Raw genomic sequence first — 55,715 nt, 5'->3', positions numbered from 1 at the left:
ACCTTTGATAAAGTCGAAATTGATTGGGTTCATTCCCATAGCACTTTCTTCCACTGTTTTCTTAATGAGAAGGCGAGCGTGTTGCATCAATTCTTGCGATTCGCGCAAATAGACGAAACCTCTAGAAATAATATCAGGCGATTTGCGAAGCCGACCAGTTTTCAAGTTTATGGTCGCGACGATGACGAACATTCCATCCTCCGCGAGCATTTTACGATCGCGCATTACTACTTCTTGCACATCAGCGATGGCAAATCCATCGACCATAACAGGGGATGAGGGAGCAGTTTCTTTCAGAGCTTTTATTTTCTCGCCACCTTCTTGTACTTCTATGATCATACCGTTGTCAGGTACCACGATATTCTCTGGAGGCATGCCTAAATTTTGAGCCAACTCCTCATGTACCCGGAGCATATAGTGGTTGCCGTGAATCGGAATGAAGAATTTTGGATTTACTTTTTTATGGATCCATTCCAATTCGCCTCGGTTGCCGTGGCCAGTCGAGTGGATATAAACATCGCTGGTACGATAATGGATAATTTTTGCTCCTTGTCGCGCCAAGTTATCTTTCAACTTTTGGACTGACCTTTCATTTCCAGGAATAATAGAGGAAGAAAGTAGTATGGTGTCGCGATTGGAGATTTTTATATATTTGTGGGTTTTGGATGACATACGCATTAGAGCGGCAAACTCATCGCCCTGAGCGCCTGTCGCCAATATGATAACTCTGTCGGGCGGTAAAGTATCCATTTCCTCTGTAGTGATGATGGTACCCTTGCCTACTTTCAACATACCGAGCTCGCGCACGATTTCTATATTTTGCTTCATACTTCTGCCTTCCACTACCACTTTTTTTCCATTACGCTCTGCCGCCTCGATAATGGCGATCATGCGCTCAAGCTGGGAAGCAAAGGTGCCGATTATGAGTCGACGTTTGGTGCTTTTTATTATTTCTTCCAAATTTTGATGCACCAATTTTTCAGGGGTAGAAAATCCAGGATTATCAACATTGGTCGAGTCCATCATCAATAAGAGTACTTTTTCTTTACTGAATCTTGCGTATTCTTTTTCTTCTCTTTCTGTCGGTACACCGTCCACATGCTCAAGCTTTATGTCACCCGGGTTTACCACGAGGCCATATGGAGTCTCTATCACGATACCCATTGAATCAGGAATAGTGTGGGTGACGGAAAAGAAGCTCACTTTCGTTTTTCCGAGCATAATAGTGTCCTCTTTTTCTACCACTCGCATATCGAGAGGTGGTAAGTGGGGGAATTCCTCCTGTCTCTTTTTGATCATGACAGTCGTGAGTAGGCGTGAGTAAAGGGGTGGGTTACCTATACGATCCATGATGTAGGGGATGCCGCCGATGTGATCCAGGTGGCCGTGGGTTATGAGTACGCCTCGTATTTTTTCTTTTCTCTCTTCAAGATACTTTGTGTTCGGTAAAATGTAGTCTACTCCTGGGGTATCCTCATCTCGGAATTGGAAACCAGCATCCATGACGAAAATATCATCACCGATTTCGATGGCGGTCATATTCTTGCCTATTTCCTCGGTGCCACCGAGTGGAATAATGCGTATATTGTCGCCGACTGGAGGGATATTTAAAGTTATGGGAGCGCTAGCCTCTGGTAATTTGTAATCGCGTGGTATCGGGCGATCACCTCGCCTGACAAATGGCCTACGATCTCTCGATGGTCCTCTCGTTCCTACTCGAGGCCTGTCCCCTGGGTGAGTCATAGGTCTTCTGCTGGGAGCGATCACACTATTACTTGCTGGCCTACCAGCGATAAAAGGCCGACTCCTTTCTCTCGTCGGAGCTCCTGTCGCCGTTCTCTCTGTGTTTTCTGTCCCACTTTCAGAATGAAAACTTCTTATGCGGAATCTTCCTGAGTCGTTTCTTTGTTGCATTACTTTTATTTTTTAATTACTTATTATTTTAATAAATAGGATTTAATTTGAAAAAACACTCCATACCTTCTCTGTCTCTATGTACCACTTTTCAATGCCCATAAATCTGCTACTTCCGCTCGATATATTATCCAAATCCACATTTTTTATCCTTGGGTGTATGGCATATATGAAATCAGGTGCGTAGGTAAATATAGCTGGTATATCATTTATTATTTCCGACTCGAATTCAGCTCGCTTCTTATTTATCGTCCCTATATCGGTAGCTGTACGCATCTCCTCAAGCAGTTTGTCAGTGGTGATATTTGCGTAAAGAGCGATATTGAGGCCTGGGTCATTACGAGCTGATGAATGCCAAAACGGATAGAAATCTAAATCTCGACCGAAACTTTCTCCAAACAGAAGGGCATCATATTTTCGAGGTTTGATAACATTTTGATTCAAATCTCCTGACTCGAATACTTTTATTTCGACATCGGCTCCCAACTGCTCCCAACTGCTTGCTAATATATCAGCGGTGGCTTTCAGTTCCGGCGCGTCGGAAGTAGAGATAGAGAAAGAGAGCCTCTGATTTACTGATTTTACTTTCTTTTCTAATATACCATCTTCATTCGCTTTCCAGCCTGCTTTTTCTAACACAGCCTTTGCTTCTTCGAAGTCATTATCGGAATCGACTATCCATCTACTTTCTTTAGCTGGTATCGGCCCTTTCAGTGGCAAACCATAACCTTTCAAAACCTCTTTTACCAATTTTTCTTTGTCGATACTGATATCAAGAGCTTTCCGTACTTCTGGATTTAGGAATACTCCGGCTTGATTTTGATTGAAAAATACTCCAAACACTCTAGGCATAACATATGAGGCAATATTGAAACCTTTTTCTTTCAGGATTATAGCTACCTCTGGCGATAGTCCGGCTACAGAGTCGATACTACCACTTTCGTAGGCTTTTACTAAAGCTTCCTCACTTTGGAAGAACCTTATTTCGACTGTTTTTATAAATGGTTCTTCACCTGTATATTTTTTGAATGAGGAAAGGGTGACCACTGTCGGCACTCCACTCGAATTATATTTTATATCTGATGCTTCGTATGGGCCAGAGCCGACAGGTTCGATGTTCAATTGACTGAAAGGCAATTCTTCTGAAGTAGCATCTTCCCACACGTGCTTAGGTAACACTCCTTGAGTCAAATTTTCGAGGAACGAATAATACGGCTTCCTTAAAATAAATCTTAGATTCTTCTCATCCACCACTTCTACTGTTACCCCTTCCCAGTTACTGCGCCTTGGGCTTTTGAGTAATGGATCGAGTGCTTTCTCTATAGTAAAGGCGATATCTGTGGCCGTGACTGGTTTACCATCGTGGAAAAAAGCATCATCCCTTATTTTTATATCATAATTAAGGCCATCCTGTGATATTGAATAGTATTCAGCTAAGTCGGCAACATATGTGTCACCGCTATATTTAAGGAGGCCGGAATATACTAGGGTGGACAGGCTCTTATCAGTCTCTGAAATGGCGAGTAAAGGATTTACAAATCGTGGACTGCCGACCATGCCTTCGGTAAGTTTGCCACCGTGCCCGGGTACTTCTACTAGGAAAAAGTTGTTGGCTTGCCAAGCGGCAGAAAGGCCAGAGAAGAAAAGTACAGCTGCGAATAAGTAAAAGAGTATACGCTCGGTCGGTCCGAACGAACTTATGACAGAATTAAAAAATCCGTTAGCGTGTGAATTTTCCATAAATTGCGCTTTCAAGTAATTTGAGCGCAGAAATTAAAACAAGGAATCGATGGGATTAAGTATATCTTAGTAAAGAATGTTTGCAAGGGCAGAGAGTACAAAAAGTATAGCTACTGCGATAGTGGCTCGGAAAATATACAGTTCTGCACCGCGGCGAGTACGGTATTGACCTTCACTTCCAGAAGCACCAAAAGCACTCCCGAGTGATTCATCCGAATGTTGGATCAGTATCAAAGCTACCATGATAACTGACAACGCTATCTGTATGTAGGAAATAATAACTGACATATGTATGACTTTGACTATAACTTAAATAGAGCTTTAGGGCAAATGCTACTCTGTTGACTCTATGTAAAAAACAAGATATTATCCGAGCGAAATTCGCGGCATTATCGGTGAATTATTAATTAACTTTTTCTAAATATGAAGAAGAAAATCAAATCGAAAACAGTCAGATCAAAAGCTGGGAAGAAGGCTTCTTTGTCTATAGTCAAAGGTAATAAGAGAGGCATCATGCCTCTTGGGGATAGAGTGTTGGTGAAGCCTTTAGATACAGATGAAATGAGCAAAACAGCTTCAGGTATCATCATTCCCGACACTGTAAGTAAGGAAAAACCAGAACAAGGGCTAGTGATCGCTCTCGGTGAAGGAAGAGTCAATCAAGACGGTAAAAAGATTCCTATGAGCCTAAAAGTAGGAGACAAAATAATATTTTCAAAATATGGCTATGATGAGGTGAAATATGAGGGGGAAGAATATTATATTCTGAAAGAAGAAAATATATTTGCGGTCATAAAGAATTAAAAGAAGAAAAGAAGCCCGCCTGAATGACAAAGTCGGGCAGGGAAAAATTAAAATATCAAAACTATGGCAAAGAAGATTTTATTTAGTGAAGAAGCAAGAAAAGCTCTGAAAAGGGGGGTGGATACTGTGGCCAATGCGGTCAAGATAACTATTGGGCCACGGGGCAGGAACGTAGTCCTCGATAAGGGCTACGGCGCACCGACTATTACAAATGATGGAGTTTCTATCGCCAAAGAGATCACTCTTTCTGATAAATTCGAAAACATGGGAGCAGAAATAGTGAAAGAAGTGGCTTCAAAAACAAATGATGTTGCTGGGGATGGTACTACTACTTCTGTTATTCTAGCCCAGGCTCTTATCGCGGAAGGCTTGAAGCACACTAGTATGGGGGTGAATGCTATGAGTTTAAGGAGCGGTATAGAAAGCGCTTCGGAAAAAGCTATAAAAATCCTTTCTGATATTGCCAAGCCGATTAAAGATAAAGAAGAAATACGCCAGGTAGCTACCATATCAGCCGAGTCGGAGGAGATAGGTACTATTATTGCAGAGACTATTGAGAAAGTTGGTAAAGACGGGGTGGTGACAGTGGAAGAATCGCAAGCCTTCGGTGTCGATTCTGAGGTGGTGGAAGGTATGGAATTCGATAAGGGCTATGTTTCTCCATATATGATCACTAATAGTGAAAGGATGGAGGCGGAATATAAGGATGTGCCAGTGCTTCTCACTGACAAAAAGATTTCTTCTTTAAAAGATATCTTGCCTTTGCTTGAAGCGGTCGCGCAGACTGGTAAAAAGGAATTAGTGATAGTGGCTGACGATGTCGATGGTGAAGCCCTGACCACTCTTGTAGTAAATAAACTTCGAGGAGGTTTCTCGGTCCTTGCAGTCAAGGCTCCAGGGTTTGGTGATAGGAAAAAGGAAATGCTCCAGGACATTGCCGCTACTTTGGGAGCTCAAGTGGTATCTGATGACCTGGGTATAAAAATTGAAAATGCTACTTATGAGATGCTTGGCCGGGCCGCTAGAGTTATTTCTACTAAAGATAGTACAGTGATCGTAGGGGGTAAAGGTAAAAAGGCCGACATAGATGAAAGAGTGAAGCAGATTAAAAAACAGAGAGAGCAAACTACTTCCAAATATGATAAAGAAAAATTTGATGAACGCATCGCCAAACTCACAGGAGGAGTAGCAGTGATAAAAGTGGGAGCGGCGACAGAGACCGAAATGAAATATTTGAAATTGAAAATCGAGGATGCTGTGGCCGCGACCAAAGCGGCTATTGCTGAAGGTATCGTCGCTGGGGGAGGCTCGGCTCTGATACGCGCTGCGAGGAAACTTCGAGGAGTAAAATTTCCAGCTCAAACAGGAGAGGAAGAAATTCTTGGGATGGAAATTGTGATGAAGGCTCTCGAAGCTCCACTGAGACAGATAGTGCTGAACACTGGCAAAGCTGATGGTTCGGTGGCCATAGAAAAAATAATGAATTCAGAGAAAGAGAATGCCGGTTATGATGCCCTGAAAGATGAATTTTCTGATGATCTTATTAAGCTTGGCATCATTGATCCGGTAAAGGTGACCAAAGCAGCTCTGCGCAATGCCGCTTCTGCCGCTGGTATCCTCCTCACTACTGAGGTAGCTATAGCCGATGAGCCTGAAGAAAAGAAGCCAGCTTCGCATTCTCACGGACCTGATATGGACTATTAAGATGTGTTTGTGCTATGATAATAACGGTAGTTCAGGTCGTGTTTTCCTATCACCTGCCCAAACTTTAGGACACAACCAAAGCTCGGACACTTTTAGTCGAACACGATCTAAGGCCCACCCTGGGCCAAGTCTCCTCCGCGGGGACGAAGGGCCGTGCAGCTCCTAGCTGCCGGCCTTTCTCATTTATGCTATAATTGGCTCAATCAACTAACCTTTTATACTATGACTCCAACATACATTATCTTAATCATACTTGCGGTGCTGGCTCTCTCTTTTGTCGCTTACTACAATCGATTTGTCCGCCTTGTCACTCGAGCCAAAGAAGCCTGGGCTGATATCGATGTGCAGCTTAAGAGAAGGTACGACCTCATTCCAAATTTAGTAAATACAGTCAAAGGATATGCTACTCATGAAGCCAGTGCTTTCGAAAATGTTACTAAAGCCAGGAGCTTAGCCATGGGAGCGGGGAGCCTAGAGGAAAAAGGTAAGGCTGAAAATATGCTCACTGGAGCTTTGAAATCTATTTTTGCTATTGCTGAAGCTTATCCCGATCTGAAAGCGAGTGAGAATTTCAAAGAGCTTCAGCGCGAACTATCTGACACTGAAAACAAAATCCAAGCCGCTCGCCGTTTCTACAATACCAATGTGCGTGACTTGAATATCGCGACCGATTCATTTCCATCAAATATAATTGCCGGCATCTTTAGTTTTTCAAAAATGGAATTCTTCGATCTCGACGGAAGCGAATCAGAACGCGAAGCCGTAAAAGTCCAGTTCTAACTTTCTATGGAGATAAAAGATAAAGAATTGCATAGGATTACCTCCACGGCTTTAGTTTACAAACCGGATTTTACCTACCTCATTACCAAGAGAGCTATGCATAAGAAAGTGATGCCGGGAAAATGGACCATTCCTGGAGGTGGCCTTTCTGTCGATGATTACATAGATACTCCCTCGAGTACTGGAGACGGAAAGCAGTGGTATGGAGCACTCGAAAAATCTTTGAGAAGGGAAATAAAAGAAGAAGTAAATTTAGAAATTGGTAAACCTGAATTTTTGGTCGACCTTACCTTCATTCGACCCGATGGTGTGCCCGTAATTTGTTTTAGTTATTTTGCTCCCTATATTTCTGGTGAAGTGAAGCTTGACGATGATGCTACCGATTTCAAATGGGTGACGGTGGATGAAGCAGCCGAATATGACCTGATCGACGGCGTATTAGGCGAAATCCAAGAGGTCCATAAAATTCTTTCAGACAGAAAATAATAATATGACCCCAAATCTTTATAGTCATCAAAGTGCAAATGTGGCGAAGACCTGGTTTTTGATGGGCTTGTTTTTGGTGGTCATAATCGCTGTCGGTTACTTTTTTTCTGTTTATTACGAGAACCCGACTATTTTGTATGTGGCTGTGATATTTAGTTTCTTTATGAACTTTTTGAGTTATTGGTACTCGGATAAAATTTCTCTCGCTCTGACTAAAGCCAAGCCTGCTACCCGAGAACAATTTTTTGATTTATATACGGTTACCGAAAACCTCTCCATCGCCGCGGGCCTGCCGATGCCGAAACTTTATGTTATCGGTGATTCAGCTCCCAATGCTTTCGCTACTGGCAGAAATAAAGAACATGCCGCTGTTGTTGTGACTACGGGTTTGCTAGAGAGGCTTGATAGGAGTGAACTCGAAGGAGTAATAGCTCATGAGCTTTCACATATAGGTAATAAAGATACGCTGGTGATGACAGTGGTCGTAGTGCTTGTCGGTTTCATTGCTATTCTTTCCGATATATTTCTCCGCTCACATATGTCTGGTGGGTCCAGTGGCCGAGATGATAATAAGGGAAATGTTTTAATGATAGTAGGTATCGCTCTTGCTATCCTTTCGCCCATTGTGGCTACTCTTATCAAACTAGCTATTTCACGAAGACGTGAATTTCTTGCCGATGCCTCTGGGGCTCTTCTCACTCGATATCCTGAAGGTTTAGCTAGTGCTCTTCAAAAAATATCTACCTACGATCGCCCCATGCGTGCGGCGAGTAATGCCACTGCACATCTTTTTATTTCGAATCCATTTGGTAGGGGAGCTAAAAGCATTTCAAAGTTATTTGCGACTCATCCTCCAGTGGAAGAAAGAATAAAAGCTCTCATTGGATAATTAAATTGGGTAAATAAAATAGAAATAAAAAGAGGGCCAGCACACGTGCTGGCCCCAAGGAGCGGAATGAAACCGTATAGGGAGAGGAGGTTAGTTATTCGGACTTCAACCAGACTCGAGCTTCTCGATCCTTTTGCGCGTAGTAGCGCTCAAGGTAATCGAACAGCTCATGTATGGCTAAAGTTAGAACTATACTCAATAAAACTAAGTACATACTCACCTCCATCTGGGTACAGTGTATCATACTCCGATATAAAAAGCAAGGGGTAAAAGGGGATTGTGCAAAAGGCTATATTTCAGGCTCTTTTTTGTGATATTATTTTTAATATATGAACACCATAAAAATATTTTTTGCTTCTATTATTGCTATCGCTGCTCTCGATCTTTTGTGGGTCGGCTTCATCGCCAACTCTTTTTACTACAATCATTTGAGTACCATTCTCCGTCTGAATCCTGAAGGAGCTGTTTCGCCTCGCATTCTGCCTGTCATCCTCATCTACATCTCGATGGCGGCTCTTGTTACTTTCTTTGTATTAAATGTTCCGGCTCAAAGTTCCCTTTCAGTTCTTTTGCGAGGAGCTTTGTTTGGTTTACTTGTTTATGGATTTTACAATTTTACTAATTTGGCTCTAATCGAAAAATGGGATTGGTCAGTCGCTCTCATTGACACTCTCTGGGGCGCTGTGATTTTTGGCTTCTCTTCTTTCCTGGTAGCAAAATTCGTTGCGTAAAGGTAATATAGCTCTGTAAGATTATAGGATTATTTTGAAGCTGTCATAATTTTGGAACCGTCGCATAGTGGTCTAGTGCGCTCGCTTGGAAAGCGAGTAGGCCGAAAGGTCTCGAGAGTTCAAATCTCTCCGGTTCCGCCTTCGCCCGCTATAGCTTTAGCGGCGGCGGGATTTACTGAAGATTTTTTTACAAGTAAGTTTTCGAAAAATAAATTTATGTCAATTAAAATAACTTATTTTGTACATGGCACTACTACCGATAACGAACGACATGTTTCCTCTGGCTGGAAAGATGTTGAACTTTCTGATATCGGGATAAAACAGTCGATTGATTTAAAAGAGCAAACGAAAGATAAAAAATTTGATGTTGTATTCTGCTCTGATTTAAAGCGTGCTGTAAAGTCAGCTGAGCTATCTTGGAGTGGAATGTATCCGATTATTCCTGACGCAAGGCTCAGAGAATGTAATTATGGAAAGCTGAATGGCGCTCTTTCAGAAATTGTGGAGCCGATGCAGGAGGAAGAATGTCTTGAAAAACCTTTTCCTGAAGGAGAGAGTTATGAAGATGTGAAGGCTCGTATTACTGACTTTCTTGAATTCCTCAAAAATAATTATGATGGGAAAAGTGTTGCTATCGTAGGCCACAAAGCCCCACAAATTTCTCTAGAAGTTTTACTTAATGGTAAAACTTGGAAACAAGCTCTCGCCGAAGATTGGCGTAAAACCAAATCCTGGAAACCAGGTTGGGAATATGAAGTAGTGTAATTCGTGTTAGAATTTTAGTATGCCGAAGTTTCAATTGAAGTTTATTGATGTCATGATCGGAGTGGTGCTTGGTATTGGTTTTCAGTTTTGGACCGAACTGCGCGAGCCATGGCAATATATCGCTTTTATTTTTGCTTACTTGAATATTATTGATTATTGGATCGATTACAATCCCCTTGCCAAAAAATATGCTTTGAAGTTGGAGATAGATGTCATATTGCACACCCTCATCATTTTCAGCATGTTCCTACTTATATTTGGAACCCAAAAAACGGTTAGCTATTTCTTAATGTCTTTTGCTTTCTATCGTTTAGCTGATATTTTGTGGATATGGCGGATCAAAAGCGAACACAGAGTGCCTCACTCCGACCTAATGTTTTTGAATACTTGGTTCTTGTATGATTTTGTCGAAATGATTGTTGCTCTCGGGCTCTACTTTATTATCGCCGAAAATATTTTGGGCCAAATGACGGCCCTGATTGTATTTATATGTGTGAGAGCGGTAACCAGATTTATCGAAAGTAAAAGCTATAAAAAAGTGTTCTATTCAGTTTAATTTTGCTTACTTTTGCCTATATTTACTATTTTCTATATTTACTTGTATTTCATCACAGGTAAGTGTATAATGTGTTTGTATTAAGACGAGGAGGGATCCGAACGGTTTATACCTAAGGAGCCCTTTTCTTTTATCTAGAGTCTTATTTTTGCTTTGATATCAGGATTTTCTAAATAATCGAAGAATTCTGAACCCAAACTTTTATATAAAGATGATGCGAACTCTTTGTTTGGAAAGAGTATTTTCTTAAAAACATCTTTTTTGATCATGTAGTCAACGACTTTTTTATAATCACCATCACTTGAAATCAGAATAATTTTGTAAAAATCTTTATTATCAATAAGGTTTTTCATTATTTCAAAAACTATGTCGGTATCTACGTTTCCTTTCTTTTTGGCAATTAATGCCGAATTATGTTCTTTAAATAAAACAATGAATCCCGCTTTTTGTAGATTGTTGTATAAATCTTGTTGTTCTTCAGATACATACCCTAGAAAATAATATGCTTCTTTAGTTTTATATTTATCTTTCAAATAAATGCGAAATTTGTTGAAATTAATCTTCCAACCATTTTGTATGGTACCGAGATGAAGATTTTGTCCATCTATAAAAGCAAGATTATTTTCTTTCTTATCCACCAACATATATTATCAGAAAATACTAATACTTTAATAATAAAAACTAAATATACTCTGAAACCTCAAAAATATTTACTGCTTGGGTTTTGTATTTAATATAGATTTGTTGTACATTTTTAGTATGGATAAAACCTGGACATTAGAAGTAGGAGATCTTTTTAGTACAGTGGGTATAGACAAGATGGGTCTAGTAGAAATGAATAGTAATACCTATGACTTCGATCCTAAAAAACCGAAGGATAGTTGGCTGTATCCTGTATTTTTGGGTTTTCAGGAACTAAAGAAAGAAGGTTTTAAAGCAGAAACTTTTGCTACTATTGGTACAGGTTCTGGGATTGATTCAATCGGAGTCTACGAACTTTTCCATCCGAAGAAAATCTACCAGGTAGACATTCATCCAAACATTCCAGAACTTGCTCAAAAAAATGCTAAATCTTTGATTGGCGATAGCACGGAAGTAGAAACTTACTTGGGTGATTTATGTCAGCCATTGATTGATAGAGGTATAAAAGTCGATTTGGTGTACGCTAATATTCCCAATGTTCCTTCTGATGGACTCGTGTTTGATAAGAAGGTTGCTGCATCTCAATTCCTAGCTCGTGACGTAGAAGATTGTCCAGAGATTTTACAGAAATGGTCTCTGACTCTACAGTATTTATTTTTAAAACAAGCTAAACAGGTTCTAAATCCAGGAGGGGTTATTGTAAATGCCGTAGGTGCTAGAGTCCCGTATGAAGTTTTGGAGCAACTCTATTTTGCCAATAAATATGAAGTAAAAGAATTGGTCAGTATCTATAAAATTCAAAGTGAACCGGAAGATACTCTAGCGGGTTATTCTAGGGACGAGAAAAATGGTGTCGAATTTGATTTTTATGATCACGAAAAAACATGGGCCTTTTGGCAGGACAAGCTTGAAAATCAAAAATGGAGCACTCCCAAGTTAAAAGAAGTTTTGAAACCATTTAGAATTACAGCCACGCAAGCCCTAGAAGCATTCGAAAAAGAAGGAAAGCAAGCAGGTCATGTGTGTAGTATTTTCAAGTCGACACCTTAATCCATTATGTTTAAAGATGTTTTGAGCTTAATAGGTAATACCCCTTTAATCCAAGTCGGTTTTTCTGGACCCGCTAAATTTTTGGCTAAATTAGAATATTTAAACCCAGGTGGAAGTATCAAAGATCGTTCTGCTCTTTACATGATTGAGCAGGCGGAAAAAGAAGGTTTATTAAAACCTGGCGGCACGATCATTGAGGCGTCTTCTGGTAATCAAGCCATAGCTCTAGCAATGATTGGTGCTATCAAAAAATACAAAGTCGTCATTACTTTATCAGGAGAGAAAGTAAGTCAGGAAAAAATCAAAGCTATCAAGGCGTATGGAGCAGAAATCGTAGAATGTCCGTTAACTGATTCTATTGATGATCCTGATAGTTATCACAATCGAGCGAAAACTATCTTAACTGAAACTCCGAACGCTTTTATGCCGGATCAATATTTTAATTTGAAAAATCCTGAAACGTATTATCATTCATTAGCTCCTGAAATTTGGAAGCAGACTGAGGGAAAGGTTACACATTTTATTGCGGCTGTAGGTACCGGTGGTCATATTAGCGGAGTAGGAAAATTCCTTAAAGAAAAAGATTCTAATATTAAAGTTATAGCAGTCGATACAGCCACATCTTTTCATCAGACTAAAGGTAATCCTAAACCATATAAACTTGAGGGTATCGGTATAGATTTTAACGCTCCTTGTGTAGATGAAAAAGTAATCGATGAATTTTTCCCAGTAACTGATGAACAGGCAATAAAAATGCTTAAAACTATGGCTCGCGAACACGGATTATTAATCGGTGGTAGTGCAGGAGCTGTCGCTTACGCTGGAAGTGAATATGCAAAACAATTAAGCGAGGGTGATTTGGTGGTTATGGTTTTTGCTGATTCTGGAAGAGCCTATTTATCAAAGAATTATTACTAAAATTTGTAGTTAAAATTATTCGCTAACTTCAAAAATATTTACACCTTGGGTTTTGCCTTTGACGAGGGCTTCGCCGAGGGGTTTTGATTGGATGTTCAGGGAAGGAGAAATTTTGTGGAGAGTGGCTTCGGATATAATGAAGTGGGTCTGGTATTCCTTATTCAAACCTTCAAGGCGAGAGGCTATGTTGACTGTGTCACCGATCACAGTGTAATCGAAACGTTTTTCTGAACCCATGTTACCGACGGTAGCAATGCCGGTGTGGATGCCGATGCCGATATCTATAAAAGGCATATCTTGTTTTTTCCATTTATTTTGTAGAGCGGTAAGACGTCGCAGCATACCAAGCCCTGTTTTGACCGCTCTATCAACTTGGTCACTTTGCTCTATCGGCGCGCCCCAGAAAGCCATGACAGCGTCGCCTATGAATTTATCGAGTACGCCGTCGGTCGCGAGCACCTCCTCCGTCATTTCAGTGAAATATTCGTGCAGTAATTTGGAAAGAGTTTCCGGAGCAACTGATTCGCTAATGGTGGTGAAATTGCGGATATCGGAAAAGAGCACCGTTACTTCTTTACGTACTCCGCCGAGCTTCAGCAGTTCCGGATCATGCATGATCGCTTCTACCACTTGAGGCGAAAATCTATTTTGGATAGTCCTATGCAGTTTCCTTTTTTCCATCTCAACCTGGTACCATTTATAACCAGAACGTATCAAGAATATTAGGATCAGTCCGACAAGATTGATGAAGAAGGGGAGGGCGACACTTTCGGTTTGCCACAGTATTAGGCTTGCTATTGGTAGCCCGATAACTAGTACAGTAAATATTTTTGAAACATTACTTGTTTTTATTGAAAGGGGTAAAAGCAAAATGATCAGCCAAATTATTAGGCCGAGCAGAACATAGTATTTAGTTGGCGCATAAGCAACAGCTCTACTTAAGAGAATATTGTCCAAAACATTTGCATGCCACTCGACTCCGGAGATAATTTCACCTGCTACTGGGACATAAACGTAATCGCGCAGGTCGCTTGCGGTCGCCCCCACCAAAATTATTTTATCTTTCAAATCTTCACTTTTTATTTTACGATTTAAAACATCGCTGTATGAAATTGTTTGGAAAGATCCAGCCTTGCCACTGAAATCTATAAGGAGGTTTTGTTCTTTTGGTAAATTTGCTCCCACTATTTCTGCCAATTTGAAACTAAATGGTAGAAATGTTTCTTCTTTTGTCCCAAGAGATTCAGGAAATTTTCTGGTAATACCATCATCGCTCTCAGGAACATTCACGTGGCCAGTGTTTTTCGAAAATATGACTGGTTTTAAAAATGATTGGGGAGTTTCAGAATTTTTTGTAAATATAGCTTGGGTAGTAAGTACTGTTGGGAAAGAAGCATTTTCTATAGCAAAAGCGAACGCACTATCGTTTAGGTCATCTTGCTTTTCAGAAAAATTTATATCAAAAGCTAATACTTGAGGTCCATAGGAATCTAAAACATTTAGAAAATCGGCGTGCACTTTTCGATTCCATGGCCAACGACCTATTTCTTCTATGCTCTTATTATCAATCGCGGCGATCACGATATCGGGATGAGCTGAGTGAGCTGAACGGAAAATGTCGAGAGCTCTATATTCAAAATTTTGAAATACCCCAGAATAATTTATGAGAGTAAGAACCACTATTGTGAGGAATCCAAAAGAAAAGTAAAACTTGTTACGGTTCATAATATGTATTTGGGTTTGGAGGAGGAACAACAGGATTCGCTTCGATTACGACAGTGACTCTGTTTGAAACTAAGTTACCTATTTGGGCCGATATGGTAGTCGTACCCACTGTATTGCTCCCGAAATAGCCGGGGGAAGTTATGTTTCCCCACTTTTCACTTTTTATCCAAGTCAAATTTGCAAATGGCACTTCTTGCACAGAGCCATCAGGATAACTAGCTCTTACCAGAAGTCTAGTCTCCTCGCCTTGTTTTATTTTAGATTTATTTCCATAAAGGAATATGGAAGTGATTTTTTTCTCTACTTGTTTGGGAGGATTTACTATGTTTATAGGAACGGCTTCTACGATTTCTTCTTCAGCAGGATGGGCCCATTCTGTAAAGCCTGCTTTAGCATCTTCATCCACATTCCACTGTATCCAATCATCATAGAATTCTTTCGGTGCAGGTACTGGCCCCTTTGCAAAATCATTTTTTAAATTATTGTCTCTTAATACGAAAAGTTCTCCCGACAAAGTTTCTTTACCTTTCTTTTCTTCAGGAGTACCCATGAGCAGAGCCATATTTACCAAACCGCTATCCACATAGAGCTGGCTTATATTAAATAAATAATCAACATTAAAAATAGTGCCTCGCACGGTGGCGACCGCAGTCGGAGTTTCGACACTGTAAGACTCATTTTCTGATAATGGTTCTACTCTCGACCACATTCGACCACTCTTCAATTTGAAATTGTCTTCTCCCAATATTTCCACTTCCGAACCTGATTCGAGGCGCAAGAGGCCACCATTTTTCAATACGATAGAAGCTCTTGCGTCAGTGTTTATTTTGACCCCATCCATCCTTTTTACCTCTATACCCGTTCTACCTTCTACCAATTTTTCAGCCCGAGTGATCGTAGTTTTACCTTCGTATACATTCAAATTTCCGATTGCCTTGTTCGAATTTTGCTTCCAATATAAAAGTACTCCTCCAAGCAGGATAACAGTAGTGAGAATCAAAATTTTAGGAGAGAGAAATTTCTTCATAACAACAGTATGAGTATATTGCTTGAGAGAATAAAATCAAATGAGATATAATGGAAGCATGGGTTTATTTTCTGACAAAATACGGGTGGGGGTATTGCGGGGCGGGCCTTCGGGTGAGTATGATGTGTCGCTGAATACTGGTATGGCAGTTCTTGAAAGCCTTTCAGCCGATATTTATCAGCCGATTGATATTTTTATTTCTAAAAATGGCGATTGGCATGAGGAGGGTTTCTCTAAACAGCCAGAAAAGATTTTGAAGAAAATTGATGTGGCTTGGAATGCCTTACATGGTAATTATGGTGAGGATGGCACTGTCCAAAAACTTCTCGACTCCTTCGGTGTACCTTACACTGGGTCAAACTCCTCTGCCTCGGCTGTGAGTTACGATAAAGTAGCTTCAAAGAAAGAATATAAAAGAGCGGGCATAAAAACTCCTGTAGGTACTCATATAAATTTGAAGGATCTGACTCGCGATGCTATTCGCGAAGTTTATAAAACCTTGCCGCCTCCATATGTTGTCAAGCCTGCGTCTTCCGGCTCATCTTTGGGAGTGAGGATAGCGAGCTCCCTGCCTGAACTGGAAGAGGCGGTGGTCGCCGCTTTCGAATACTCACCTGCTGTTATCATCGAGGAATATATAAAGGGTAGGGAAGCGACTTGTGGGGTGGTGGATGAGTTTCGAGGTTCGCACCATCACGCTCTTTTGCCTATCGAAATAAAACCAAAAAGTCACTTTTTTAATTACGAATCGAAATATGCCGATGGAGGGGCGGAGGAAATTTGTCCTGGTAATTTTTCCAAGGAGGAAAAGGATATGATCGAGGGGATGGCTATCATGGCTCATAGTGTCCTGGGTCTTCGCCATTATTCCCGCTCTGATTTTATAGTTCATCCTAAACGAGGAGTTTATATTTTGGAAACTAATACTCTCCCCGGTCTCACCAAAAATTCTCTCATCCCCAAAGCTCTCCGTGCTGCTGGCTCTAGCCTTTCCGAATTTCTGCATCATGTTATTTCGTTGGCGTTGGATAGAAAGTAGTAGTATTGTCGAAAGTCTTATTTCTGATAATATGTTAAATCAGCGTTAATCAGATAGAATTTCATGGTGGGCCCTTAGCTTAGTTGGTAGAGCGCCTCATTTGCAATGAGGAGGTCAGCGGTTCGAATCCGCTAGGGTCCACCAGGGAATTTTATTGTGTTTTGGCTTGATTGATTTTTTTCGTATAATCAGTATTATGATTTTTGGGAGGGTTCCTCAATGGGAACTGTTAGAGTAAAAAATGCGATAGCTCGGGGTTTTTACCCTTCGCCTGTGGTTCGTGATATTACTGGTGCAAGTTTCCGCAACTTGCAGTGGTGGGCCAAAAACAAAATCGTTTCGCCTCCGATTGAGAACCATCTTCGGCTTTACAACGATGTCGAAGTCGTCGAGGTCATGTTCATGAAAGAGCTTCGACGTCGACGCGTCGCGTTGTCAAACGTGACTAAGGTCTTGCGATGTTCTCGCCGGCAGCACCTCGATGTTCGTCTCAAACAGGCCATGAAAGATGGCAGAAGTCTGTACCTCGTCACTGACGGGGAAAAGAGTTCGTTTCTTGCCGATAGGGCTGAGGCGCTGGAAATTTTGATCGAACAGAAGAAAAAGATGTTCGTTATCTGCGTGAGTGACTACGCAGAGAAGCTCAGGTCACTCAGGATCAAAGAACGTTGGGGATGAGCCTTACGAAAACGCCGCTGGCTCAGTCTGAGTCGGCGGCGGTTCCATTTAAATCTTCTACTTTCTATTTTTGACCAGCGCTTACATCTGTCCAGGCATGTCTGAGTTCATGCTCATAGGGACAAGATCTTTCTTACCTGACATCCCAGCCCATACAAATATCAGGCCCAGGACGAGGTGAAGCCAGTTGTCAGCGCTGTTGACGCTTATGATGCCGAGAACGTATGCCATACCAGTGCTATCAATCATCATAAATCCGAGCACTGCTACGAGAAGATAGATGATACCGAGGATCTTGAGCCACATAGAAGCGGCTCCTTTGGCTGCAGCCAGAAGTAATATCAGGCCGCTTACGATATGAATCAAGTTGTGAATCATATCAGAGTGGAAAAACCCCATCTCACCTATGACAGGGTTCCCGATAAAACCGAGGAGCCCGACGAGGATGAAAATTATTCCGAACACTTTAGCTAATTTTTTTGCCATGTGATTTTGCGAAATCATGTCGTGCGCTACGTCGATTAAAGCACGACGAATGAATTAATAATTTTTAATATATTCGACTCCCCACATTATAATACTTATAAGTCAAGGGGTGAGCCCATTATCCACACGTTGTGATATAATATATTTATGCTTCCATCTGAGTTAGATTTCCTAACTATAAACGGGGGAACCATTGCTTCCCTTATATTCACTTTAGTCATACTTTTTTCCGGTATTGTGGCTGTCATCATGCTCTGGCATTGGTCGAGGTACGGCCTAAAAAGTCCGATGATTTTCTTTATGGAGGCGGTGTATCTTTTTGGAGTCGCTGTCCTAGTAAGTACTGCGGCTCTTGAACTTGCGACTATATAAAATATAAAAATGGTCAATCTTGAAGACGGAGAAAAAATAATAAAAGTGGTTCGTAAACATTGGTTTGTGATGCTTCTCGTTGCTATAACCATGTTTGTGCTGGCTATCTTGCCTGGTTTCCTTTACTTCTTCATTTTTTTTGAACTATTTAATGAATTTTTTGTTCAAGGCCTTGGTATTTCAAGTAGTATCTTAAGCACTCTCTTGTTTGGAGTGCAGAAATGGGGGTCTTTCGCTTATCCTCTATGGCTACTTTTACTATGGACTTTCTTTTTTATTGAATGGACCGATTATTACCTCGATGCTCTAGTTATTACCAACAAACGAGTGATCGACATTGAGCAAAAAGGTTTTTTCAATCGCGAGATCACTAGTTTCAATTATCATAATATTCAAGACATCACTGTCGAAACTCGTGGCATCATCCAAACTTTTTTCAAATTTGGTTTTATCCATATCGAAACAGCGGGCGATGACAGACATCGTATTATTGCTATCAAATATGCCAGCAACCCCGAAGAAGCTAGGACTATTATTTTACAACAGCAAGCTTTACAGAAATAAATTAGAATCTACTTTCTCTTGGATTTTGTGCGGTCGAGCTCTGTCAATTGTTGTTTGCGAAGGCGGACGCTAATGGGAGTGATTTCTAGATACTCATCTTTGGCCATTATTTCCAGACCTGATTCGATAGAGAGCAGTTGTGGAGGCACGAGGCGGATGGCTTCATCCGAACCTGAAGCGCGCATGTTGGTAAGCTGTTTACCTTTGGTCGGGTTGACTGTCATTTGTTCTCCTTTGGAAGTGTTACCGATAACTTGACCTTCGTATACTTCGGTCGCTTCTTTTATGTAAAGGGTGCCGCGAGTTTGCAAGTTGTCGAGAGAGTAGCCAAGAGTCTTACCCATAACTTGGGAAATCATGGAGCCAGCTTCGTGCCGTTCTATTTCACCTGCATATGGCCTGTAGCCGAGCACTCGGTGAGCGAGTATCCCTTCTCCTTTTGTATCGATAATAAATTTACTGCGATAACCGAAAAGTCCACGACTTGGACCTTCGAAAGTCATAGTGATATTTTTCTCCTGGCCTTGAGTGTTGTTTTGCATTTTGGTCATCAGGGCACCTCGCTTGCCAAGTTTCTCGATCACCACCCCTTGATATTCATTCGGTATGTCGACTACCAATTCTTCAAACGGTTCGTGCTTCTTGCCATCGATTTCTTTCACTATTACTTCCGGCTGGGATACTTGCATTTCATATCCTTCGCGGCGCATGTTTTCAAGTAGAATAGCGATGTGCAATTCACCTCTTCCGTAAACGGTAAATTGTTCACCACTACCGATATCAAAATCGACTTTCAAGCCAACATTCACTTCGAGTTCTTTTTCTAGCCGCTCGCGGATTTGCCTACTGGTAACAAATTTGCCTTCGCGACCAGCAAAAGGGGAATTATTTACCAGGAAAGTAAGTTTGATCGTCGGTTCATCTATCTGTATCGCTGGTAGTGCTGGTGTTGTAGTGTCGTCGATTATAGTGTCGCCTATATAAATATCAGGAATGCCAGCCATAATGGCGATGTCGCCCACACTTACGCTTTCCGTGTCTACTCTACGTGTGCCATCAAATGTAAAAAGTTTGGTTACTCTATATTTTTTAGGTTCGACTGAGCTGCCTTGTTTTTTTACAAAAACACTGTCGCCTGATTTTATAGAACCACTATAGACTCGGACGATAGCCAGTCTTCCAAGGAAGTTGTCGTATGCCAGGTTGAAGGGTTGAGCTTTGAATTTGGGTTCGGTATTGGAAGCAGCATTTGGCACATGCTCGAGGATCAAATCAAGGAGGGGAGCGGTTCCGTTAGCTGATGGACTTTTTTGGTCCTCTAAATTTTTCATCGTTATTCCTTCGCGCCCGATAGCGTATATGACAGGGAAGTCGAGCTGTAGATCGTTTGCTCCGAGTTCAGCGAAAAGGTCAAACACTTCATCATGAGTGCGACTAGGGTTGGCCGCTGGCTTGTCGATTTTGTTTATAACCACTATTGGTCGGATTCCCAATTCCAAAGATTTTTTCAGTACAAAACGAGTTTGTGGCATCGGGCCTTCTTGAGCATCGACAACAAGAAGCACGGAATCAATGGAACGCAATACTCGTTCTACCTCAGAGCCGAAGTCGGCGTGGCCCGGGGTGTCGACGATATTTATTTTCGTTCCTTTATACATGACCGAGGCATTTTTGGAGTAAATAGTAATGCCGCGCTCTTTTTCTAAAGCGTTGCTGTCCATACTGACCGCTGTATCAGCTGCGCCGAATTGCTGAAGAATGGCATCGGTCAAAGTGGTTTTCCCGTGGTCGACGTGGGCTATGATGGCTATGTTTCTAATTTCCATAAAAATTTCAATAAAAAATCCCCCAGAGGGAAGCTTATGTAATAAGAGTAACACACTCTATTAATAAAGTATATTCACTCTTTTTTCATTGACTTTTGTTGCTAGTAGGAATTAGAATAGGTGACAGAGAAGTACCAAATTATTCTTGGAAAGGTGGTTTACGTATGAAAGCGATTTACGATCCCGCCTACCGGGATCTCACTACTTTTTTTGAGTACACTTGCACTGTGTGTTCACGCAGAGCTAGGTACACAAGGTTGTTCCCACATGCCGAAGGTTGTGTTGGAGGAGGGGAGCTCGTTATCCTCTTTGGTCTTCGCCTAGCGAGAGCGATCATCATCAGCTCGGTGGAGAATGGGGATGCGAATCCTCACCATCTGCCGATCAGCCTTATTGAGCTGAAGGAGAAGTTTCCTGAAGCTTACGACGTGGCGGCTCTCCACCTCAAATTGTATTTCGAGGGAGAAGCTCGGAGTATACAGGAGCTGAAAAGAAAAGAAGAGCTTCGCAAAAATTTCGATGAGCTCGATAGGGCGCGAGGACGCCAGCCACTTGCTCGTCAGCCTTTGCACAAGGCTGAAGTACAAAGGCTGACGACGATAGAGCAACTTCTCGCTAACGCTGATGCCGAGCGTGAGGCGAAGCTCAACAAGAAACCGAACGCAAAGGAGACTGTAAAAGATCGCTGGCCGCTTCCACAACGGTCGGCAAATAACAGGGGGGCCTAACTAGGCCCCCTTAGTCATGTCATAAAAATATTTTAGTAGTTTTACATAGCTGAAAGCCCACCGAGAGGTGGACTCCCAGTGGGTTTGTCGGGGAGGCAATCTACTTGCCGCCTCCCGCCCCTTGCGCTCTCGTCACATGGCCTCCCGATTTTGTCGGGTTGGCCTGAAGAACTCTTGGCTCTTGTTTTGATCCCGTTTCTTTCTGTTTCTGGTAGGAGCCTCTACCATCACAACGTCTGCAGTTTGCGTTTGCGCCTCTGCAAGGACAATCTTCCCAGTCCGATCCGAATAACATACTTTACTGCCTCCTGATGGAAAATGTTACTCCTTTATAAAATAGCGTCAATATCATTTCTGTATCTAAGTGCATAACTCTAAAAATCTTGCCTCATCTCCTTTTTCTGATAAACTGATTTGGTTCGTTGATAATTCAATATGTTTTAGATTTTCATGCTCCGGGATAGCTCAGCGGTAGAGCGATCGCCTGTGTCGATAAGTTCTGCGGTATACTTATAATATGTATACCAGGAAAGAAAAAAGAACTTATGCCGACCGTGCTGAATATATGCGAATGGCTGTTAAACGTAGAAGAAAAAATTTACGTGAAATGGCGAGAGCTTATAAAGGCAATAAGTGTATTATATGTGGCTACAATAAATGCTCAAGAGCTTTGAGTTTTCATCATGTGGATCCAGCTAAAAAAGATTTTGGCTTGTCCTTAAGAGGTTTAACTCGATCTTGGGAAAAAATACGCAAAGAAATAGATAAATGTGTTTTGATTTGCGCAAATTGTCATATGGAAGTACATGACGGCATCACGCAGCTTCCCGAAGAAATTTGGGTTGAAAAACGAGGTGAATTCGGGGAAACCCCTAAGGGGCAATCCCGAGCCAAGTCCCGAGAGTAATCAAGGGAAAGGTGTAGAGACTATCTCGCAAGAGAGTAGTTCCAGCAATGTTGTTGGTACGAAGCGCCTCGCCCCTAAGTGTTCGATTTTGAATATATGGGGATGATATAGTCCATACTTCTAGTAATAGAAGACAAAATGTAAGCGATTGGTCGTAGGTTCGATCCCTACTCCCGGAGCAAGGAAATTTAAATAAAATATGGTGCATTATTTTTGGACCCTTAAAGTCTAAGTCCGAATAAATGCAAATTAGTGGGTATTGGACAAGACAACGTAAAAAGCCCCACATTTACATGGAGTTAAACCACCGTTTGTAATAGTAAAAACCTCAATGTTGCACTTCTTGCACTTGATGTAGGTTTCTATTTTGTTTTGGTTTTGGTTTGCAACGGGATTCATAAATTTAATTTTCTTTGTTTACTTCAAGTAGCCACTCATACAGAGGTCTAAATACTATTGTGACTTCACCTTTTTTTACCTCCCTTTTTTCATTCCATGTAAGGATTGTGAGTTTATTCACATTCAATTCCTGTCCGGCTTCCACGAGGGCTTTGACTTCACGTTCTTCGACGTCAGGATTGGTAACGTCATATGTTACCTGTATGAGTTCTACGACTTCATGTCCATTTTTTATAACAAAGTCTATCTCTCTATCATTTCTAGTTTTGTAATAGAACACCTCACGATTCGGTTCATTACCTTTTTTGACGAGTTCGGTAAATACCAAGTTCTCCATAAGCTTTCCTGTGTTAGGGGAGTGTTGGACCGCTTTAGCAGTAACAAGGCCGTTGTCTATCACATACGTTTTTTTAGCAGACTGTATTCGGGAACTTGCTTTACTTGAGTGACGATCGAGAGAGAACAACAAATATGCCTCTATCAAATAATCGAGATACTTTGCTACGGTTACATCGCTTTTAAATTGCAATACATCACGAAGCTTTCTTGCGGTGTATTGATTTGAAACATTGTTTATCAAATACGATCCTAGGTTATCTATTTGCTTTGAAAACTTAACTCGGTGTCTTTTTATGACGTCCTTAAATAGCACAGCATCGAACAGTACATCCAAGTATCCTCGAGGGTCCACATCTTTTGTGACAACTTCAGGGTATCCGCCATTCGTCATGTACTGAGTTAGATAACTAAACAGCTTTGCCTTTTCATCAGGTAGAGCTAGTTTGTCCGCATCAAGTTCATAACTCTTAGCTTTTAAAAACTCCTGGAAACTAAAAGGTAGTATCTCTATCGGAATATGTCTACCAGTAAGATGCGTAGCCAGTTCTTTTGAAAGAAGGCTGGCATTAGAACCGGTGAGGACCAGATTGTATCCGGAACGATGAAGACGGTTTACAAACAATTCCCAATTTGGAAGGTTTTGTATTTCATCAAAGAAAATATATTTTGTATCACCGTAGACCTGTTTTAATTCTGAAAGAAGTTCATCGAGATCTATTTTTTCCTCACCAGGGAGTGATTCATCATCGAAATTAAAATAGGCGAAAGACTGATCTTTAAGCAACATCAAAGCAAAGACCGATTTTCCTGCTCGTCGGGGTCCGAGAATAACTTTTATCAAATCTGAAGACATCCACTTTTGAGCTCTTATCTCTTGTGTACGTTCTACGTATGGAAGAGACATGAGCCTATCTCGGTCTCCTTTTTGCTTTATTATGGTGTTTTTTAGCATAGTATTTATGTTGTACTATGCACTTTCTGCCTTTTTTGCATAGTAGACCTATTATACTGGACAAAAAGGAGAAAAACAAGCAACTCTAGCTACTATGCTAGTCTAGTGGCACAGTAGGGTTTTGCCCTATAAAAAGCCTGTTTTTAAGGGTTTTATAACTAATCCACTAATTTTCTGTTTGAAGGTAAAATGGTCAGATGGATGCAAATAATCTTAAAAATTTAATTTTTGTAGACTGCGAGGCTAACGGCAAGTGTCCAAGTATGGGCAAGCTTACTGAATTTGGCGCAGTCACATACCCCTCAAAAGCCACCTTTCATGGAGTGTTGATTGAAAGAAAGCCTGACCCAGAAAATCCTGAGTTCAAGATGACGACAGGCGTGCTCTTTGATGAAAAGGAAATATTTGAGAAATTTGACGCATGGCTCCAGGAGGTATGCGGTGAAGAAAAACCCAGATTCGTCAGTGACAATCCGGCATTTGATTGGCAGTGGATCAATGACAGCTTCCATCGAACTCTTGGTAGAAATCCATTCGGATATTCTGCTAGAAGAATTGGTGACTTTTACGCTGGCTTAATTGGAGACTTTAAAGATACCTCATCTTGGAAAAGATTGCGTATAACAAAGCACGACCACCATCCCGTTCACGATGCTATGGGTATAACCTTGAAGCTTTTGAGAGATTGCTTAAGGGTGATAGGCCTAAAATCTAGCGATACTCCGCCATCTCAGCCTCAGTTGGCTGCGTAATTCCAAAGAAACCCTGCTTGATATTGGGTAGCCAAATAAGCTCCTTATTGGTCTTCCAGAAGGTTCCGATATCCCGCACCATGTCGAGCAGAGAGCATTTCATGGGATTTGTTGGAATAATGAGGCCATGAGTATTGAAAGCCCAAGGGAGCAATGAAGCTCATTTCATTTTTAAAGTATGATATAATAGCTCCATGAAGGGCTACGTCACCAATATCGAAAAGCTCTCACTCGAGAATAACAATTTCAGAAAGGTTCTTTATACTGACAAGAACAGCCAGCTCGTCTTGATGTCACTTCTTGCTGGAGAGGAAATCGGCGAGGAAATACATGATGTTGATCAATTTTTACGTGTAGAAAAAGGCACCGGTACGGCAATCTTGAGTGACCTTCCCTATAATCTTGCCGACGGCAGTGTCATCATGGTTCCAGCGGGTACGAAACACAATATCATCAATACTGGAGCCGATGAGATGAAGCTCTATACCCTCTACATGCCGCCACATCACAAAGACGGAATTATCCACAAAACAAAAGCCGAGGGCGAAGCCGACACCTCTGACGAATTCGACGGCAAGACGACTGAATAAACATGATCAAAGAATATATAAAATATTTGAAGGATAATCCGCAGGGCTATTGGTTTAAAGCCAAGCTGTATGGCTGGGGCTGGGTTCCAGTAAAATGGCAAGGATGGCTTGTTATCGCTATTGGAGTAACTATTCTTGTGGCCGGTATCTATGTTGGAGACACTGATGATGCTCCTGGTGCAGCACTCTTGGGCATGCTACTCATGCTTGCGCTCATATTTACTTTCGGTTATTGGAAAGGAGAAAAGCCACGCTGGCAGTGGGGACCGTTAAAGAAATAATATATATCTTGACAGAATTAAAATAATACTGTTTTTTGTGCTATACTTTAGGTATGAAAAATACCAAAACAATCTCCATACTCATAGTAGTTGTAAGTCTGATGGTATTAGGATTAGTAGGATATTTACTTAGTGAAAAAAACAAAGAAATAGTACCTGTAAATGAACCTACTGCTTCGAGCACCGCTGTCGTATATAACAATAGCGACTACGGATTTACTTTTTCACTACCCGAAAGCTGGGAAGGATATTCTATTGTAAAAAATACCTGGGAAGGAAATCCGCTGACGGCAACCAGCATAAAACAAACAGGAGCTAAACTTTCGATCCGAAATCCAAAGTGGACTTCAGCACTTCCATATCAAGACATCCCTGTGATGGTTTTCCCTGTGGCACAATGGAATTCATATATTGCAGGAAATTTCTCGGTAGGAGCCGCACCTATTCTCGCTAGTGAGCTTGGAAGAAATAACTTGTATGTACTTGCTCTTCCTGCACGCTGGAACTTTGACTACAGTGAAGGATATTTAGAAGCAGAGAGTATTCTAAAATCCAACCCGCTTAAAACATTTGATGTACAGACCAATTGAAGGTGGTGTAACAAAATCAAAACGGCCGCGTGAAATATCGCGGCCGTTTTGATTTTGTTGTAATTTTGGTAATGTTTACTATTTTATATTTACGTGTTAGAATAAGGGATAGATGCAAAAAGAAAGACCTGATGAAAGAGGGCCGAGTTTTTCGGATATGCTCCGGGACCTCAGGCCGACAGATATCCTGATGCTCGAAGAGCTGTTCCTACTGACTAGTAGGAAAAATGAGGTTCCGTCTCCGCTCAAGTTGACGGGCCAAGATCGTAAGTTTCTAAGGATTATAAAAATCCTCCCTGATTAGGGCAAAATAGTTCGTGTCAGTCGGTTGCCATACCGATTGCCGCGAGCTTTTCAATTTAACCTCACTTCTCCCAAAGTTTCTTTGATGTGGCCTTTGAGTGAGAGGAGAGTGAGAATGGTTTGGACTTCGCCTGCTGGCAGGCCAGAGTTTGAAAATATTTCATCTTTTTCTTTTGGTTCTCGTAAGAATTCTATAATTCTCATTTCATTTTCTGAACAATCAGAATAATCATTTACTTTCTTTTCATCTTCTACTTTAATACCAAGTGTTTCCAAAATATCATTACTGTTTCGTACCAGAGTCGCCCCCAATCGTAAAAACATATGCGGCCCAGTGGTAGATCTTGAAAATATAGAACCAGGAAGCGCCAGCAACTCTCTATTATATTCACTGGTAAGTTTGGCTGTGATCAGAGTGCCTGATTTTTCCTCTGCTTCTATGATGAGTGTCGCACTGCACATGCCAGCCATAATACGATTACGTAAGGGGAAGCTATAGTGAGTCGCTTTGAAATCGGGAACGAATTCATTTAGAAGAGTGCCGCCTTTTTCTACGATTTCCTCTGCTAATCGCACATGACTTTGCGGATGGAGTGCCTTTGGTTCTAATCCCGACCCGGGAACTGCGATGGTGGGTAAATTATTTTTCATTGCCGCTCTGTGAGCGATAGAATCGATACCGAGAGCAAGGCCTGAAACTATAGTAATCGGGTAGCCTCGCAAACCTTCGATCAAGTATTCAGTCGCATCTTTACCATATTGTGTGAACTTGCGGCTACCCACTACACACAATAATTTTCTTGAATAATCAGGTATCTCTCCGGCGTACCATAATTGTTTTGGCGGGTCATTTATTTCTGCGAGCAGTGGTGGCCAAGCGTCTTTTGCTAAACTTTTAATTTTATAGCTCATTTGCTTTCATTTAATTTTGTATTATTATAACATTGAAAATTGATTGAAAATTTTAAATTAAGAATTGGAAATTACTAATGCTTGATATCAAATTCATACGCGAAAACAAGGACCTGATCAAACATGCTGCTAAAATAAAGCATGTTGATTTTGATGTGGACAAACTTCTTGAGGTGGATGAAAAGCGGCGGGCTCTACAACTCTCTTATGATGAAAAACGTTCTTTCCAAAACAAGGAAGGCACTCGCATGACTGTTCCTGGCTTGGCTGAAGAGGAGAAGCTCTTGATACTGAAAGGCCTTTCGATCATAAAGGAGGAGATGAAATTAATAGAGAGCGACCTGAAAACGGTGATGCTTGATTGGCAGAAGCTCATGGTCAGCGTTCCAAACATTCCTGATGTATCAGTGCCTGAAGGTGAAAGCGATGCTGATAATAAAGAGGTGAAAAATTGGGTGCCGACTCCTGAAAAGAAATTTGATTTCGAACCCAAGGATCATATTGCTCTCATGGAGCTTCATGACATGGCCGATTTTGAGAAAGGTGCTTCTGTCGCTGGATTCCGAGGTTATTTTTTGAAAAATGATGGCGCCAGGTTGGAAATGGCCTTACTACAATTTGCTCTTGATCATTTTTCTGGGAAAGGTTTTATCCCGATGATCGTGCCTTCTCTTGTTCGTCGGGAGACGCTCCTTGGCACCGGCTATCTACCACAAGGAGAGGAAGATTTATATAAAACTCAAGATGGTGAGTATCTAGCTGGTACTGGAGAAGTAGCTGGGATGTCATATTTTGCTGATCAAGTTCTCGAAAAGAAAGATCTACCAAAAAAAATTCTAGCCTTTAGCCCTTGTTTTCGTCGCGAAGCTGGAGCACATGGTAAAGATGTGAAAGGCCTTTACCGGGTACACGAATTCTTAAAACTTGAACAGATAGTACTCTGCGAAGCTAGTCACGAAGAGTCGGTCAAGTTCCATGAAGAAATCACAGCTAATGCCGAAAATATGCTTCAAAAACTCGGCATCCCTTATCATGTCGTCATAAACTGTGGCGGTGACCTTGGGTTAGGGCAAGTCAAGAAATACGATATAGAGTGCTGGAGGCCTTCTATGAAAAATTATGGCGAAACTCATTCTTCTTCTTACTTTCATGATTTTCAAACACGCAGATTGAATATAAGGTATAAAGATGATTCTCAAAATGGTGAAAGTGGCCTGAAGTTTGTACACTCACTCAACAATACAGCGGCCGCTATGCCACGCCTCCTAATTCCACTCGTTGAAAATTACCAACAAGCCGATGGATCGATAGTTATTCCTGAAATCTTAAGGCCGTACATGGGAGGAAAAGAAAAAATCGGTTAGAATTAGTAAATGCGCAAGAAAGGCCGAACTGTCAATAAAAACGATTTAAGTCGTAAAAGGAGGCATAAGAGAAAAAGTAAATTTTATTTGGTGATGGGGGTACTTTTTTTGTTTCTCGCTGGTATTGTACTCCTCGCTAGGCTTCCAGCTCTTCAGATAAAAGAAATAAAAATTTCAGAGACCAAGAGGGTACCTTCTTCTGTTTTGAAAGAAATCGTTCAAAGTCATATCAAAGGTAATTATTTTGGTATCTTTCCTAAGAGTAACTTTATGCTCTATCCTAAGAATGATATCAAGGAGGAAATTATGACAAAATTGCCGGCTCTTCTTGAAGCTGAAGTCGATACTGAAATCGACCGTAACCTTTATATCAGGGTGAATGAGAGGCTTGCCTCAGCCCTGTGGTGCTCCTCTTCTAGCAATTGTTTCTATATGGACGAACAAGGTTTTATCTTTGCCAGGGCTATGAATATGGATGGTCTAATGAAATATTATGGACTAGTCGATCAGGGTGGCTCCTCCATTCTGGGAAAGAGCTATGGCGAGGTAGGATTTTTCTCCGAACTTAGAAAATTTACCGAAAATGTGGAGAGCCTGGGTTTCAGATTGGAGAGAGTAAACGTCGTGAGTGAGTCACGAGCAGAGCTACATTTTAGTACTGGTTCTTACCTACTATTTTTGCCTGACGATAAAAATAAAGAAGAACTTTTTGGAAACATAAAATTATTTATAGAAAATTCTAAGGCCAGCAACGGGGGAGTTATCCCTCCATTCGAATACATCGATGCGAGATATGGGAACAAGATTTTTTTCAAGGTAAAGGAAGGAGTATAATTTAATCATGATTACTCAATATTTTAGATGGCACTATGGTCCAGGCTTCATGGAGCTCATATATCTCTCCCGCAATCTTTTTTCTTTCTTGGCCCATTTTTTTTCATTCAAACTTCTGTTTTTTAGTCTTTTTTCCCCATGGAAAAAAATGGGGGAGCATTATAAGAGGGGTTTCGATGTCGAATCTCTCATCTCTTCTTTCATCGTCAACTCTATTATGAGGGTGGTCGGCTTTTTTGCTCGTTCGGTTGTAATCATCTCAGGTCTTATCTCTAGCTTCGCTCTTCTCGTATTATCTTTTTCTGCTTATATATTGTGGTTACTCATACCCTTTGTTCTGGTCACTCTTTTTGCTTCATCCTTTTTCTTAATCTACGCTTCTGTCATATGAACTTCACTACTTTACACAAAAATATAGAACCATACAGGAATGCTTTGTTTGTCGACAACGTTTTTCCTAAAAAATTACGTTCTGTATTGAGATACTTCCTGATCTTTCTTACAGCCGCCTCTTTTGCCGCCTCTTTTATCGACCTGGTGAATGAAAAATACAATACGCTGCCTGATGGTTTATTCTTTCTTTTTCTTTCTCTTTTTATCATCCTCTTTCTTTTGGAATGTTTCTACAATTCTTCCAGGTTTTCTTTTTCAGAAAATATTAAGGTAGAATTTTCTGTCGCTGATATAGTAGAAAAAATTGACGAATACGATGTCACTCTATCCTTTTTAAACTCACCCATCACCTCTACCCTACTTTTTCGTCTTGGTATATCAAAAGAAGAGCAGGCTAGATTTATGGTGGGACAGCGTACAAAAGTACCAAGCTCTAGCTTTATATTGCCGGAAAATGCAGTCGATTATTCTACCCTTGCCCATGCCATTTATTTTGCAGATAAATCTTTCCAAACTTTCCTTTCCGGTAGAGAGGTAAATGAGAGTGATTATAAGGGGGCAGTCGATTGGGTAAATGCTGAGTTCAACTTATCGATGGAGGAGGACAGGTGGTGGGGTAAAGAATCTCTACAGGCTATCCCATCGATTGGTACTAGTCTCTCTTTCGGCATCATGACCGAGCTTTCCAAATTTGGTCGATCGATCAGGCGGGATATATTTTTCCATTCCATAGATATAAAAAATAAATTTAGGAATAAAGAAATACTGCAACTAGAGAATGCTCTACTCCGTGCTTCTGAGGCCAATGCTATCGTTGTCGATAATGATGAGGGTGTCGCTCGCGATATTGTCCTGCGGTTGGATAAGAAAATTTATCTTGGCCAAGTCCATCCTCTTCTCGAGCATAAAAATATAATTGAGTTTGATTGGCCCCTACTTGTTTCTTTAAATAAAGATAAGGCTCGTTTGCAGGAGGAAATGTTTAAATTATTGCGCGAATGTGAAAATACTGGCAACGTTATACTTTACATAGCAAACTTGCATTCCTTTATTTTGGATTGTAAAAATGCCGGTATAAATATCCAGTCGGTGATGGAAGAATGCCTCGCTTCTCCTGGAATACATGTCATTGCTCATTCTACTAAAACAGATTTTTATTATTTTATGGAGCTTTTTCCGGGTTTAGGCAAGCTCTTCGAAAGAGTTGTTCCGGAAGAAGAAACAGTGCTTTCTTCCATGCCTCCGATTTTGGAGAAAGCTAAATTACTCGAAACTGAGTCGAAGGGTAAAATATTTTTCACCTACCCGGCTCTCGCTGAAGTAGCAGAGCTTTCGGATAAATTTGTCGCTTACGGTGAAATGCCAGGAAAGGCACTTCATTTGATGGAGGAAGTATTTACATGGGGTATGCAAAACAATCTTTTTTCCCTTTCTAGGAATGACGTATCTAGTTTTATATCAGAAAAAATGGGCTTGGGAGTCGGTGCTGTGAGTACCAAGGAGGGAGAGAAGCTCTCTCGATTGGAAGAACTTTTACATGAACGTATCGTTGGTCAAGAAGAAGCGGTGAAGGCGGTAAGCAGTGCCATGCGTCGCTCCAGAGCAGGTATCGGTAATCCAAAAAGGCCAATTGCTACGTTCCTTTTCCTTGGCCCGACTGGAGTGGGAAAAACGGAGACGGCTAAAGCTCTAGCCGAAAGCTTTTTCGGTCCGCCAGCTGGCGGAGAAAATAAAATTATCCGTTTTGATATGTCGGAATATAATGGGGCCGATGCCTTACCTCGACTTATAGGTAGCTTCAGTGAGGGTAAAATTGGCGACCTCTCTGCCAAGCTTCATGACAATCCTTACGGGGTGGTACTTTTGGATGAATTTGAAAAGGCGGCTCCTGATGTGCACAATCTTTTCCTTCGTATTTTGGATGAAGGTAAATTTACGGATGCTTTCCAGGGTGAGGTGAGTGCTCGTAATGTTATTTTTATTGCCACTTCAAACGCCGGTAGTGACATGATTTGGAATATAGTACGTGAAGGTAAGGATATAGCAGCAAGTAAGGATGCTATCGTCGACTCGCTTGTCGAGCAACATATATTAAAGCCTGAACTTATAAATCGTTTTGATGGGGTAGTACTTTTCAAACCGCTTGAAACTCTAGAGTTGCGTAGTGTGGCTGATAAAATTTTTGAAAAATTTGCAAAAAGGTTGCGAGAGGAAAAACAAATAGAAATCAAATTGTCATCGGAACTTCTCGATTATCTAGTTCTTCATGGAGCCGACAAAGAATTTGGAGCTCGATCTATAAACAGAATTATGCAGGAAAAAATAGAGGACTATGTAGCCAGGAAAATTCTTTCTAAAGAAGTAAGAGCCGGCCAAACTTTGGAACTCGGAGTGAGAGATGTGATGTAATCCTAAACCTAAGTATATAAAAGGGAAGAGCAGCCGGCGGTGAAGCGCGGCTGCTCGGGTTGAAACGTTTGACTTCTGGGGATGCGATGATCAGCATGCCTCCCAATATGGCGAGGAAAGCTCCGGGGATGAAGAAGCGATCCTTGGTAGACATGAGCCCGAGAGCCATACCCAAGATTCCGATCACAAAGATCGCCAAGCCTAGCAGTAACATACAGTTGGACCTCCTTTTTATAATAAGTATTTCTGGTATAGTTGTCAACATGTCAAATTTTTGGCAGGAAATGAAGGTCAAAAATAATGGAGAGCCGATACTTTGCCTTGCCCCTATGGCCGATGTTACTGATTCGGCTTTTCGTCATATTATTTCCAAATATTCTTCTATTTCCCATGTTACTTATACAGAATTTGTTTCGGCTGATGGACTTTGCCTCGCTCCTCTCGAAGGCAGAAAGAAACTTTTGAAAGATTTAGAATTTTCTGAAATAGAAAGGCCTATTGTAGCCCAATTCTTCACCAGCAAGCCAGAAAATATGGAGAGAGTGGCGAGGCTTGCGGCAGAGCTTGGCTTCGATGGGGTGGATATCAATATGGGTTGTCCCGATAAAAGTATCGAGAAGCAAGGCGCCGGCGCAGCGCTTATCAAGAATCCAAAACTTGCGAGGGAACTTATAAGAGCGGCAAAGATCGGTGTCCAAAATAAAATACCTGTGTCAGTCAAAACTAGGCTCGGTTACAACAAAGATGAATTAGATCCGCCAGCCGACGGATGGTTACCAGAGCTTTTAGCTGAAGAACCAGCGGCAATAATTCTCCACGCTCGCACTCGCAAAGAAATGTCTCTCGTCCCCGCCAGGTGGGAGCGTATCAAGAGGGCAGTAGAGATAAGGGATAATTTGAAATCAGAAACTTTAATATTGGGTAATGGTGATGTCGTAGACACTGACGACGCGAGGAGGAAGTGCAGAGAGACAGGTGCCGATGGAGCTATGCTCGGCAGGGCAGTGTTTGGCAACGCTTGTCTTTTTTCAAATCACAAACCAAATTTAGAAGAGAAACTCCAAATACTTAAAGAGCACATACAACTTTTTCATAAAAACCTAGGGCAAGTCAAAAGTTTTGCCATAATGAAGAAACATTTTAAAGCATACTTGGCAGGATACGAAGGCGTCTTTGATTTGAAAAATAAATTGATGGAAACAAATAATGCAGAAGAGGCTGTAAGTCTAATAAATGCCTTAAAATAAGGGTATTTTAATAAGTTGATAAGTTAATTTAATCCGCCAGCTGGCGGAGCTTGACATATTCTGTGTATTTGCTATACTGTACAGCAGGAGAACCAAACCATGAATCAGCATTCACCCCCGTTCAGTTTCTTAGTGCAGACCTTATTCAAATGCGGCGTGAGCGACGTGAACACCATGCGTTTCGGCGGCGGCGGCGAGACGGGCTGACGCGGCCGCCGGCGCGGGCGGGCATGAAGTACGGGGCATGTAGCCCGTAAGTCATGCCGGCTAAAGGCAGAAGTAAAGTACGGTGACAGGGCCCCCAGCAATGGGGGCCCTTTCTATTTGTCCAACTTTTTATATAATGAAAACTTATGCAAGTAGCACTCTATAGAAAATATCGGCCGGGGAATTTTCAGGAAGTAATAGGTCAGGAACACATTGTTTCTGTTTTAGAAAATGAAGCCAAGACTGGCAAAGTTTCTCACGCGTATCTTTTCTCTGGTTCTAGGGGGGTAGGTAAAACTAGTATCGCTAGGATTTTTTCTAAAACTCTCGGCGTTTCTCCTGATGATATCTATGAAATCGATGGCGCGTCAAACAGGCGCATCGAAGATGTGCGTGCCATCCGCGAAGCAGTGCATACTTTGCCTTATCACTCAAAATACAAAGTTTATATTATCGATGAAGTGCATATGTTGACGACGGAAGCATTCAACGCTCTGCTTAAAACTTTAGAAGAGCCGCCTCCACATGTCATTTTTATTTTAGCTACTACTGAAGCACACAAGTTGCCCGACACAGTAGTCTCACGGTGCGAACATTTTATTTTCCGTAAACCTTCGCACAAATCTGTCATGGAATCAGTGCAAAATGTAGCCAAGGAAGAAGGTTGCAGTTTGGGTAAGGCGTCGGCTTCCCTTATTGCTACTCTTGCCGAGGGCTCTTTCCGTGATGCCCTTTCCACTTTACAAAAAATTATTCATTCATCCTCGGATAACAAATTAAGTGAGGATGAAGTAGAGAAGGTTCTAGGCGCTCCGAAACATGGACTGGTCATGGGGGTGATCGACGGAGTAGCTAATACTGATACAGAAAAAGCTCTTTCGAGTGTACGACAGGCTAGTGAATCTAATGCTGATATGCAAATTTTTTTAAAAATGATTCTTCGCGATCTGCGTTTCGTATTGCTCCTTCGGTTTGCCAAGGACATGAAAGAAATGGTAGCGAGTGAAACGGGGGAAGAAGAGTTTGAAAAACTTTTTGAACTTTCTAAAACCGCCAAAGGCATCAATTCTAAAACGCTCATCAATTTTCTCGAAGCCGAATCGCGTCAAAAATATGCCAGTATCTTGGAATTACCGATTGAAATTGCCATTATGAAATCCTGCGAGGTTCAGGTATAGAGTATTCCTCCTTTTCTAAAAATACTTCTGCCTTTTTGGATTTTACGAATCTTTTTATCGTGTCATATATTACAGGAAGCTCGAGGTAGTCGATCAGTATCGCTACCCAGGCGAGCCATGCAGGTAAAACAGTTTTTGTCCCTTCCACAAAATTTTCGATTACAAACTCATCGGTGATCCAGAAAAGGTGGAGCCATTGGGAGTTCAGAAATATAAGATAGACCAGGCTCTTTGTTGTGAACTCTTTCCTTAAAGAGTCGATATAAATGAGGGAGACGGCGATGATGGCTGGTATCTCAGTGTAGTCGACGAGTATCAGTATAAATCGTGGCAGGTCGTGAAAGTGAATAAGAGGGAAGCCGAAAAGCTTCATCCAGATGACTTCGACCAGGAGCCAAAGTAGGTGAATAATTTGTACCAAAAAAAGCAGGGCGGCCATCCCTACATTTACTCTATAATTTTCCTCATACCACCTCCAAAATTTTTTCAAAACAACCATCTCTATCTCTCTTAAATTTTTAACTCTTGCATTATAACACATTTTTTAAAATTAATTGTGGATAATCGGCTTATTCGCCCGAATAAGGCATATATAATTAGGTGATGAATGAGAATGAGATAGAGAAAACATTGAAAGGTCTGGCAAATCATCGCAGACTTTTTATCATAAAGATTTTGAAGAAGAAACCCTTATCTGTGAGTGACATAGCCAAGGAAATAAAATTGTCGCTGCGAGCGACTTCGAGACACCTAAACACCCTTTATACTTGTGGCCTATTAGATCGAGATCAGAAAGGGCTAACAGTTTTCTATAAATGTAGACTCGAAAAATTGAAAGAAATTTCCGTTTCTCTTACATTATTATAGAGCCCAAATAAATTAATAACTCACAAATTTTGTTTACAGGCTTATTCGCCCGAATAAGGCGTATAAGGATGTGTTTTGCTGGACGCATGGGATTTTTAAGGGTATAAATAAGAAGTAATTTATTGCCAGATCGTCTAATGGTAGGACATCGCCCTTTGGAGGCGAGTATCTTGGTTCGAATCCAAGTCTGGCAGCACGAGTCAACGTAGTATCGGAGCGACCAGAGTGCTTTAAATTCCGATATTTGTTGATCGACCTATTCCGTCATCGCATACCTGCTGAGAGCAGTATTCAGAACACAAGTCGCCTCTATAGGCGATTTTGTGTTATTACCACGTAAAGGTATTGACTCTTTGGTAAATAGAGAATACTATTACGCATATAAGCATACATTTATGAAAATAGAAGAAAAAAGTGAAAGATTCAAACGTTTAGCGGCAACCCGAACAAACGAGATTATCAACAAACTCAGAATACTGAGTAACTGTGCAAATCGAAGTGCATATGATTATTCTGAAGAAGATATAAATAAGATTTTTACAGCGATAGAAAAGGCTACCAGGGTAGCTCGTTCAAAGTTTTATTTTCCAGATCATAAAAATGGTTTTAAGTTGTAAAAGCTGAATACTAACCTAGATGTTTAATCTATTCAAAAATAAAAGTGGTAAACCAGATTGGAGTTTCCAACTTCGAGCAATATCGTCAGTGGTTGGGGATTTTCAAAAAGATATTAGAGGAAGATTTCTTTTAGTATTGCCTACTGGTGGTGGCAAAACTATTACAGCGATTAGATCACTAAGTGAAATGTTTAATAAGGGTCATATAGCAAAAGATGAGAAGGTACTATGGGTAGTACATACATTAGCGCTATATCATCATGCAAAGGAGAATTTTGAAAATGAAAAAAATTATTCAAAATTTTCATTAAATCAGCTTCTTAAGTCTCAAGTAGATGTGAAAATGAAGGCGGATGCAGTAAAAGCGTTAAGTACAGAAACAAAATATAAGATAATAGTTATAGATGAAGCTCATCATGCCGCAGCAGACACATATAGTGAGCTGTTTGAATATCCACTTGGAATTCTTGGGTTGACGGCTACTCCTCGACGAATGGATCATAGGGGTCTCCCGTTCCAAAAGGTGTCTTACTCTATTACATTTCGGGAACTTGTACATCGTCGTGTGGTCTTACTCCCGAAATTTTTACCAGAGGTTCGAACAGAGATCAATGTTGACGCAACATCTCTTCAGGACGAAACTCAACTGGAGAAGTTCAACAACGAAGAAAGAAACAAACTCATTTCTCACTACATCTTTCAAGAAGCCGAAAAATATAATCTGAAAAAGATTATCGTTTTTGCTGGTACGAACTTACATGTTAAAAACCTTTTTGAAACAATTGAAAATAATAACATTCGTTCTAAATATAAATTTGATCATGTTGGGTACATCTACGGTGGAAATAATAACGACAAAAACATTGCAAATGATAAATATCTGAAGTGGCATCACTCTCAGTCATCTTCAGTTTTGGTAAACTGTAAGATATTGAACGAGGGATATGATGATCCAAATATTGATACCGTAGTGATGGCAACACCAACTAACTCAATTCTTTACTACATGCAGTGTATTGGTCGTGTTGTAAGAACCCCAGAAGATCACGTGAATGCTAATGCATACGTGATCGAGATAGTTGATCGCTTACCCAATGTTTCGTACCGGATTGATAACCGTTGGCTATTTGCTGAAATTTCAGATTATCTTGAACCTAGGATTGAAGACTTCAAGACGATCTGGCCTCTTCTTCCGATTAGTATTTTTTGGAAACTCTTTAAAATTAAGGCAAAGATTTCTGATTTAACATTCCGCGATGTCACCTCTATCTTCTTAGGAAAAAGGGTTAATCTAATCCTCTTTAATGATGTGCCTAATGGCATCATTGGACAATGGCGAATACTGAGCTTCCCAGAGAATGCTATTCAAAAGATAGAGATGTTTAATGATCTTTCGGAGAATATAGAAGAATACTATAATCTAAATCACGATTATTTGCTTGAAAGAAATTATCCAGATTTAGTAAAGCTACGACCTATGAATAATCGCGTTTATCGTTCTAGCTTAATTGCAGCCATGCGCCGAGCATCTAATATAAAAGATAAGCGCGGGAAAGTTGATTCGTTAGTATATTTATCAATTCAATAAAACATTAAAATATGACCAATATCAATTTACTAAATGAAACCCCTGTTAAAATTGAGGATCTTCTTCTTGATCCAAACAACCCTCGTTTTTCCAAGCATCATAATGAAATTACACACGTTGCTAGGGTAACAGACGAAGATGTTCAAGCTACCGCTTATGCTCAGATGAACGATTCAGCGAATCATTTTCAGATTGATGAGTTAGTAGAAGCTATTATGGCTGATGGTTTTATACAAGTAGACAAAATTTTCGTTGAAAAAATTAATACCAAGTATTTGATTATTGAAGGGAACCGTCGAGTGACAGCAGTCAAAAAGATTCTTAAAAATCATGAAAGTAAGGTAAAGGGATTTGAATTATTAGGTGAAGCTGGTAAAGCACTCAAAGTACAATTAGCAAAGATACCTTGTATTGTCATCGATACTACACAACCAGGAGCAAAGGATATGATGCGTAAAATTTTAGGCCTTCGTCATCATGGCTCGATCCTTCCTTGGAAACCACTTCCCGCTGCATTTAATCTATATCAACAGTATATGGATGAGTATTGTTCGGGAGATGCTAATAAAGCGAGAAACCCGGAGAATTTTTTATATAGCCCAATAGTTGCAAAGAAGGTTTCTGCTATGTTTTCGGTTAGATGGACTGACGTACGAGAGAAGATTAAACTCTACAGGGTCTATCTACAACTACTGGAAGCGTCACGTAACCATCCACAAGTTGTAAGCCCGGACTCTTTCTCGATGATTGAGGAAACACTTGGACGTACGGCTTTAAAGAATTACTTTGGTTATGATGAAAATAAATCAATTTTCTCAGATGAAGGGGTTGAGAAAATTCTTGACATGTATTTCGGCCTCAGGGGCAAAAATCCAGTAATTACTGAAGCTTCTGCTGGAAGTTCCAATGTCCGCGATTTCGCGTTTGTTGTAGCCGAAGGAACGAGTGAAGATGTAGATAGAATCTTTAAAGATAGAGAAAAAGCAGGTGCAGTGAAAGCTGAGGTTGAAACAAAGAGATCTCATCGTTCTCTGCAAAATACTTTGGAATTGGTTCTTAATGAATTAAACAAAATTAATCTTGGAGAAATTGGCTCCGACGGATTCGCACCAAATGAGATGGAACATATAGCCAATATTGATAAAAAAATGACTCAACTAAAACGAGCTGCCGGAATTGACAAATCCAAAAAGTCATAGATTCCTAGTTGCTAAAACTTCTTTGACTTTCTTTCTGTCGCCAGTGCAACTAATTATTCTTGGAGCATCGAGTATTTGTATCTCAAAACCTAAAGAAGTATACAATTCCAGTATTCTTTTTGTTGCATGATTAGAGAGAATAACCGGGCCGGGATGCTTTGATAACCATTTTGCCAATCGTACTTGATCCTCCCATGAAAATCCTTCCATAGAGTACTGAGAAAAAGATACATCATATGGTGGATCAGCATAAACAAAATCATCTTTTGTTAATTTCATTTTGTTAAAATCAGTATGAGTAAATTTCCACCTCCTAAAACTTTTTTTGTATTCCTTGAAGTCACGGAGATAATTTATCGTTGTGTGTCTCCCAAATGGGATATTGTAAAAACCCCTGCTGTTAAAACGACACAAACCATTAAACCCACTTCTGTTTAGGTAATAGAATAACTCTGCTGTTTTTTTACCTTTTATATTTTTATCTTTGAGTAAGGCATTAAATTGATCGCGGCGTCGATAATAGAATTTTTCCTCGTTGCTAAGTTCAATATCAATTCTTAACCCCTTTTTTATCTCAGTATACAGGTTTATTAAGTGTGGGTTGATGTCGTTTAGCCATGCTTTTTCTGGCAACAGTCCCAATGTGGCCGCTAGACCGCCACAAAATGGCTCCACAAAACGCTTGTTCTTATGTTTTTCCCATAGAGGTTTTAAATGAGGTACCAACCATCTTTTTCCTCCAGCCCATTTTAGTGGGGGTGTTGGAGGTTTAGGTGGAACTTTACTTATCTGATTTATTTTCATAAAAATGGTTAAGGCATCCTGGTTTATTCCACCAAAGAGTTTAGGGGCACATCAAGAGCCTTGGCAAGTTTCTTAAGCGTGCTTATCCGTGGATCAGATGTTGCACCTGTTTCGATCTTTGCAATAGTATGATACGCCAGAGCAGTTTCCTTGCACAAATCACTCTGAGACAAGCCTTTTTCTCGTTTTAGTCTTTTTAGATTTATTGCGATTATTGAAATTCTTCGTTTGTTTTTCATATTGATAAAACTTTACTCTTATTATTTTATCATCTAAGTGATCTGGGAGCAAATCTCATTGGTGGATGCATTAGGTGGGTCTAGTTTGATCTTTTTGTTATTCATCAATATCTTACTTTTGACACTAAGCAGAAATGTCCTCTTTTCCTCAATGGTCCCCTGTGTGAGTACATAAGTGGCATACTGTTTGGGATCAAATTCAACTTTGCTCATCTCTGGCTTTACTCCATAAAACTGATGTTGGAATTTCTTAGCTCTATCACGTTCCTCGTTAAATTTCTTCATAATGAAGTTTTGGTCAAGTTCTAGATTACTCATCAATTCAATCAGCTGTCTAATTATTTCCTCCTCACGAATATATCCACATTTGCAATCACGATTTCTTGATCGTGAGCATCCGTAATATATGTATTTAGCAACTCCACCTTTGGCTAGTTTCTTAATTTTCTCATCAGCCACTATTCCTGAACCACAGAGTCCGCAAGTCATAAGTCGACTAAAGGCAAATTGCTTATCGGTATTTTTAATTTCCGACCTAATCAAATTTTCTCTAGCTTTCTGATATAACTCTTTGGTAATTATTGGTTCATGTTTTCCTGTATACCAGTTACCACTTCCTGTAGGATACTCAAATTGTCCATAGAAGAATGGTGTTTGGAGTAGTCTATAGATGTTGCTTAGAGTAAGTGGTTTGTTGCTCGTAGCACTTCTGAAATTTAAATCAAATTTAAGCCAATTATATATTTTCCTACCGCTCCAATTTTCATAGGCTACTTTCTCATACATCTTTCTGATTATAGGTGCCCGATCTGTATCTACCATCACGTATCCTTTTCTATCAATTCGCTTTTCATTTAAATAACCCGTCGGTGCTGGAGCTGGCCACAATCCCATCTCACATCTCATTCTAAGTCCACGTTTTACATTTACACTTTTATTGTCGTTATCGAGCTTCGCTTGGCTACATAAAATCATCAGCAAGAATTTCTCACTTGGATTGTTTGTGAACCTCTGTCCATAAGTTCTTATTTCAACTAGAAGTTTTTGATCCATTAAATCTACAAGTGATCCGAGGTCTCCAGCGTTACGACTTAATCTGTCTGGATGCCAGACAACAACTCCATTAAATCTTCCGCTTCTCACATCTTTCAAAATTTCATTAAAGACAGGGCGTTGTCCTGAATCCTTAGCCGAATGGGATTCTCGCCGAATATCGATAATATCCAGCCCGTCTCGTTCTGCCATTTGTAGCATTTCTTTGATCTGGGAATCTATCGATAAGGCCTGCTTTTCATCCGATTCGGTCGATTTACGTGCATAAAGCACATAGCTCATTTTTACGACCTCAGGTACCGCTGGTGCCCCAAATCGTCCCACTGGGTGTACTTGTGTTTCCATGACACAAGTAAGCCGCTGGGGTCCAAATAAGTCTAGGCCCGAGGAGTGAGTAAGAAGGAGGTAACTAAAGCTACAATTTTAGCCATTTTTTGCTAAAATGGTCTTACTATGAAGATTACCAAATTAGGGCATTGTTGCCTTCTCATAGAAACCAAAGGCAAAAGGATTCTAACAGATCCGGGCAGTTATACTGTGGACGCACATTCTAAATTAGAGAACATCGATTATATCCTCTTTACCCACGAGCATCAGGATCATTATCATTTAGAATCCTTGAAAATTCTTCTTAAGAAGAATCCTAAAGCGGTTGTTTACACCAGCAGTTCAGTAAGTGAGCTTCTAGAAAAGGAAGGTATCGCACATACAAAAGTTGCTCATAAGGAAACCATATCTCTTGGAGATATTGCCATAGTCGGTACTGGGGAGAAGCACGCTCAAATGCATAGTTCCATACCACTTTCAGAAAATATGGGATTCTTTATTGACGGAAGGCTATGGTATCCTGGTGATGCTTTTACTGATCCAGAAAGACCTGTAGAAATACTTGCCTTACCAGTGTCCGGTCCATGGATGAAAATTAGTGAGGCTGTTGATTATGCTCTGAAGTTAAAACCCAAAGTAGCTTTCCCTGTTCATGATGGAACTCGTTTTGGTTCAGCACATGCGCTCCCAGGAAAAATTCTTCCACAAAATGGCATTGAGTTTGTTGCAATGATTGAAGGAGATAGTAATGAATTTTAAAAACATGGATTTAAGATCAACTTACAACAAAATTGCCGAGGATTGGTTTAAAGACCATCATCAGGATACATGGTGGCAAGAAGGAACAGAGAAATTCCTTGAAGCTCTTCCCACAGGTTCGACCATCTTAGATGTTGGCTGTGGTGCAGGAGTTAAATCTCGATATTTAGCTAAAAAAGGGTTCAAAGTTACAGGTATTGATTTCTCGGAAAAGATGATTGAGATTGCCAAGCGAGAATCACCAGAAATTTCTTTTGATGTTGTCGATGTGTATGAGATAGATAAATACCCAAAGACCTTTGATGGTGTATTTGCGCAAGCAGTTTTACTCCATATTCCAAAAGATAAAATCCGTGAAGTACTCTCTAAGTTGAAAAACAAGATAAATTCAAATGGTCTACTTTATATTGCCGTTAAAGGAATGCGAGACGATGGTGTAGAGGAAGCTATTAAGAAAGAAGATGACTATGGATACGAATATGAAAGATTTTTTAGTTTTTTCAATCTTTCGGAATTAGAAAACTACTTAAAGGAACTTGATATGGAAGTGGTTTGGAAAACCAATACCACTTCGGGCCGAGCTGACTGGCTACAGATTGTTGGGCGAAAGAGTAAATAATATGGCAACTTCAAATTTAAAAATTGTAGTATTTGTACCAGAAACACATACTGATATTGTGCGTGAAGCCATGGGTAAGGCTGGTGCTGGTAAAATTGGTAACTATAGTTTTTGCTCGTTCTCTTCAAAAGGAATCGGTAGATTCAGACCTGAACAGGGCGCCGCTCCTCATATAGGCGAAGTTGGAAAATTTGAAGAAGTAGTAGAAGAAAGAATTGAGACCGTTTGCCAGAGAGAAAAACTCAAAGAAGTAATTAGAGCCATCAAGAAAGTCCACCCTTATGATGAGGTGGCTTTAGATGTTTATCCATTAGAAAATATATGAAAAACTATTCTTTAATTGCTGTTGATTTACAAAAAGGTTTTACATCAGAAGGTGGAAAACATTACAAAGAAAGGCCTTGTATAGATTTTATCGAGGAAAACATTCTCCCTTTCCTCAGAGAAAAGAACATTAAAATAAACGAAATAATTTCTGATTATAGACAACCCCGTCCGGGAGACAGAGGTGATGGAAGCTGTCTTCCAGGACAATGGAATTATGAATCAATTGTCCCAAAAGAGATTGTAAAATCTCAGTGGATCAAATGTATGAACTCTCCAATATGGACGAGAGAGAACATAGGAAATCCAGACAAACTTCCAGGACTACCATATCAAGATACAAAAGCTTTTGGTGAGTGGCTTGAAAAAAATGTTGGTAAACCAGAAGAGGTTACACCTGTTCTTTTTGGTATAACCATTGATTGTTGTGTTCTGAGCACACTTCAAGAACTAAATTGGAGGGGTTATTATCCGAAAGTTATTTATGAAGGAACAGATCATTATAATGGTACAAAAGAATCGAAAGACGCGGTAATCGAGAACACTTTAACCAACTGGGCTGAGGTCATTCATTGGGATGAATTGAAAAATGAGCTATGAAAAAAATATTCTTAAAAAATGACAAGTATAAAAAAACACGAGGTGGGTATTCTAGACTTTTAAGCATATCTTGTCAGGAATGTGGTTCTCATGTTTGTTTGTATCAAAAAGATGGACCGGGCAACCTACGCAGAATGTATACAGACAGAATTTTTGACTCAAAAACTTCGATATCAAAAAAGGATTTATCTTGCCCAAAAAGACACTTACTCGGAGTTAAGATAATCTACAAAAAAGAAAATAGGCCAGCCTTCAGGTTATTTGTGGACTCTGTAACTAAGAAAATTATTAAATCTTAAGTTGTTATGACAGAAAAAGATATTCTTAATCTCATAGAACAAGATAAGTGGATGATGGAGATCATCTCTCGAGCCTCTGCCCTTAATCTTCCAGACTGGATCATAGGTGCTGGGTTTGTTAGAAATAAAGTTTGGGATTATTTGTCTGGAAACAAAAAAGAAGCGGTTGATACGAATGATATTGATTTAGTTTATTTTGATCCAAATGGGAATGACCAAGAAACTGATGAGAAATTATCAGAAGAATTAAAGAAACAAACTGGAATAAATTGGGAAATTGTAAATGAATTTTATGCTCACAAATGGAACAATTTGCCACCATACAAATCTACAGAAGACGCTATTTCTCAATGGCCAGAAACAGTAACTGCTGTTGGGGTGACTTTAGGTAAAGACAACAAACTCAAACTTATCGCTCCCTATGGAATAGAAGATCTCGTACATTTTATTGTTCGCCCAAGTCCTGACTTTAGAGAAAGATTAGGGGTGGTAGAACAAAGAGTGAAAGATAAGAAATGGTTAGAGAAATGGCCACAGATTAAAATTATTTCTGAATACAATGCTTAAAAACTAAAATATGAAAAGAGTAATTGTTGTACATCAATGGATGGCAGGAGTTGATGGAGATTGGAGACCGTGGCTCAAAACTGAGTTGGAAAAACGTGGCTATGAAGTTTCTGTTCCTGAAATGCCAGATATTGATACTCCGGTTATTGAAAAGTGGGTCAACAAACTCTCGGAGGTTGTCGGTAAACCAGATTCGGATACATATTTTGTTGGTCATAGTATAGGATGTCAGACAATTCTCCGGTACTTAGAAACAATTAATACTCCAGTTGGAGGTGCGGTATTTGTTGCTGGTTGGTTCAATCTCCAAAATTTAGAATCTCCAGAAATAGAAGAGATTGCCAGACCGTGGATTGAAACATCAATCAATTTGGTGAAAGTAAAATCAGTTCTTCCTAAATCGACACTTATTATTTCTGATAACGATCCGTTTGGATGCCTTGAAGAAAATAAAGCAAAGTTTGCTCAGATTATGACAAAAGAAATAGTAATGCCCAATGCTGGACACCTCTCAGCCGAGGACGGCTTTATAGAATTACCTATTATCATTGATGAACTTGAAAGTTTGTGATATCGATAAATTTGACCTATTCTGCTAAAATCCTGTCATGTACAGATATTTCCATAACCCACCGTTTGTTAAATATCACATCATAGAGCACTCATCTTCCGGAAGTGCCTTTTGGGGAGCTTTTTGGGGAGCTTTTCTAGCTTTTATTTTCGGACTCATTGCATACAGGATTACTAAAAGATGGGATCGGTTTTTGCAACATAAAAATTCCCTGGTTAAGCTTGATAACCTGCTTAATCGTCACTTAGACGAAATAGCGGCGATCAAATTCCAAGCCGGAGACATCAAGAAACTTCTGAGAGACGGAAAACTAACACATGCCCGTTTCCAGCCATTCAAATTACCCGAAAATTTGGAGATGGATTTTGGTAGTCTCGAGATAGCTAATCGTTATCTGGCATATTCGAGTTCCATAAGCCGGACTAATGGAGACATGGCATCCGTCAATCATGCCCTAAACCGCTTTGAGGACGTACTCATAAATGGTCAGGTTCTTAAAAAAGAAAACCTCGACTTTATGGCTGATATGCTTGAAAAGCTTGAAAAATTCCTTGATAGTCTTACTAACCGCGCAAAAGAAACTCTTGTAATGGCTCGCCTCCATATTAATAAATTGAAAAGTAAGAATTCCTTCTTCTTTGGAGTACTCAATAGTAATTGGGAATTGTCATTTACGCCGGAGGAGATAAGGGTAGAGGCTGAAAAATTGGAGGGAGAAATTGAAATGATCAGCAAAAAGAGCAAGGAGGAAATTGATAGCGCCCTATCCGGATAAAATGTCGTAAATGTCTTGGGAGATTAAGGTATGTCGAAGTTGCTAACTCGAATTTGGAATGTCCTAAATAATCAAGGCCTATTTTCGTCAATAGGCAAACCCGGAAAAAGGACGGATCGCAGAAAAAACCTCAAATTTTATTCTATATTTGAAAACATTGAGTTTTTAAGAGGTGGCGTTATAAATTATTTATAATTTCTCAATTTACTATCCACAGGCAAGTACGTTTTTGACCTGTCTGCTCCATATAATCTAGGGTATATGGAAGACCCAACCGTAAATAACCCAGAAAATAGCCCTTATGATTTCCCTGAGGAATCAATACCGGATAGGTACAAGAGAGCTATGGCTTTAGATAAGCAACAGGTCAGGACATTAGATAAGAAGCATCTATTCCTAGTCGCCTACGAAAGGAATATGGGCAATATCACCCAATCTTGCCAATCAGCCGGTATAAGGAGCTCTAAAACCTTCTATAACTGGTGTGATAATGACCCAGAGTTCAAGAAGGCTATAAATTCAGCTCATGAGGTCAGGCGGGATCTTGTGGAGGATATTGTGATGATAAAGATAATGAAAAACGATGGGAAGACTATTAGGTGGTGGCTGTCAAAACACCACCCAAAGTACAAGAAGAGGAGAGGTCCAACACTTTATGGTCCGGGAGCACCAGTTGACCCATTCAAAAAATATAGACAACCTACCAATTATGGTTAGGAGGCACTGTGTAATTACTGCCACTTTTTCCGCTGTAAAATGGGTGATTTGTGTAATTTGAGACCGACCAGAGAGCGTCTTTTTGACGCTTTTCTGTTGCCTGAAATACCCTTATACTGTCTTACATCACATACTCCGAGACCGGGGTACACAGCCAAAAAATAGAATCGCCGTTTTCGCCAAAATGCGGAGCGTCGCAAAGCGACGCGACGGGGGTTTCCGAGAGAATAGCCCAAGGGTTTTTGAAATCCAAAAGAAGCGAGCGGGACGCGAGGCGGGGGTTCGAGCCAATCTTTTTAAGAAAATCTCTTTTAGCTTCGAGATTTTCTTCGGAAGCGATAATTATGGCTTGGTTACTGTCTAAAATGAATTGTTTAGAAAGTTCGAGCCAGCGATTGCCTTTTCGTTCAAAATCTTTCAATTTCTCTGAAAAATCAATCTTTTGGTTGAGGAGCTTTTGCTTCTTCACGATATACTCCTCGCTCGTAATGGTGCTATACAAATGAGCGTCAAGAAGCCTGTCTAGCGTCTCCTCAACACTTTTGATTTGATTTTTCAGATTTTGAACGAAAAGGGCGTCAGAGTGGAAACTGCTCGCTTGTTCCTTTTCGAGTTCAGCGAGCATGAATTCTTTCCACTCGGACGGCAAAGAAACTTTTTTGATAATATCATTCGCTTGTTCGGCTAGGAATTCTTCGCGGATATATTTTTGTGTGCAAATACCTTTCTTTTTGGTACAGCGATAATAGGTATGACCTTTTTTCACTTCGCTTGTAATACCACAACCGCATTCTGCACACTTCATTAGTCCGCGAAAAACATGCTTGTTAATTCCTCGCTTCATCGGGTGAGCATTCCTCGCCGATACTTCAGCGCACTTATCAAAAAGTTTCTTTGAAATCGCTGGCTCGTGCTTTCCTTGGTAAAGTTCTTTGTTGAAAAGGAACATTCCATAGTAAAAAGGATTTTTCAATATCATCTGCGTGTTTGAAATAGTAAGAACTTTACCATTTTTAGACACCAAGCCCTTTTGGGCGAGCAAATTCCTTGTATCTTTCAGAGAATAATTTCCAGTAGCGTAGACTTCGAACATTTTCCTGACGAGGCGAAATCTTTCAACATCGGGAATAATTTTCTTGTTCAATTTATCATTCACATATCCGGTCGGAGCTTGACCACTTTGTTCGCCTCGTCTTACTTTCTGTCGAAGTCCACGCTTCACATTCTCTGAAAGATTATCTATATAGTATTTGCTCTGCCCAAAAGCAATATTTAACATAAACTTACCTTGTGGCGTAGCATCAAACCAAAACGTCGGGAATTTTAGCTCTTTAATATGACCAAGGTCGCACAGATAGATTATCTTTCCACCATCAATACTATTTCTCGCCAATCTATCTGGGTGCCAAGCTAAAATTCCTGACGCTTTGCCTTTTTCTATGAGCGAGAGCATATTGTTGAAAATAGGTCTGCCCGGCTCTTTGGCGGTTTGTGATTCAACAAAAGTTTCAACAATCTCCAACTGCTCTCGCGTGGCAAATTCTTTCAACTCATCAATCTGCGATTCGATACTCAAAATCTGACGATCAGGTTCGTCGGTAGATTTCCTCGCGTATAGAAAGAATTTGTTCATAGAAAAAGATTTACGTTAAATATTGATAATTATTCGCTTCCAGATTGGCTCGCAAAACGAAGTTTTGAATGATGTACTCATCATAAACCCCCGCCTCGCGTCCCGCTCGCTTCTTTTGGATTTCAAAAACCCTTGGCGAATTCTGGCGGAAACCACCGTCGCGTCGCTTTGCGACGCTCCGCATTTTGGCAAAAAAACGAATTCTGAAACTTGGCTGCCGGACTTGGATTCGGACCAAGATACTCGCCTCCAGAGGGCGATGTCCTACCATTAGACGATCCGGCAAAGTTTGGCTCTTTCCGTCGCGGCGCGGAGAAAGGCGAGGAACAGCGGATGGGGCGCGAGCGGCCGCGACTTGAATTCCGGATGAAATTGCGTTCCGAGAAAGAAAGGGTGCGCGGCCGGCGACATTTCCATAATTTCCATCAACCGGCCGTCGGGTGACCGGCCGGAAAAAATCATACCGTTTTCCTCAAGCTTGGCAAGATAGGCCGGATTGACTTCATAACGATGGCGATGGCGTTCGCTGATTTGCGCCGCGCCGTAAGCGGCGCGAGCGATCGTGCCGTTTAATAATTTCGCCGGATAAGCGCCGAGCCGCATTGTCGCGCCGTAATTATTATTTTTCAAGTTCTTTTTCTGTTCCGGCATTAAATCAATGACCGGATATTTTGTTTCCGGATTGATTTCCGTCGTGTGCGCTTCCGTCAAGCCCAACACTTGTCGCGCGTATTCAATCACGGCGAGTTGCATCCCGTAACAGAGGCCGAGAAAAGGTACGCCCGTTTCGCGCGCAAACTTAATTACTTTAATTTTACCTTCAATGCCGCGCGTGCCGAAACCGCCGGGCACCAATAGGCCGTGATAAGCCGAGAGAGTCTTTATTTGATCCTCATTTTCTTCGTAGTTCAGAGCGTTCAGCCACTCAATGACAAGCGGTCGGCCCAGGGCCGCGGCGGCGTGTTTCAACGATTCAATGACGGAAAGATAAACATCCGACAAAACAAAATCGCCGGTGCGGAAATATTTGCCGACCAGCCCGATTCGCAATGGCTCCTTATCTTTAACGGCGTGCATTCTGGCCACCAATGCGCGCCAGTCTTTCAGATCATGCCGTCGCGGCCGCAACTTAAGCAGACGAAGCAAAGTATCGCTCAACCCGTCTTTTTCAAAATTAAGCGGAATTTCGTAAATATTTTCCACATCCGGCGCGGAAATAATATTGGCTGGCGGCACATTGCTGGCGAAGGCTAATTTTTCTTTGCGTTTAAGATCCAGCGGCCGTTCGCTCCGCGCGATAATCACCTCCGGATGAACGCCGTAAGAGTTAAGGGTGCGCACGGCGTACTGCGTCGGTTTGGTTTTCATCTCCCCGACTTTATTCGGAATCGGCAGATAGCTGACGAGCACAAATATCACATCATTAGGAGAACGAAGTTTGAGGATTCGCGCCGCTTCAATAAAAATCGTGTTCTGATATTCGCCGGCGGTGCCGCCGATTTCGATGACCGAAATATCGGCCTGCGAACGGTCGGTGGAACGTTTGATTCGCCGCAGGATTTCCTCCGAAATGTACGGCACAGGATCGACGCATTTGCCGTCGTAACCGAGCGCCCGTTCCTTATCAATCACATATTTATAGACCATCCCGCTGGTCATATAATTTTCCGGCGGAACGCTGGCGCCGAGAAACCGTTCGTAATTACCCATATCCTGATCGCACTCCAATCCCGAATCCAGCACAAACACTTCGCCGTGCTCGATCGGATTCATCGTGCCGGCGTCCACATTGAGATAAGGATCAATCTTCATTAAGTTCAACTTGAAGCCGCGGGCCGAGAGAATTTTGCCGATAGAAGAAACGGTCACGCCTTTGCCGACGCCCGACATCACGCCGCCGATGACGAAAATGTATTTGTGTTTTTTAGTCACGGCCGCTTAAACTTTCAGATATTTGCGCGCCGCCCAGAAACTGGCGATCACGCTCAAAACCAAACCGGCGCCGAATAACAGGAAAAATAGAGTGGAAAAATGATTGAGATAATAACCAACCAGATCAAGCCGTTCCGGAAAAACGGCGGTCACTTCCCGGACCCAAATGACCGCCGGATAAAGCAGTAGCACGGCAAGCAAAGAAGATAAAATTCCGGCGATCACGCCTTCGACAATGAACGGTCCGTGAATGTAACGATTATTGGCGCCGACCAAGCGCATGACCGCGATTTCTTCGCGCGAAATATGGATCGCCAGCGAAACGGTGCTGAAGACCGTAAAAATGGAAATGATAATCAAAGCCAGCGCCACCGCCGAACCGAGGCGGCGGCTGGCGGCGATAAAAGAAATAAACCGGTCAATGTCCACTTTCCGATAATTAATATCGTAAATTAATTTACGGCCGGCGGCATCCAGAGAGCTATCCACCGTCAACGAATTAACGATACTTTCATAATGACTCGGATCCACCGCCTTGATGTTCAAGCGCGCGCCGAGCGGGTTAGACACCTCGGCCAACGATTGCATAATTAAATTATTATCCTGATTGCGTTGCTTGAAGTCGGCTAACTCTTCCTCGCGCGAACTGTAGGACACTTCTTTAATTGTCGCCAGCAACTCCAATTGGTGTTTGACCGCGAGCACTTCCACTTCCGTGGCATACGGTTGAAACGAAACGCTGATGTCCACTTTGTCCTTGAGCGTTTCCAACGAGGCGGATAAAAAGGCCTGACCCAAATAAAGACCGCCGCTAACAAACAAGGTCGCCGTCAGCACCACCACCGAAGCGAAAGAAACCACGCCGCTGCGCCAGAAATTGATGAACCCCGATTTGACGATTCGTTTGAAGTTTAGGAACATATCGAATCTTAAACTCTAATTGAGATTATAAAACATACCGACCATTCTTGTCATCCCGCGTCAGGCGGCCGTTCTCCAAAGTAATCACCCGCCGGCCGACGGCTTCCACCACGGCTTTATTGTGCGTGGTCAAAATGACGGTCGTGCCGAGGTCGTTGATTTTGCGAAAAATTTGGACGATTTCAAAAGTGTTAACCGGATCCAGATTGCCGGTCGGTTCGTCGGCAATTAAAATATCCGGCTGATTGACGATGGCGCGGGCGATGGCGACGCGCTGTTTTTCGCCGCCGGATAATTGGTTGGGAAAATTCCAGAATTTATCCGCCAAGCCGACCAGTTCCAAGACATACGGCACATCTGAAGCGATGTCGTCGTCAGCGCGGCCAGCGGCTTCCATCGTGAAGGCGATATTTTCAAACACGGTTTTGTTCGGCAACAACCGGTAATCCTGAAACACCGAGCCGATTTTCCGACGCAGATAGTGGAGATGCTGGTGGCCGAGCCGGTGTAGATCGGTGGAATCAAGATAAACGGCGCCGGAAGTCGGCTGTTCTTCCACCAAAACCATCTTGAGCAAGGTGGTTTTGCCAGCGCCAGAATGACCGACGACGGTTAAAAACTCGCCGCGGTCAACTGAAAAAGTCACTTGGTCAAGCGCTAGCGAGCGGTCCGGATAAATTTTGGTCACGCGATCAAAAAAAATCATTATAAATTTTTTTCCGCTTCAATAAATTCATCCAATTGACCGGCTAGAATTTTATCAATCTGGCTCGTTTCCACGCCGGTCCGGTGGTCTTTCACTAATTTGTACGGATGGAGCACATAGGAACGGATCTGGCTGCCCCATTCAATTTCCGTTGTCTTGCTGATAGACATTCCTTCGGCTTTCTTCTGTCTCTCGTCCGCTTGCCGTTTATACAATTTGCCTTTAAGAATCTCCAGCGCCCGGTCTTTATTCCGTTCCTGCGCGCGTTCAGCGTCGGAGTGAGCCGTCAGACCGGTCGGCAAATGAACGATCCGCACCGCCGTTTCGCGTTTGTTCACATTCTGCCCGCCCGGGCCGCTGGCGCGAGAAAATTCAATTTTCAAGTCGGCCGGATTAATGACGATCGTCTGATTCTTCTCAAACCGCGGAATCACTTCCACTAACGAAAACGAGGTGTGCCGCAATTTCTTGGCGGAAAACGGCGACATTCGCACGAGCCGATGCACGCCCGACTCGTTTTTCAGTATACCATAAACGCCTTGACCCGAATCAATTGATCGATTGGCGCGCCGCAATTCAAAAGTGATATTGCGATAACCGCCGTGATCGTTCGGATTTTCGTGCACCAAGTAAACAGTAAAATTATGGAGCGCGGCAAATTTAGCATACATTTCGTAAAGCCGCCGCGAAAAATCTTCAGCATCGTCACCGCCGGCGCCGGAGAAAATCGTGATCACGGCGTCCAGATCGTCGTATTCGCCGCCGCCGAAGGCTTCCTGTTTCAGACGCTGATGTTCCTCAATCGTCGCTTGGGCGGCGGCTTTGTTTTGCCAGAAATTCGGTTCGGCCATCCGACTTTCCAGGGCCGCAATCTTTTTTTTTAAATCTTCTTCAGCAGCCATCTATCCCTTATCTTCCGGCAAATCGCGCGTGGCGCGAAAGAACGCGATGATCGGCTGACCGGCCGAATTTAACCATTTTTCATCCGCGACCAGTGTAAAAACACGGTCGCCATTATCATGATATAAACCGGCAAAATAATTTTGCCCTTCAAACGTCGGGGTTAAAAGATCAATCGTGCCGGTAATCTGCGTCGCCTCAAAATAACCGGAACCGATAACGGCGTTAGCATCATCGGTAATGACCACCCACCCGCCGGTTGGCGTTTTAACTGAAGAAACGAACACTATGGACCCGGGAAATTGATCGCGAACCGCTAATTCGGCATCGGCCGCGGCGGCGGTTGAAGCATTAGCGTCACCGCGCGCGCCGACGGCGGCGAGCGAATCAATCTCCTGATTGAACGACCGGAAGGCCGAGACCAGTACGATTATCGCCACAATCAAAGCCCCGACAAAAATTTGCCAATAGCGCTTGTTATTGTTTGTTTCCATATGGACTAACTTACCACTTTTTATATCAAAAAGCCAGCGGTCGGGATTGAACCGACGACCCCCGCTTTACGAAAGCGGTGCTCTACCAACTGAGCTACGCTGGCGACTAATCTAATATCCTAACATACCGCCGGCGCTACTTTTTTACCAGTCCGGCCAGATATTTCCGGAAAGCCGTTTTCAGCTCGGGATGCCGGAGCGCTAGATCAACCGTTGCTTTTAATAAACCGATTTTACTGCCACAATCATACCAAGTCCCTTGAACCTCATAACCATAAAATTCGCCACCGTTTTTGATAAAGACGTCAATCGCCGGCGTCAGAAAAATTTCACCGTTGGCCGCCGGTTTAATTTTTTCCAAGCAATCAAAAATCGGCGGCGTGAGAATATATTTAACGACGATCGCCAAATTTGACGGCGCCCGGCCCGATGCCGGTTTTTCCACCATCCCGGTAATTTTCCAGACGCGCGGCGCCACGGCTGTCCCGGCGACGACGCCATATTGAGACACGATTTTCGGTGGCACCCGCACCAAAGCGACGACTGGCGCTTGATAACGATCATGGATTTTCAGCAATTGTTTGAGAGCCGGCGGCGCCGAACCGGTGTCAATTACATCGTCACCGGACATCACCGCCACCGTTTCCCGATCAATGAGCGGCCGCGCCTGTAAAACGGCGTCGCCGATACCGCGCGGCGAGTTTTGTCGAACGTAAAAAAATCGGGCTAGTCGAGAGATCTCTCGCACGGCTTTGAAAGTATCCTGTCGGCCGTTGGCGAGCAAGACCGATTCCAGTTCTGGCGAAAAATCAAAATGATCTTCAATCGCCCGTTTATTGCGTCCGGTAACGAAAATTACATCGGATATTCCCGCCGCGGCGGCTTCTTCCACTAGGTATTGAATCACCGGCTTATCCAACAGCGGCAACATTTCTTTTGGTTGGGCTTTGGTGGCCGGCAGAAATCTGGTACCCAAACCGGCGACCGGAATAATTACTTTGTTAATCATAAATCAGCGGGTGGCGGCAAAATCGGTTTGGCGCGGCGCCAGAATTGCCGCTGGAGCGACCGGCTAATTTCGATCATCTCCTCGTTATTAAACCAGCGTAGGATCAGAAAGTCGATCAAGAGGCCGCCCAAACCGGCCAGTAATCCTTGATTGAAGATGCCCCAAAAAGTCGCCTGGTTGAAAACCGGGGCCAACAATTGCAAGAGCAGATAAGTCGCCGCGGCGGCGGCCAGGGCGGCGGCCGCTGTTTGCCAGAAACTTTTGGATAAAAGCGGCGGGAAAGAACCGAAATCCCGCCGGAAGGAACGCCAAAGGATGCCTAAATTCAGCAGGGAGCCGATGGAAAAAGCGAGCGGTAAAATTAGAATTTCCGTAGCCGGCAAATCGGCCACCCGCCAAAGATGTTTCAACCACTCGCCGAATAACACTGAATGGTCGATCAGGGGAAATAAAACCAAAGCTAGAAGCACGATCAAAATTGAAGACAAACTGTTGATGATTAGAGGTTTGCGCGTTTGGCCGCAGGCGTAATAACCGCGGACCAAAAGTAAAATCAGACTTTGCGCGGCGGCGGAAATCAGAAAAATAGCCAGGGCGGCGGCGGTCAGGCGCGTGTCCGACCAGTCAAAACGGCCGGCGCCGAGAATCACCCGAACGATCTGCGCCCGCAAAACAATAAACAAAGTAATTGCCGGCAAAGACCAGAAAATAATGTGCCGCGCCACGGCCGCGACCTGCCGGACAAATTGCGGTTGATCGCCGGCGGTGAACAGACGCACCAAAGTCGGGAATGCCGCCACGGAATAACTGACGCCGATGATTGATAGGAGTACTGATTGCAAATTATAAGCAAAATTGAAAACGGCGATGGAGCCGGCGGCCAAATAAGAAGCCAGGGCCAAAAGCACGGTGATTGTTAATTGATTGGCGGACAAAGCCAGCGTCCGCGGCCAGGCCAAAACAAAAATTTTCCGCCACTCGTTTTTTGCTGTTCCCGCCGCCGGCGAAGCGGCCGATTCGGCGGCCCGACCGAAAAACGCACTGCGGGCCAAAGCCGGCCACTGAATTGCCAGATGCAGACCGGCGCCGAGGATTACGCCCCAGACCAAGCCCG

61 protein-coding genes and 5 tRNA genes (1 of these 66 running past the window's edge) are annotated in these 55,715 nt (G+C 41.8%); 42 read left to right on the top strand and 24 right to left on the bottom strand.

The window, feature by feature from the left end; all coding sequences use genetic code 11:
• The 3 genes from VJH67_00665 to secG form a co-directional block, all read right to left on the bottom strand.
• On the bottom strand, positions 1-1,914 hold the 5' portion of the coding sequence (locus tag VJH67_00665; GenBank protein ID HEY4515689.1) for a ribonuclease J. It extends 84 nt beyond the left edge of the window; the window shows 1,914 of its 1,998 coding nt (coding positions 1-1,914); it begins with the start codon at positions 1,912-1,914; the stop codon falls past the left edge of the window.
• A gap of 42 nt (positions 1,915-1,956) precedes the next feature.
• Positions 1,957-3,654 carry an ABC transporter substrate-binding protein gene (locus VJH67_00660; protein ID HEY4515688.1) on the bottom strand — a complete coding sequence of 566 codons (1,698 nt, stop codon included), beginning with the start codon at positions 3,652-3,654 and terminating at the stop codon, positions 1,957-1,959.
• A 66-nt stretch (positions 3,655-3,720) separates the two neighbouring features.
• The gene (gene secG / locus VJH67_00655) at positions 3,721-3,942 is read right to left on the bottom strand and encodes a preprotein translocase subunit SecG (protein HEY4515687.1); all 222 of its coding nucleotides are present in this window, start codon (positions 3,940-3,942) and stop codon (positions 3,721-3,723) included.
• A gap of 225 nt (positions 3,943-4,167) precedes the next feature.
• Here secG and VJH67_00650 point away from each other — a divergent pair, with 225 nt between their 5' ends.
• The 9 genes from VJH67_00650 to VJH67_00610 all read left to right on the top strand — a co-directional run bounded on the left by VJH67_00650 (position 4,168) and on the right by VJH67_00610 (position 10,369).
• The gene (locus tag VJH67_00650) at positions 4,168-4,458 is read left to right on the top strand and encodes a co-chaperone GroES (protein HEY4515686.1); all 291 of its coding nucleotides are present in this window, start codon (positions 4,168-4,170) and stop codon (positions 4,456-4,458) included.
• A 63-nt stretch (positions 4,459-4,521) separates the two neighbouring features.
• On the top strand, positions 4,522-6,162 hold the full coding sequence (gene groL, locus VJH67_00645; GenBank protein HEY4515685.1) for a chaperonin GroEL: 1,641 nt from the start codon (positions 4,522-4,524) through the stop codon (positions 6,160-6,162).
• A gap of 222 nt (positions 6,163-6,384) precedes the next feature.
• The gene (locus VJH67_00640) at positions 6,385-6,942 is read left to right on the top strand and encodes a LemA family protein (GenBank protein ID HEY4515684.1); all 558 of its coding nucleotides are present in this window, start codon (positions 6,385-6,387) and stop codon (positions 6,940-6,942) included.
• A 6-nt stretch (positions 6,943-6,948) separates the two neighbouring features.
• Positions 6,949-7,428: an NUDIX domain-containing protein gene (locus VJH67_00635; protein HEY4515683.1), complete on the top strand. Its 480-nt coding sequence runs from the start codon at positions 6,949-6,951 to the stop codon at positions 7,426-7,428.
• Between the two features lie 4 nt (positions 7,429-7,432).
• On the top strand, positions 7,433-8,317 hold the full coding sequence (locus VJH67_00630) for a M48 family metallopeptidase (GenBank protein HEY4515682.1): 885 nt from the start codon (positions 7,433-7,435) through the stop codon (positions 8,315-8,317).
• Positions 8,318-8,646: 329 nt separating this feature from the next.
• Positions 8,647-9,048, top strand: a complete 402-nt coding sequence (locus VJH67_00625) for a DUF2177 family protein (protein HEY4515681.1) — start codon at positions 8,647-8,649, stop codon at positions 9,046-9,048.
• Positions 9,049-9,101: 53 nt separating this feature from the next.
• Positions 9,102-9,186: transfer RNA gene (locus VJH67_00620), tRNA-Ser, on the top strand.
• 78 nt (positions 9,187-9,264) lie between these two features.
• Positions 9,265-9,813 (top strand): histidine phosphatase family protein, encoded by a 549-nt coding sequence (locus tag VJH67_00615; GenBank protein HEY4515680.1) that lies wholly within the window; start codon positions 9,265-9,267, stop codon positions 9,811-9,813.
• A 19-nt stretch (positions 9,814-9,832) separates the two neighbouring features.
• Positions 9,833-10,369, top strand: a complete 537-nt coding sequence (locus VJH67_00610; protein ID HEY4515679.1) for a hypothetical protein — start codon at positions 9,833-9,835, stop codon at positions 10,367-10,369.
• Positions 10,370-10,503: 134 nt separating this feature from the next.
• Here VJH67_00610 and VJH67_00605 read toward each other — a convergent pair whose 3' ends face one another.
• Complete coding sequence (locus VJH67_00605) at positions 10,504-11,013, bottom strand: NYN domain-containing protein (protein HEY4515678.1); 510 nt, start codon at positions 11,011-11,013, stop codon at positions 10,504-10,506.
• 115 nt (positions 11,014-11,128) lie between these two features.
• Between VJH67_00605 and VJH67_00600 the strand changes: the two genes are divergently transcribed.
• Both VJH67_00600 and VJH67_00595 read left to right on the top strand, forming a co-directional pair.
• The gene (locus tag VJH67_00600) at positions 11,129-12,061 is read left to right on the top strand and encodes a hypothetical protein (GenBank protein ID HEY4515677.1); all 933 of its coding nucleotides are present in this window, start codon (positions 11,129-11,131) and stop codon (positions 12,059-12,061) included.
• A 6-nt stretch (positions 12,062-12,067) separates the two neighbouring features.
• On the top strand, positions 12,068-12,979 hold the full coding sequence (locus tag VJH67_00595) for a cysteine synthase family protein (GenBank protein ID HEY4515676.1): 912 nt from the start codon (positions 12,068-12,070) through the stop codon (positions 12,977-12,979).
• Positions 12,980-12,994: 15 nt separating this feature from the next.
• On the opposite strand, the gene VJH67_00590 is transcribed toward VJH67_00595, so the two are convergent.
• Complete coding sequence (locus tag VJH67_00590; GenBank protein ID HEY4515675.1) at positions 12,995-14,704, bottom strand: adenylate/guanylate cyclase domain-containing protein; 1,710 nt, start codon at positions 14,702-14,704, stop codon at positions 12,995-12,997.
• Positions 14,694-15,731 carry a FecR family protein gene (locus VJH67_00585; GenBank protein HEY4515674.1) on the bottom strand — a complete coding sequence of 346 codons (1,038 nt, stop codon included), beginning with the start codon at positions 15,729-15,731 and terminating at the stop codon, positions 14,694-14,696. Before VJH67_00585 ends, VJH67_00590 begins: the two co-directional genes overlap by 11 nt.
• Positions 15,732-15,771: 40 nt before the next feature.
• Here VJH67_00585 and VJH67_00580 point away from each other — a divergent pair, with 40 nt between their 5' ends.
• From VJH67_00580 to VJH67_00570, 3 genes are all read left to right on the top strand, one after another.
• On the top strand, positions 15,772-16,770 hold the full coding sequence (locus tag VJH67_00580) for a D-alanine--D-alanine ligase (protein HEY4515673.1): 999 nt from the start codon (positions 15,772-15,774) through the stop codon (positions 16,768-16,770).
• Positions 16,771-16,838: 68 nt separating this feature from the next.
• Positions 16,839-16,914: transfer RNA gene (locus VJH67_00575), tRNA-Ala, on the top strand.
• Positions 16,915-16,989: 75 nt separating this feature from the next.
• Positions 16,990-17,448 carry a MerR family transcriptional regulator gene (locus VJH67_00570; GenBank protein HEY4515672.1) on the top strand — a complete coding sequence of 153 codons (459 nt, stop codon included), beginning with the start codon at positions 16,990-16,992 and terminating at the stop codon, positions 17,446-17,448.
• Positions 17,449-17,529: 81 nt separating this feature from the next.
• Here the strand turns inward: VJH67_00570 and VJH67_00565 are convergent, their stop codons facing one another.
• Positions 17,530-17,934 (bottom strand): DUF4383 domain-containing protein, encoded by a 405-nt coding sequence (locus tag VJH67_00565; GenBank protein ID HEY4515671.1) that lies wholly within the window; start codon positions 17,932-17,934, stop codon positions 17,530-17,532.
• Positions 17,935-18,081: 147 nt separating this feature from the next.
• Between VJH67_00565 and VJH67_00560 the strand changes: the two genes are divergently transcribed.
• Together VJH67_00560 and VJH67_00555 are read left to right on the top strand one after the other, a co-directional pair.
• Positions 18,082-18,306 carry a hypothetical protein gene (locus VJH67_00560; GenBank protein HEY4515670.1) on the top strand — a complete coding sequence of 75 codons (225 nt, stop codon included), beginning with the start codon at positions 18,082-18,084 and terminating at the stop codon, positions 18,304-18,306.
• A 9-nt stretch (positions 18,307-18,315) separates the two neighbouring features.
• Entirely contained in the window at positions 18,316-18,870 is a 555-nt protein-coding gene (locus VJH67_00555; GenBank protein ID HEY4515669.1) for a PH domain-containing protein, read from the top strand.
• An 8-nt stretch (positions 18,871-18,878) separates the two neighbouring features.
• Here VJH67_00555 and typA read toward each other — a convergent pair whose 3' ends face one another.
• Entirely contained in the window at positions 18,879-20,696 is a 1,818-nt protein-coding gene (gene typA / locus VJH67_00550) for a translational GTPase TypA (GenBank protein HEY4515668.1), read from the bottom strand.
• Between the two features lie 164 nt (positions 20,697-20,860).
• On the opposite strand from typA, the gene VJH67_00545 reads away from it, so the two are divergent.
• Positions 20,861-21,424 carry a hypothetical protein gene (locus tag VJH67_00545; protein ID HEY4515667.1) on the top strand — a complete coding sequence of 188 codons (564 nt, stop codon included), beginning with the start codon at positions 20,861-20,863 and terminating at the stop codon, positions 21,422-21,424.
• Positions 21,425-21,941: 517 nt separating this feature from the next.
• On the top strand, positions 21,942-22,331 hold the full coding sequence (locus VJH67_00540) for a hypothetical protein (GenBank protein ID HEY4515666.1): 390 nt from the start codon (positions 21,942-21,944) through the stop codon (positions 22,329-22,331).
• Between the two features lie 403 nt (positions 22,332-22,734).
• On the opposite strand, the gene VJH67_00535 is transcribed toward VJH67_00540, so the two are convergent.
• Positions 22,735-24,021, bottom strand: a complete 1,287-nt coding sequence (locus VJH67_00535) for an ATP-binding protein (protein HEY4515665.1) — start codon at positions 24,019-24,021, stop codon at positions 22,735-22,737.
• A gap of 197 nt (positions 24,022-24,218) precedes the next feature.
• Between VJH67_00535 and VJH67_00530 the strand changes: the two genes are divergently transcribed.
• From VJH67_00530 to VJH67_00510, 5 genes are all read left to right on the top strand, one after another.
• Entirely contained in the window at positions 24,219-24,773 is a 555-nt protein-coding gene (locus tag VJH67_00530; GenBank protein HEY4515664.1) for an exonuclease, read from the top strand.
• 194 nt (positions 24,774-24,967) lie between these two features.
• Positions 24,968-25,363 carry a cupin domain-containing protein gene (locus VJH67_00525; protein HEY4515663.1) on the top strand — a complete coding sequence of 132 codons (396 nt, stop codon included), beginning with the start codon at positions 24,968-24,970 and terminating at the stop codon, positions 25,361-25,363.
• A gap of 2 nt (positions 25,364-25,365) precedes the next feature.
• Positions 25,366-25,644 (top strand): hypothetical protein, encoded by a 279-nt coding sequence (locus VJH67_00520; GenBank protein ID HEY4515662.1) that lies wholly within the window; start codon positions 25,366-25,368, stop codon positions 25,642-25,644.
• Positions 25,645-25,697: 53 nt separating this feature from the next.
• Positions 25,698-26,234, top strand: a complete 537-nt coding sequence (locus VJH67_00515) for a hypothetical protein (protein HEY4515661.1) — start codon at positions 25,698-25,700, stop codon at positions 26,232-26,234.
• A gap of 112 nt (positions 26,235-26,346) precedes the next feature.
• Positions 26,347-26,538 (top strand): hypothetical protein, encoded by a 192-nt coding sequence (locus tag VJH67_00510; GenBank protein ID HEY4515660.1) that lies wholly within the window; start codon positions 26,347-26,349, stop codon positions 26,536-26,538.
• 50 nt (positions 26,539-26,588) lie between these two features.
• Here the strand turns inward: VJH67_00510 and dprA are convergent, their stop codons facing one another.
• Positions 26,589-27,449 (bottom strand): DNA-processing protein DprA, encoded by an 861-nt coding sequence (gene dprA / locus VJH67_00505; GenBank protein HEY4515659.1) that lies wholly within the window; start codon positions 27,447-27,449, stop codon positions 26,589-26,591.
• Between the two features lie 77 nt (positions 27,450-27,526).
• Here dprA and serS point away from each other — a divergent pair, with 77 nt between their 5' ends.
• From serS to dnaX, 6 genes are all read left to right on the top strand, one after another.
• Positions 27,527-28,813: a serine--tRNA ligase gene (gene serS, locus VJH67_00500; GenBank protein ID HEY4515658.1), complete on the top strand. Its 1,287-nt coding sequence runs from the start codon at positions 27,527-27,529 to the stop codon at positions 28,811-28,813.
• 9 nt (positions 28,814-28,822) lie between these two features.
• Positions 28,823-29,647, top strand: a complete 825-nt coding sequence (locus VJH67_00495) for a hypothetical protein (GenBank protein ID HEY4515657.1) — start codon at positions 28,823-28,825, stop codon at positions 29,645-29,647.
• A 7-nt stretch (positions 29,648-29,654) separates the two neighbouring features.
• Positions 29,655-30,038: a hypothetical protein gene (locus VJH67_00490; GenBank protein ID HEY4515656.1), complete on the top strand. Its 384-nt coding sequence runs from the start codon at positions 29,655-29,657 to the stop codon at positions 30,036-30,038.
• On the top strand, positions 30,035-32,449 hold the full coding sequence (locus VJH67_00485) for an AAA family ATPase (protein HEY4515655.1): 2,415 nt from the start codon (positions 30,035-30,037) through the stop codon (positions 32,447-32,449). The genes VJH67_00490 and VJH67_00485 overlap by 4 nt, the downstream gene beginning before the upstream one ends.
• 128 nt (positions 32,450-32,577) lie before the next feature.
• On the top strand, positions 32,578-33,696 hold the full coding sequence (locus tag VJH67_00480) for a tRNA-dihydrouridine synthase (GenBank protein HEY4515654.1): 1,119 nt from the start codon (positions 32,578-32,580) through the stop codon (positions 33,694-33,696).
• 353 nt (positions 33,697-34,049) lie between these two features.
• On the top strand, positions 34,050-35,081 hold the full coding sequence (gene dnaX, locus VJH67_00475; protein HEY4515653.1) for a DNA polymerase III subunit gamma/tau: 1,032 nt from the start codon (positions 34,050-34,052) through the stop codon (positions 35,079-35,081).
• On the opposite strand, the gene VJH67_00470 is transcribed toward dnaX, so the two are convergent.
• Positions 35,053-35,622, bottom strand: a complete 570-nt coding sequence (locus tag VJH67_00470; protein HEY4515652.1) for a hypothetical protein — start codon at positions 35,620-35,622, stop codon at positions 35,053-35,055. The two genes, dnaX and VJH67_00470, sit on opposite strands and share 29 nt — an antisense overlap.
• Positions 35,623-36,071: 449 nt before the next feature.
• Here VJH67_00470 and VJH67_00465 point away from each other — a divergent pair.
• The 4 genes from VJH67_00465 (at position 36,072) to VJH67_00450 (ending at position 39,352) form a co-directional block, all read left to right on the top strand.
• Positions 36,072-36,142, top strand: a tRNA-Gln gene (locus tag VJH67_00465).
• 201 nt (positions 36,143-36,343) lie between these two features.
• Entirely contained in the window at positions 36,344-36,565 is a 222-nt protein-coding gene (locus VJH67_00460; protein ID HEY4515651.1) for a hypothetical protein, read from the top strand.
• Positions 36,566-36,584: 19 nt separating this feature from the next.
• Complete coding sequence (locus VJH67_00455) at positions 36,585-38,153, top strand: DEAD/DEAH box helicase family protein (protein HEY4515650.1); 1,569 nt, start codon at positions 36,585-36,587, stop codon at positions 38,151-38,153.
• 11 nt (positions 38,154-38,164) lie between these two features.
• Entirely contained in the window at positions 38,165-39,352 is a 1,188-nt protein-coding gene (locus VJH67_00450) for a ParB N-terminal domain-containing protein (protein HEY4515649.1), read from the top strand.
• Here the strand turns inward: VJH67_00450 and VJH67_00445 are convergent.
• The 3 genes from VJH67_00445 to VJH67_00435 are packed head-to-tail and all read right to left on the bottom strand — an operon-like array spanning position 39,347 to position 41,793.
• Positions 39,347-40,156 carry a Dam family site-specific DNA-(adenine-N6)-methyltransferase gene (locus VJH67_00445; protein ID HEY4515648.1) on the bottom strand — a complete coding sequence of 270 codons (810 nt, stop codon included), beginning with the start codon at positions 40,154-40,156 and terminating at the stop codon, positions 39,347-39,349. The two genes, VJH67_00450 and VJH67_00445, sit on opposite strands and share 6 nt — an antisense overlap.
• Before the next feature lie 23 nt (positions 40,157-40,179).
• Entirely contained in the window at positions 40,180-40,395 is a 216-nt protein-coding gene (locus VJH67_00440; protein ID HEY4515647.1) for a helix-turn-helix transcriptional regulator, read from the bottom strand.
• Positions 40,396-40,428: 33 nt separating this feature from the next.
• A complete protein-coding gene (locus VJH67_00435; GenBank protein ID HEY4515646.1) occupies positions 40,429-41,793 on the bottom strand; it encodes a recombinase family protein in 1,365 nt (454 codons plus the stop codon).
• A 108-nt stretch (positions 41,794-41,901) separates the two neighbouring features.
• On the opposite strand from VJH67_00435, the gene VJH67_00430 reads away from it, so the two are divergent.
• From VJH67_00430 to VJH67_00390, 9 genes are all read left to right on the top strand, one after another.
• On the top strand, positions 41,902-42,534 hold the full coding sequence (locus VJH67_00430; protein HEY4515645.1) for an MBL fold metallo-hydrolase: 633 nt from the start codon (positions 41,902-41,904) through the stop codon (positions 42,532-42,534).
• 4 nt (positions 42,535-42,538) lie between these two features.
• Entirely contained in the window at positions 42,539-43,153 is a 615-nt protein-coding gene (locus VJH67_00425) for a class I SAM-dependent methyltransferase (GenBank protein ID HEY4515644.1), read from the top strand.
• Between the two features lies 1 nt (position 43,154).
• Positions 43,155-43,478 (top strand): hypothetical protein, encoded by a 324-nt coding sequence (locus VJH67_00420; GenBank protein ID HEY4515643.1) that lies wholly within the window; start codon positions 43,155-43,157, stop codon positions 43,476-43,478.
• Positions 43,475-44,077 (top strand): hypothetical protein, encoded by a 603-nt coding sequence (locus tag VJH67_00415; GenBank protein HEY4515642.1) that lies wholly within the window; start codon positions 43,475-43,477, stop codon positions 44,075-44,077. The genes VJH67_00420 and VJH67_00415 overlap by 4 nt, the downstream gene beginning before the upstream one ends.
• Positions 44,074-44,376 carry a hypothetical protein gene (locus tag VJH67_00410; protein HEY4515641.1) on the top strand — a complete coding sequence of 101 codons (303 nt, stop codon included), beginning with the start codon at positions 44,074-44,076 and terminating at the stop codon, positions 44,374-44,376. Before VJH67_00415 ends, VJH67_00410 begins: the two co-directional genes overlap by 4 nt.
• Before the next feature lie 6 nt (positions 44,377-44,382).
• On the top strand, positions 44,383-44,943 hold the full coding sequence (locus VJH67_00405) for a nucleotidyltransferase family protein (protein HEY4515640.1): 561 nt from the start codon (positions 44,383-44,385) through the stop codon (positions 44,941-44,943).
• 10 nt (positions 44,944-44,953) lie between these two features.
• Positions 44,954-45,514: an alpha/beta hydrolase gene (locus tag VJH67_00400; protein ID HEY4515639.1), complete on the top strand. Its 561-nt coding sequence runs from the start codon at positions 44,954-44,956 to the stop codon at positions 45,512-45,514.
• 37 nt (positions 45,515-45,551) lie between these two features.
• Complete coding sequence (locus VJH67_00395; GenBank protein ID HEY4515638.1) at positions 45,552-46,289, top strand: hypothetical protein; 738 nt, start codon at positions 45,552-45,554, stop codon at positions 46,287-46,289.
• Between the two features lie 261 nt (positions 46,290-46,550).
• Positions 46,551-47,006: a hypothetical protein gene (locus VJH67_00390; protein HEY4515637.1), complete on the top strand. Its 456-nt coding sequence runs from the start codon at positions 46,551-46,553 to the stop codon at positions 47,004-47,006.
• 121 nt (positions 47,007-47,127) lie between these two features.
• Here VJH67_00390 and VJH67_00385 read toward each other — a convergent pair whose 3' ends face one another.
• The 10 genes from VJH67_00385 to VJH67_00340 form a co-directional block, all read right to left on the bottom strand.
• Complete coding sequence (locus VJH67_00385) at positions 47,128-48,639, bottom strand: recombinase family protein (GenBank protein HEY4515636.1); 1,512 nt, start codon at positions 48,637-48,639, stop codon at positions 47,128-47,130.
• A gap of 211 nt (positions 48,640-48,850) precedes the next feature.
• Positions 48,851-48,924 (bottom strand) — tRNA-Gln (locus tag VJH67_00380).
• Positions 48,910-50,571, bottom strand: coding sequence for a CTP synthase (locus tag VJH67_00375; protein ID HEY4515635.1), 1,662 nt, complete (start codon positions 50,569-50,571; stop codon positions 48,910-48,912). Before VJH67_00375 ends, VJH67_00380 begins: the two co-directional genes overlap by 15 nt.
• A 6-nt stretch (positions 50,572-50,577) precedes the next feature.
• Positions 50,578-51,492 (bottom strand): permease-like cell division protein FtsX, encoded by a 915-nt coding sequence (locus VJH67_00370; GenBank protein ID HEY4515634.1) that lies wholly within the window; start codon positions 51,490-51,492, stop codon positions 50,578-50,580.
• Positions 51,493-51,517: 25 nt separating this feature from the next.
• Positions 51,518-52,198 carry a cell division ATP-binding protein FtsE gene (gene ftsE, locus VJH67_00365; protein HEY4515633.1) on the bottom strand — a complete coding sequence of 227 codons (681 nt, stop codon included), beginning with the start codon at positions 52,196-52,198 and terminating at the stop codon, positions 51,518-51,520.
• A complete protein-coding gene (locus VJH67_00360; protein HEY4515632.1) occupies positions 52,198-53,100 on the bottom strand; it encodes a peptide chain release factor-like protein in 903 nt (300 codons plus the stop codon). Before VJH67_00360 ends, ftsE begins: the two co-directional genes overlap by 1 nt.
• Positions 53,101-53,592, bottom strand: a complete 492-nt coding sequence (locus VJH67_00355; protein ID HEY4515631.1) for a hypothetical protein — start codon at positions 53,590-53,592, stop codon at positions 53,101-53,103.
• 31 nt (positions 53,593-53,623) lie between these two features.
• Positions 53,624-53,696: transfer RNA gene (locus VJH67_00350), tRNA-Thr, on the bottom strand.
• Positions 53,697-53,728: 32 nt separating this feature from the next.
• A complete protein-coding gene (locus VJH67_00345) occupies positions 53,729-54,601 on the bottom strand; it encodes a UTP--glucose-1-phosphate uridylyltransferase (GenBank protein ID HEY4515630.1) in 873 nt (290 codons plus the stop codon).
• Positions 54,598-55,715: lipid II flippase MurJ (locus VJH67_00340; GenBank protein HEY4515629.1), on the bottom strand; the 1,118-nt coding region annotated here is incomplete at its 5' end. The genes VJH67_00340 and VJH67_00345, both read right to left, overlap by 4 nt.

The sequence above is a fragment of the Candidatus Paceibacterota bacterium genome (assembly GCA_036517255.1).
Taxonomy (GTDB): domain Bacteria; phylum Patescibacteriota; class Minisyncoccia; order Phycocordibacterales; family WO2-35-19; genus DATDXE01.
The sequence above is the reverse complement of the archived record's forward strand: the minus strand, read 5'-3'. Positions and strand labels throughout refer to the sequence as shown.

Excerpts from the sequence above, each read along its gene's own strand:
- VJH67_00520 (HEY4515662.1), top strand. The coding sequence starts at position 25,366 with ATGATCAAAGAATATATAAAATATTTGAAGGATAATCCGCAGGGCTAT.
- VJH67_00625 (HEY4515681.1), top strand. The coding sequence starts at position 8,647 with ATGAACACCATAAAAATATTTTTTGCTTCTATTATTGCTATCGCTGCT.
- secG (HEY4515687.1), bottom strand. The coding sequence starts at position 3,942 with ATGTCAGTTATTATTTCCTACATACAGATAGCGTTGTCAGTTATCATG.
- VJH67_00585 (HEY4515674.1), bottom strand. The coding sequence starts at position 15,731 with ATGAAGAAATTTCTCTCTCCTAAAATTTTGATTCTCACTACTGTTATC.
- VJH67_00480 (HEY4515654.1), top strand. The coding sequence starts at position 32,578 with ATGAAGAAGCGATCCTTGGTAGACATGAGCCCGAGAGCCATACCCAAG.
- VJH67_00360 (HEY4515632.1), bottom strand. The coding sequence starts at position 53,100 with ATGGCTGCTGAAGAAGATTTAAAAAAAAAGATTGCGGCCCTGGAAAGT.
- VJH67_00600 (HEY4515677.1), top strand. The coding sequence starts at position 11,129 with ATGGATAAAACCTGGACATTAGAAGTAGGAGATCTTTTTAGTACAGTG.
- VJH67_00395 (HEY4515638.1), top strand. The coding sequence starts at position 45,552 with ATGTACAGATATTTCCATAACCCACCGTTTGTTAAATATCACATCATA.
- VJH67_00535 (HEY4515665.1), bottom strand. The coding sequence starts at position 24,021 with ATGCTAAAAAACACCATAATAAAGCAAAAAGGAGACCGAGATAGGCTC.
- VJH67_00435 (HEY4515646.1), bottom strand. The coding sequence starts at position 41,793 with ATGGAAACACAAGTACACCCAGTGGGACGATTTGGGGCACCAGCGGTA.
- VJH67_00635 (HEY4515683.1), top strand. The coding sequence starts at position 6,949 with ATGGAGATAAAAGATAAAGAATTGCATAGGATTACCTCCACGGCTTTA.
- dnaX (HEY4515653.1), top strand. The coding sequence starts at position 34,050 with ATGCAAGTAGCACTCTATAGAAAATATCGGCCGGGGAATTTTCAGGAA.
- VJH67_00470 (HEY4515652.1), bottom strand. The coding sequence starts at position 35,622 with ATGTGTTATAATGCAAGAGTTAAAAATTTAAGAGAGATAGAGATGGTT.
- VJH67_00485 (HEY4515655.1), top strand. The coding sequence starts at position 30,035 with ATGAACTTCACTACTTTACACAAAAATATAGAACCATACAGGAATGCT.
- VJH67_00555 (HEY4515669.1), top strand. The coding sequence starts at position 18,316 with ATGGTCAATCTTGAAGACGGAGAAAAAATAATAAAAGTGGTTCGTAAA.
- VJH67_00615 (HEY4515680.1), top strand. The coding sequence starts at position 9,265 with ATGTCAATTAAAATAACTTATTTTGTACATGGCACTACTACCGATAAC.
- VJH67_00530 (HEY4515664.1), top strand. The coding sequence starts at position 24,219 with ATGGATGCAAATAATCTTAAAAATTTAATTTTTGTAGACTGCGAGGCT.
- typA (HEY4515668.1), bottom strand. The coding sequence starts at position 20,696 with ATGGAAATTAGAAACATAGCCATCATAGCCCACGTCGACCACGGGAAA.
- serS (HEY4515658.1), top strand. The coding sequence starts at position 27,527 with ATGCTTGATATCAAATTCATACGCGAAAACAAGGACCTGATCAAACAT.
- VJH67_00545 (HEY4515667.1), top strand. The coding sequence starts at position 20,861 with ATGAAAGCGATTTACGATCCCGCCTACCGGGATCTCACTACTTTTTTT.
- VJH67_00650 (HEY4515686.1), top strand. The coding sequence starts at position 4,168 with ATGCCTCTTGGGGATAGAGTGTTGGTGAAGCCTTTAGATACAGATGAA.
- VJH67_00590 (HEY4515675.1), bottom strand. The coding sequence starts at position 14,704 with ATGAACCGTAACAAGTTTTACTTTTCTTTTGGATTCCTCACAATAGTG.
- VJH67_00580 (HEY4515673.1), top strand. The coding sequence starts at position 15,772 with ATGAGATATAATGGAAGCATGGGTTTATTTTCTGACAAAATACGGGTG.
- VJH67_00425 (HEY4515644.1), top strand. The coding sequence starts at position 42,539 with ATGGATTTAAGATCAACTTACAACAAAATTGCCGAGGATTGGTTTAAA.
- VJH67_00440 (HEY4515647.1), bottom strand. The coding sequence starts at position 40,395 with ATGAAAAACAAACGAAGAATTTCAATAATCGCAATAAATCTAAAAAGA.
- VJH67_00370 (HEY4515634.1), bottom strand. The coding sequence starts at position 51,492 with ATGTTCCTAAACTTCAAACGAATCGTCAAATCGGGGTTCATCAATTTC.
- VJH67_00420 (HEY4515643.1), top strand. The coding sequence starts at position 43,155 with ATGGCAACTTCAAATTTAAAAATTGTAGTATTTGTACCAGAAACACAT.
- VJH67_00595 (HEY4515676.1), top strand. The coding sequence starts at position 12,068 with ATGTTTAAAGATGTTTTGAGCTTAATAGGTAATACCCCTTTAATCCAA.
- VJH67_00405 (HEY4515640.1), top strand. The coding sequence starts at position 44,383 with ATGACAGAAAAAGATATTCTTAATCTCATAGAACAAGATAAGTGGATG.
- VJH67_00460 (HEY4515651.1), top strand. The coding sequence starts at position 36,344 with ATGAAAATAGAAGAAAAAAGTGAAAGATTCAAACGTTTAGCGGCAACC.
- VJH67_00510 (HEY4515660.1), top strand. The coding sequence starts at position 26,347 with ATGCAAAAAGAAAGACCTGATGAAAGAGGGCCGAGTTTTTCGGATATG.
- VJH67_00640 (HEY4515684.1), top strand. The coding sequence starts at position 6,385 with ATGACTCCAACATACATTATCTTAATCATACTTGCGGTGCTGGCTCTC.
- VJH67_00400 (HEY4515639.1), top strand. The coding sequence starts at position 44,954 with ATGAAAAGAGTAATTGTTGTACATCAATGGATGGCAGGAGTTGATGGA.
- VJH67_00490 (HEY4515656.1), top strand. The coding sequence starts at position 29,655 with ATGATTACTCAATATTTTAGATGGCACTATGGTCCAGGCTTCATGGAG.
- VJH67_00345 (HEY4515630.1), bottom strand. The coding sequence starts at position 54,601 with ATGATTAACAAAGTAATTATTCCGGTCGCCGGTTTGGGTACCAGATTT.
- VJH67_00565 (HEY4515671.1), bottom strand. The coding sequence starts at position 17,934 with ATGGCAAAAAAATTAGCTAAAGTGTTCGGAATAATTTTCATCCTCGTC.
- VJH67_00540 (HEY4515666.1), top strand. The coding sequence starts at position 21,942 with ATGTATACCAGGAAAGAAAAAAGAACTTATGCCGACCGTGCTGAATAT.
- VJH67_00495 (HEY4515657.1), top strand. The coding sequence starts at position 28,823 with ATGCGCAAGAAAGGCCGAACTGTCAATAAAAACGATTTAAGTCGTAAA.
- VJH67_00450 (HEY4515649.1), top strand. The coding sequence starts at position 38,165 with ATGACCAATATCAATTTACTAAATGAAACCCCTGTTAAAATTGAGGAT.
- ftsE (HEY4515633.1), bottom strand. The coding sequence starts at position 52,198 with ATGATTTTTTTTGATCGCGTGACCAAAATTTATCCGGACCGCTCGCTA.
- VJH67_00630 (HEY4515682.1), top strand. The coding sequence starts at position 7,433 with ATGACCCCAAATCTTTATAGTCATCAAAGTGCAAATGTGGCGAAGACC.
- VJH67_00660 (HEY4515688.1), bottom strand. The coding sequence starts at position 3,654 with ATGGAAAATTCACACGCTAACGGATTTTTTAATTCTGTCATAAGTTCG.
- VJH67_00525 (HEY4515663.1), top strand. The coding sequence starts at position 24,968 with ATGAAGGGCTACGTCACCAATATCGAAAAGCTCTCACTCGAGAATAAC.
- VJH67_00445 (HEY4515648.1), bottom strand. The coding sequence starts at position 40,156 with ATGAAAATAAATCAGATAAGTAAAGTTCCACCTAAACCTCCAACACCC.
- VJH67_00390 (HEY4515637.1), top strand. The coding sequence starts at position 46,551 with ATGGAAGACCCAACCGTAAATAACCCAGAAAATAGCCCTTATGATTTC.
- VJH67_00415 (HEY4515642.1), top strand. The coding sequence starts at position 43,475 with ATGAAAAACTATTCTTTAATTGCTGTTGATTTACAAAAAGGTTTTACA.
- VJH67_00455 (HEY4515650.1), top strand. The coding sequence starts at position 36,585 with ATGTTTAATCTATTCAAAAATAAAAGTGGTAAACCAGATTGGAGTTTC.
- VJH67_00410 (HEY4515641.1), top strand. The coding sequence starts at position 44,074 with ATGAAAAAAATATTCTTAAAAAATGACAAGTATAAAAAAACACGAGGT.
- VJH67_00560 (HEY4515670.1), top strand. The coding sequence starts at position 18,082 with ATGCTTCCATCTGAGTTAGATTTCCTAACTATAAACGGGGGAACCATT.
- VJH67_00355 (HEY4515631.1), bottom strand. The coding sequence starts at position 53,592 with ATGGAAACAAACAATAACAAGCGCTATTGGCAAATTTTTGTCGGGGCT.
- VJH67_00570 (HEY4515672.1), top strand. The coding sequence starts at position 16,990 with ATGGGAACTGTTAGAGTAAAAAATGCGATAGCTCGGGGTTTTTACCCT.
- VJH67_00605 (HEY4515678.1), bottom strand. The coding sequence starts at position 11,013 with ATGTTGGTGGATAAGAAAGAAAATAATCTTGCTTTTATAGATGGACAA.
- VJH67_00610 (HEY4515679.1), top strand. The coding sequence starts at position 9,833 with ATGCCGAAGTTTCAATTGAAGTTTATTGATGTCATGATCGGAGTGGTG.
- groL (HEY4515685.1), top strand. The coding sequence starts at position 4,522 with ATGGCAAAGAAGATTTTATTTAGTGAAGAAGCAAGAAAAGCTCTGAAA.
- VJH67_00515 (HEY4515661.1), top strand. The coding sequence starts at position 25,698 with ATGAAAAATACCAAAACAATCTCCATACTCATAGTAGTTGTAAGTCTG.
- VJH67_00385 (HEY4515636.1), bottom strand. The coding sequence starts at position 48,639 with ATGAACAAATTCTTTCTATACGCGAGGAAATCTACCGACGAACCTGAT.
- VJH67_00430 (HEY4515645.1), top strand. The coding sequence starts at position 41,902 with ATGAAGATTACCAAATTAGGGCATTGTTGCCTTCTCATAGAAACCAAA.
- dprA (HEY4515659.1), bottom strand. The coding sequence starts at position 27,449 with ATGAGCTATAAAATTAAAAGTTTAGCAAAAGACGCTTGGCCACCACTG.